The 56,836-nt window shown below is 64.1% G+C and carries 50 protein-coding genes (1 of these 50 only partly in view); 16 read left to right on the top strand and 34 right to left on the bottom strand.

Annotated elements, in window-relative coordinates; genetic code table 11:
- Window positions 1–2,055 carry the 5' portion of a heavy metal translocating P-type ATPase gene (locus ACIPK7_RS09335; RefSeq protein ID WP_401087297.1) on the bottom strand. The gene continues 282 nt to the left of window position 1, outside the view, so only the first 2,055 of its 2,337 coding nucleotides appear in the window; the start codon lies at window positions 2,053–2,055; its stop codon lies off the left edge, out of view.
- A gap of 87 nt (window positions 2,056–2,142) precedes the next feature.
- On the opposite strand from ACIPK7_RS09335, the gene cadR reads away from it, so the two are divergent.
- Window positions 2,143–2,610 (top strand): Cd(II)/Pb(II)-responsive transcriptional regulator, encoded by a 468-nt coding sequence (gene cadR, locus ACIPK7_RS09330; protein WP_088417911.1) that lies wholly within the window; start codon window positions 2,143–2,145, stop codon window positions 2,608–2,610.
- A 323-nt stretch (window positions 2,611–2,933) separates the two neighbouring features.
- Here cadR and ACIPK7_RS09325 read toward each other — a convergent pair whose 3' ends face one another.
- Window positions 2,934–3,269, bottom strand: a complete 336-nt coding sequence (locus ACIPK7_RS09325; protein ID WP_192431807.1) for a pilin assembly protein — start codon at window positions 3,267–3,269, stop codon at window positions 2,934–2,936.
- 197 nt (window positions 3,270–3,466) lie between these two features.
- Between ACIPK7_RS09325 and ppc the strand changes: the two genes are divergently transcribed.
- From ppc to ACIPK7_RS09285, 8 genes are all read left to right on the top strand, one after another.
- Window positions 3,467–6,103, top strand: a complete 2,637-nt coding sequence (gene ppc, locus ACIPK7_RS09320; protein ID WP_401087295.1) for a phosphoenolpyruvate carboxylase — start codon at window positions 3,467–3,469, stop codon at window positions 6,101–6,103.
- Window positions 6,104–6,351: 248 nt separating this feature from the next.
- Window positions 6,352–6,999, top strand: coding sequence for an adenylate kinase (gene adk, locus ACIPK7_RS09315; RefSeq protein ID WP_081517842.1), 648 nt, complete (start codon window positions 6,352–6,354; stop codon window positions 6,997–6,999).
- Window positions 7,000–7,102: 103 nt separating this feature from the next.
- On the top strand, window positions 7,103–7,777 hold the full coding sequence (gene tsaB, locus ACIPK7_RS09310) for a tRNA (adenosine(37)-N6)-threonylcarbamoyltransferase complex dimerization subunit type 1 TsaB (RefSeq protein ID WP_401087293.1): 675 nt from the start codon (window positions 7,103–7,105) through the stop codon (window positions 7,775–7,777).
- 67 nt (window positions 7,778–7,844) lie between these two features.
- A complete protein-coding gene (locus ACIPK7_RS09305; RefSeq protein ID WP_401087291.1) occupies window positions 7,845–8,192 on the top strand; it encodes a hypothetical protein in 348 nt (115 codons plus the stop codon).
- Window positions 8,189–9,049, top strand: coding sequence for a DUF72 domain-containing protein (locus ACIPK7_RS09300; RefSeq protein ID WP_192432140.1), 861 nt, complete (start codon window positions 8,189–8,191; stop codon window positions 9,047–9,049). Before ACIPK7_RS09305 ends, ACIPK7_RS09300 begins: the two co-directional genes overlap by 4 nt.
- Before the next feature lie 75 nt (window positions 9,050–9,124).
- Window positions 9,125–9,952, top strand: coding sequence for an isocitrate lyase/phosphoenolpyruvate mutase family protein (locus ACIPK7_RS09295; protein ID WP_401087289.1), 828 nt, complete (start codon window positions 9,125–9,127; stop codon window positions 9,950–9,952).
- A 3-nt stretch (window positions 9,953–9,955) separates the two neighbouring features.
- Window positions 9,956–10,648, top strand: a complete 693-nt coding sequence (locus ACIPK7_RS09290) for an extensin family protein (protein ID WP_401087287.1) — start codon at window positions 9,956–9,958, stop codon at window positions 10,646–10,648.
- 53 nt (window positions 10,649–10,701) lie between these two features.
- Entirely contained in the window at window positions 10,702–11,484 is a 783-nt protein-coding gene (locus ACIPK7_RS09285; protein WP_401087285.1) for a class I SAM-dependent methyltransferase, read from the top strand.
- A gap of 158 nt (window positions 11,485–11,642) precedes the next feature.
- Here ACIPK7_RS09285 and ACIPK7_RS09280 read toward each other — a convergent pair whose 3' ends face one another.
- On the bottom strand, window positions 11,643–12,275 hold the full coding sequence (locus ACIPK7_RS09280; RefSeq protein WP_192431814.1) for a TetR/AcrR family transcriptional regulator: 633 nt from the start codon (window positions 12,273–12,275) through the stop codon (window positions 11,643–11,645).
- A gap of 97 nt (window positions 12,276–12,372) precedes the next feature.
- Here ACIPK7_RS09280 and ACIPK7_RS09275 point away from each other — a divergent pair, with 97 nt between their 5' ends.
- The 3 genes from ACIPK7_RS09275 (at window position 12,373) to ACIPK7_RS09265 (ending at window position 17,570) form a co-directional block, all read left to right on the top strand.
- Window positions 12,373–13,476, top strand: a complete 1,104-nt coding sequence (locus ACIPK7_RS09275) for an efflux RND transporter periplasmic adaptor subunit (protein WP_081517850.1) — start codon at window positions 12,373–12,375, stop codon at window positions 13,474–13,476.
- 6 nt (window positions 13,477–13,482) lie between these two features.
- Window positions 13,483–16,551 (top strand): efflux RND transporter permease subunit, encoded by a 3,069-nt coding sequence (locus tag ACIPK7_RS09270; protein ID WP_401087282.1) that lies wholly within the window; start codon window positions 13,483–13,485, stop codon window positions 16,549–16,551.
- Window positions 16,552–17,105: 554 nt separating this feature from the next.
- Window positions 17,106–17,570, top strand: a complete 465-nt coding sequence (locus ACIPK7_RS09265; RefSeq protein WP_225614798.1) for a Bro-N domain-containing protein — start codon at window positions 17,106–17,108, stop codon at window positions 17,568–17,570.
- 197 nt (window positions 17,571–17,767) lie between these two features.
- Here the strand turns inward: ACIPK7_RS09265 and ACIPK7_RS09260 are convergent, their stop codons facing one another.
- The 18 genes from ACIPK7_RS09260 to plsB all read right to left on the bottom strand — a co-directional run bounded on the left by ACIPK7_RS09260 (window position 17,768) and on the right by plsB (window position 37,876).
- Entirely contained in the window at window positions 17,768–18,445 is a 678-nt protein-coding gene (locus tag ACIPK7_RS09260; RefSeq protein WP_192381878.1) for a DUF4197 domain-containing protein, read from the bottom strand.
- Window positions 18,446–18,553: 108 nt separating this feature from the next.
- A complete protein-coding gene (locus ACIPK7_RS09255; RefSeq protein ID WP_401087280.1) occupies window positions 18,554–18,955 on the bottom strand; it encodes a YbaY family lipoprotein in 402 nt (133 codons plus the stop codon).
- 81 nt (window positions 18,956–19,036) lie between these two features.
- Entirely contained in the window at window positions 19,037–21,124 is a 2,088-nt protein-coding gene (locus tag ACIPK7_RS09250) for a YjbH domain-containing protein (protein WP_192431817.1), read from the bottom strand.
- The gene (locus ACIPK7_RS09245; protein WP_192431818.1) at window positions 21,121–21,894 is read right to left on the bottom strand and encodes a capsule biosynthesis GfcC family protein; all 774 of its coding nucleotides are present in this window, start codon (window positions 21,892–21,894) and stop codon (window positions 21,121–21,123) included. The genes ACIPK7_RS09250 and ACIPK7_RS09245 overlap by 4 nt, the downstream gene beginning before the upstream one ends.
- A complete protein-coding gene (locus tag ACIPK7_RS09240; RefSeq protein ID WP_192431819.1) occupies window positions 21,891–22,547 on the bottom strand; it encodes a YjbF family lipoprotein in 657 nt (218 codons plus the stop codon). The genes ACIPK7_RS09245 and ACIPK7_RS09240 overlap by 4 nt, the downstream gene beginning before the upstream one ends.
- Window positions 22,548–22,556: 9 nt before the next feature.
- Entirely contained in the window at window positions 22,557–23,666 is a 1,110-nt protein-coding gene (locus ACIPK7_RS09235; protein WP_192431820.1) for a polysaccharide biosynthesis/export family protein, read from the bottom strand.
- Window positions 23,667–23,832: 166 nt separating this feature from the next.
- Window positions 23,833–25,248 (bottom strand): undecaprenyl-phosphate glucose phosphotransferase, encoded by a 1,416-nt coding sequence (locus ACIPK7_RS09230; RefSeq protein WP_192431821.1) that lies wholly within the window; start codon window positions 25,246–25,248, stop codon window positions 23,833–23,835.
- A gap of 25 nt (window positions 25,249–25,273) precedes the next feature.
- Window positions 25,274–26,350 carry a glycosyltransferase family 4 protein gene (locus tag ACIPK7_RS09225; protein WP_401087276.1) on the bottom strand — a complete coding sequence of 359 codons (1,077 nt, stop codon included), beginning with the start codon at window positions 26,348–26,350 and terminating at the stop codon, window positions 25,274–25,276.
- Window positions 26,322–27,512 (bottom strand): O-antigen ligase family protein, encoded by a 1,191-nt coding sequence (locus ACIPK7_RS09220; protein WP_401087274.1) that lies wholly within the window; start codon window positions 27,510–27,512, stop codon window positions 26,322–26,324. Before ACIPK7_RS09220 ends, ACIPK7_RS09225 begins: the two co-directional genes overlap by 29 nt.
- Before the next feature lie 9 nt (window positions 27,513–27,521).
- Window positions 27,522–28,205 carry a CDP-alcohol phosphatidyltransferase family protein gene (locus ACIPK7_RS09215; RefSeq protein WP_192431824.1) on the bottom strand — a complete coding sequence of 228 codons (684 nt, stop codon included), beginning with the start codon at window positions 28,203–28,205 and terminating at the stop codon, window positions 27,522–27,524.
- On the bottom strand, window positions 28,189–29,457 hold the full coding sequence (locus ACIPK7_RS09210) for an oligosaccharide flippase family protein (protein WP_192431825.1): 1,269 nt from the start codon (window positions 29,455–29,457) through the stop codon (window positions 28,189–28,191). Before ACIPK7_RS09210 ends, ACIPK7_RS09215 begins: the two co-directional genes overlap by 17 nt.
- Before the next feature lie 5 nt (window positions 29,458–29,462).
- Window positions 29,463–29,924, bottom strand: a complete 462-nt coding sequence (locus tag ACIPK7_RS09205; protein WP_192431826.1) for an adenylyltransferase/cytidyltransferase family protein — start codon at window positions 29,922–29,924, stop codon at window positions 29,463–29,465.
- A 155-nt stretch (window positions 29,925–30,079) separates the two neighbouring features.
- The gene (rfaH, locus tag ACIPK7_RS09200; protein WP_192431827.1) at window positions 30,080–30,586 is read right to left on the bottom strand and encodes a transcription/translation regulatory transformer protein RfaH; all 507 of its coding nucleotides are present in this window, start codon (window positions 30,584–30,586) and stop codon (window positions 30,080–30,082) included.
- A 28-nt stretch (window positions 30,587–30,614) separates the two neighbouring features.
- Window positions 30,615–32,858, bottom strand: a complete 2,244-nt coding sequence (locus tag ACIPK7_RS09195) for a polysaccharide biosynthesis tyrosine autokinase (protein ID WP_401087271.1) — start codon at window positions 32,856–32,858, stop codon at window positions 30,615–30,617.
- A gap of 19 nt (window positions 32,859–32,877) precedes the next feature.
- Complete coding sequence (locus tag ACIPK7_RS09190; RefSeq protein ID WP_192431829.1) at window positions 32,878–33,324, bottom strand: low molecular weight protein-tyrosine-phosphatase; 447 nt, start codon at window positions 33,322–33,324, stop codon at window positions 32,878–32,880.
- A 301-nt stretch (window positions 33,325–33,625) separates the two neighbouring features.
- On the bottom strand, window positions 33,626–34,678 hold the full coding sequence (locus ACIPK7_RS09185; RefSeq protein ID WP_401087270.1) for a glycosyltransferase family 4 protein: 1,053 nt from the start codon (window positions 34,676–34,678) through the stop codon (window positions 33,626–33,628).
- A 149-nt stretch (window positions 34,679–34,827) separates the two neighbouring features.
- The gene (locus ACIPK7_RS09180) at window positions 34,828–35,274 is read right to left on the bottom strand and encodes a low molecular weight protein-tyrosine-phosphatase (protein ID WP_401087269.1); all 447 of its coding nucleotides are present in this window, start codon (window positions 35,272–35,274) and stop codon (window positions 34,828–34,830) included.
- A 91-nt stretch (window positions 35,275–35,365) separates the two neighbouring features.
- On the bottom strand, window positions 35,366–37,876 hold the full coding sequence (gene plsB / locus ACIPK7_RS09175) for a glycerol-3-phosphate 1-O-acyltransferase PlsB (protein WP_401087268.1): 2,511 nt from the start codon (window positions 37,874–37,876) through the stop codon (window positions 35,366–35,368).
- Window positions 37,877–38,045: 169 nt separating this feature from the next.
- Between plsB and ACIPK7_RS09170 the strand changes: the two genes are divergently transcribed.
- Together ACIPK7_RS09170 and ACIPK7_RS09165 are read left to right on the top strand one after the other, a co-directional pair.
- Window positions 38,046–38,516 (top strand): hypothetical protein, encoded by a 471-nt coding sequence (locus ACIPK7_RS09170; RefSeq protein ID WP_401087266.1) that lies wholly within the window; start codon window positions 38,046–38,048, stop codon window positions 38,514–38,516.
- Between the two features lie 555 nt (window positions 38,517–39,071).
- The gene (locus tag ACIPK7_RS09165) at window positions 39,072–39,281 is read left to right on the top strand and encodes a cold-shock protein (protein WP_045209986.1); all 210 of its coding nucleotides are present in this window, start codon (window positions 39,072–39,074) and stop codon (window positions 39,279–39,281) included.
- 65 nt (window positions 39,282–39,346) lie between these two features.
- On the opposite strand, the gene ACIPK7_RS09160 is transcribed toward ACIPK7_RS09165, so the two are convergent.
- From ACIPK7_RS09160 to ACIPK7_RS09140, 5 genes are all read right to left on the bottom strand, one after another.
- Window positions 39,347–39,718: a hypothetical protein gene (locus ACIPK7_RS09160; protein WP_081517872.1), complete on the bottom strand. Its 372-nt coding sequence runs from the start codon at window positions 39,716–39,718 to the stop codon at window positions 39,347–39,349.
- Window positions 39,719–39,728: 10 nt separating this feature from the next.
- Window positions 39,729–40,538 carry a putative RNA methyltransferase gene (locus ACIPK7_RS09155; protein WP_401087264.1) on the bottom strand — a complete coding sequence of 270 codons (810 nt, stop codon included), beginning with the start codon at window positions 40,536–40,538 and terminating at the stop codon, window positions 39,729–39,731.
- On the bottom strand, window positions 40,538–40,723 hold the full coding sequence (locus tag ACIPK7_RS09150) for a hypothetical protein (RefSeq protein ID WP_192431835.1): 186 nt from the start codon (window positions 40,721–40,723) through the stop codon (window positions 40,538–40,540). Before ACIPK7_RS09150 ends, ACIPK7_RS09155 begins: the two co-directional genes overlap by 1 nt.
- Window positions 40,720–41,877 (bottom strand): succinyl-diaminopimelate desuccinylase, encoded by a 1,158-nt coding sequence (gene dapE, locus ACIPK7_RS09145; protein WP_401087262.1) that lies wholly within the window; start codon window positions 41,875–41,877, stop codon window positions 40,720–40,722. The genes ACIPK7_RS09150 and dapE overlap by 4 nt, the downstream gene beginning before the upstream one ends.
- Before the next feature lie 82 nt (window positions 41,878–41,959).
- Window positions 41,960–44,560, bottom strand: a complete 2,601-nt coding sequence (locus ACIPK7_RS09140) for a glycosyltransferase (protein WP_401087260.1) — start codon at window positions 44,558–44,560, stop codon at window positions 41,960–41,962.
- A 301-nt stretch (window positions 44,561–44,861) separates the two neighbouring features.
- Here ACIPK7_RS09140 and tcdA point away from each other — a divergent pair, with 301 nt between their 5' ends.
- On the top strand, window positions 44,862–45,668 hold the full coding sequence (gene tcdA / locus ACIPK7_RS09135; RefSeq protein WP_192431838.1) for a tRNA cyclic N6-threonylcarbamoyladenosine(37) synthase TcdA: 807 nt from the start codon (window positions 44,862–44,864) through the stop codon (window positions 45,666–45,668).
- A gap of 81 nt (window positions 45,669–45,749) precedes the next feature.
- Here tcdA and ACIPK7_RS09130 read toward each other — a convergent pair whose 3' ends face one another.
- From ACIPK7_RS09130 to ACIPK7_RS09110, 5 genes are all read right to left on the bottom strand, one after another.
- Complete coding sequence (locus ACIPK7_RS09130) at window positions 45,750–46,160, bottom strand: SufE family protein (RefSeq protein WP_401087258.1); 411 nt, start codon at window positions 46,158–46,160, stop codon at window positions 45,750–45,752.
- Complete coding sequence (locus tag ACIPK7_RS09125; protein WP_401087256.1) at window positions 46,157–47,362, bottom strand: aminotransferase class V-fold PLP-dependent enzyme; 1,206 nt, start codon at window positions 47,360–47,362, stop codon at window positions 46,157–46,159. Before ACIPK7_RS09125 ends, ACIPK7_RS09130 begins: the two co-directional genes overlap by 4 nt.
- A gap of 94 nt (window positions 47,363–47,456) precedes the next feature.
- Window positions 47,457–48,491, bottom strand: coding sequence for a 2,3,4,5-tetrahydropyridine-2,6-dicarboxylate N-succinyltransferase (dapD, locus tag ACIPK7_RS09120; protein WP_081517880.1), 1,035 nt, complete (start codon window positions 48,489–48,491; stop codon window positions 47,457–47,459).
- A 43-nt stretch (window positions 48,492–48,534) separates the two neighbouring features.
- The gene (locus ACIPK7_RS09115; RefSeq protein ID WP_192404103.1) at window positions 48,535–49,161 is read right to left on the bottom strand and encodes a LysE family translocator; all 627 of its coding nucleotides are present in this window, start codon (window positions 49,159–49,161) and stop codon (window positions 48,535–48,537) included.
- Between the two features lie 11 nt (window positions 49,162–49,172).
- The gene (locus ACIPK7_RS09110) at window positions 49,173–49,523 is read right to left on the bottom strand and encodes an ArsC family reductase (protein ID WP_081517882.1); all 351 of its coding nucleotides are present in this window, start codon (window positions 49,521–49,523) and stop codon (window positions 49,173–49,175) included.
- A gap of 171 nt (window positions 49,524–49,694) precedes the next feature.
- On the opposite strand from ACIPK7_RS09110, the gene ACIPK7_RS09105 reads away from it, so the two are divergent.
- On the top strand, window positions 49,695–51,359 hold the full coding sequence (locus ACIPK7_RS09105) for a Na+/H+ antiporter (RefSeq protein ID WP_401087253.1): 1,665 nt from the start codon (window positions 49,695–49,697) through the stop codon (window positions 51,357–51,359).
- A gap of 183 nt (window positions 51,360–51,542) precedes the next feature.
- Here ACIPK7_RS09105 and dapC read toward each other — a convergent pair whose 3' ends face one another.
- The 3 genes from dapC to map form a co-directional block, all read right to left on the bottom strand.
- On the bottom strand, window positions 51,543–52,739 hold the full coding sequence (gene dapC / locus ACIPK7_RS09100; RefSeq protein WP_192431843.1) for a succinyldiaminopimelate transaminase: 1,197 nt from the start codon (window positions 52,737–52,739) through the stop codon (window positions 51,543–51,545).
- A gap of 28 nt (window positions 52,740–52,767) precedes the next feature.
- Window positions 52,768–55,467, bottom strand: coding sequence for a [protein-PII] uridylyltransferase (locus ACIPK7_RS09095; RefSeq protein ID WP_401087251.1), 2,700 nt, complete (start codon window positions 55,465–55,467; stop codon window positions 52,768–52,770).
- Window positions 55,468–55,737: 270 nt separating this feature from the next.
- Complete coding sequence (gene map, locus ACIPK7_RS09090) at window positions 55,738–56,535, bottom strand: type I methionyl aminopeptidase (RefSeq protein WP_401087399.1); 798 nt, start codon at window positions 56,533–56,535, stop codon at window positions 55,738–55,740.
- Window positions 56,536–56,836 lie beyond the last annotated feature (301 nt).

Raw genomic sequence — 56,836 nt, 5'->3', positions numbered from 1 at the left:
GATGTCGGCGCGGGCCAGGGCCGGGGCGTCGTTGATGCCGTCGCCGACCATGCCGACGCGCTTGCCGCTTGCCTGGCGCTGCTTCACTTCGCGCAGCTTGTCCTCGGGCAGCAGGTTGCCCAGCGCCTGGTCGATGCCCACCTGGGCGCCGATGGCGTTGGCGGTGTGCGGGTTGTCGCCGGTCAGCATCAGTGTCTTCACGCCCAGTTGGTGCAACTGGGCGACGGCTTCGCGGCTGGTTTCCTTGACGCCATCGGCCACGGCGAACAGCGCCAGCGGGCCTTCGGTGTCGAGCAGCACGATGACCGTCTTGCCCTGTTGCTCGAGAGCGTCGAGGCGGGCTTCCAGCTCCTTCGAGCACAGCTCCAGTTCCTCCACCAGACGGTGGTTGCCCAGGTGGTAGGTGCGGCCGTCGATCTCGCCTTTCACGCCACGGCCGGGCAGGGCGGTCAGCTCGCCTACGCTATACAGCGCGATATTGTCGGCCTCGGCGGCCTGAGCCACGGCGTGGGATACCGGGTGATCCGAGCGGGCGGCAAGGCTGGCGGCCAGGGCGCGCACATCACCGGCGGCGCTTTCGCGCAGGGCGGTGAAGTCGGTCTGGCGCGGGCGGCCCTCGGTGAGGGTGCCGGTCTTGTCCAGGGCGATCCATTCCAGGGAACGGCCCATCTCCAGGAACACCCCGCCCTTGATCAGGATGCCCAGGCGCGCCGCCGCCGACAGGCCGCTGACGATGGTCACCGGGGTGGAGATCACCAGCGCGCAGGGGCAGGCGATCACCAGCAGCACCAACGCACGGTACACCCAGTCCAGCCAGGCGCCGCCGAAGAACAGCGGGGGCAGCAGCGCGGTGGCGATGGCAATGAGGAACACCACCGGGGTGTAGATGCGCGAGAACTGGTCGACGAAGCGCTGGGTCGGTGCGCGCGAGCCCTGGGCCTCTTCCACGGCGTGGATGATGCGCGCCAGGGTGCTGTCGTCGGCCACGCGGGTGACACGGTATTCCAGAGCGCTTTCGCCGTTGATGGTGCCGGCGAACAGGGTATCGCCGGCCTGCTTTTCCACTGGCAGGCTTTCACCGGTGATGGGTGCCTGGTTGACGCTGGAGCGGCCATCGAGCACCTCGCCGTCCAGTGCGATGCGCTCGCCGGGGCGCACCCGCACCCGCGCGCCGAGGGCGACGGACTTGGCGGGAACCTCCTGCCACTGCCCATCCACCTGCACCGTGGCCTGTTCCGGAGCCAGTTGCAGCAGGCCGCGAATGGCGTTGCGCGCGCGGTCCAGCGACTTGGCCTCGATCAATTCGGCGATAGCGAACAGCACCGCCACCATGGCCGCTTCCGGCCACTGGCCGATCAGCATGGCACCGGTCACGGCAATGCTCATCAGGGCGTTGATGTTGAGGTTGCGGTTCTTCAGGGCGATCCAGCCCTTGCGGTAGGTTGGCAGGCCGGCGCCGACAATCGCGGCGATGGCCAGTACTGCCACCAGCCAGTGCGGGCCGATGGCGAACCATTCGAAAAACTCCGCGCCCGCCGCTGCGACGCCGGCCAGAGCCAGTGGCCACCAGGGCTTCTGTTGGGCGGGCTGCGCCGAGACGGGGGCGTTTTCGTCTACCGGCTCGGCTTGCATACCGAGGGAGGCCACCAGCTTCTGCAGCGGCTCGGTACTGTCGAAGCGATGCTGCACGCGGAGCAGGCGCTGCATGAGGTTGAAGTCCAGGTCTTCCACGGCGGACACGCGACCCAGCGCATCGCGCAGCAGGCGTTCCTCGGTGGGGCAGTCCATGGCTTCGATGCGCAGACTCGTCCAGCGTAGCTCGCCGCTGGCCGAGCCGGCGGCGGCCGTGGCGGCACTTTCTGCGCGCGCACTGCGATCTTCGTCCTGATCATGGGAGTGATCGTGATCATGGCCGTGGTCATGCTTGTGCGGGGCAGGTTCGGCAGCCGGGGCGCGCAGCTGCGCGCCTTTGTCGCAGCCGCAGTAGTCGGCGGCGTCATGTTCACGGTCCTGTACAGGGCCGTGGATGGTCGGCCCCTGGCGATTGGCAGTCATGTCGTCCGTTCCTGTTTGACGAGTTGCTGCCGATTGCACACCCTGTAGCAACTACAGAGTCAAGCATCCGTTGGCGAGGAGTCGCACATGAAGATCGGTGAACTGGCGAAACTGACCGGCTGCCCGGTGGAAACCATCCGCTACTACGAGCGCGAAGGCCTGCTGCCCGCGCCGTCGCGCAGCGAGGGCAACTACCGGCAGTACGACGCCAGCCACGTCGAGCGGCTGTCGTTCATTCGCCATTGCCGTTCGCTGGACATGACCCAGGAGGAAATCCGCATCCTCCTCGGCCTGCGCGACCGCCCTGAATCCGACTGCGGCACCGCCAACCGGCTGATCGACGAGCACTTGCACCACGTCGAAGTGCGCATCGCCGAGTTGCAGTCGCTCAGCCAGCAACTGCGCGACCTGCGCGCGCAGTGCCAGGGAGAGGGCAGCAGCGAGGATTGCGGCATCCTGCGCGAGCTGGAGCAGCCGGCGGAGCCGTCGGTGATTCCGGAGGCCTGCGCGGAGGCGGGGCATTTGCATGTGCCCGGCGTTCACGGCCGGCATTGACCGCATCCGGTGGGACCGCGCTATGGGCCCGTTCCTACCGGATAGTTCTGTGCTCGGATCGGCCCTCACCCTAACCCTCTCCCAGAGGGAGAGGGGGACCGTTCGGTGCCGGATGAAACCACAGCGTCAGCCGGCACGATTTGCTCCCTCTCCCTGAGGGAGAGGGCTGGGGTGAGGGGGAAAGCACAAACACGGAACTACCAGTCGTAGGGCGCATAACGCGCCAGCGTTATCCGCCGATTGAGTAGCCGGCGGATAACCTGTTCCAGGTTATGCGCCCTACGAAAAACCAAACGCCCCGGCATCTGCCGGGGCGTTTGCATTCAGGAGTGCTCGGCCTCCGTCAGCTCATGCAGGTACTTGCGCGACAGTGCCAGGAAGCGCGGCGTAGGGCCGGTGTCCTCATAGATCGGGTCACCCTGTTCGTCCTGCGCCACTACCTTGGTCCCCTGCACGTAGGGGAAGCTCGCCTCCAGCTCTTCCAGCGCCGCACTGACCAGTTCACCCAGCAGCTCCTCGACGCTGCGCTTGGGGTACATGTCGTGCAGCGCGGCCAGACGCGCGGCCGTCTCGACGTCCAGCGGAATGCTGTACTGGTGGTTGGTCATGCGCCCCCTGGCGTTCTTTTCCCAATGGCGTACCAGCTCGCGGATTTTCATGTTCACCTCTAGGGTCGTTACGTGGCGGTCGGCCCTCGTGAGGTCGCCGCAGGTTTTCCCATCGATGGGGATAACTTTCAGCCTAGACGTTGTCCGAGCAGGATTGCGGGCGTTCGTCGAGCGCTTGCCTGCCGGCCCGGCCGGCGGCACTGTAAAACCCTGCGATGCCCTTTCTCTCTCTGATCCAGGAGACTGCGATGCCGGATATCGATGCGCGCCTGCGCGAGGACGTTCACCTGCTTGGCGAGCTGCTCGGGCGGACCATCCGTGCCCAGTACGGGCAGGGCTTCCTCGACAAGATCGAACTGATCCGCACCGGCGCCAAGGCTGCCCGGCGCGGCTCAGCCGAAGGCGCAAAACAGCTGACCGCGACCCTCGACGGCCTGGGCGAAGATGAACTGCTGCCGGTGGCGCGCGCCTTCAACCAGTTCCTCAACCTGGCCAACATCGCCGAGCAGTACCACCGCATACGCCGGCGCACACCCAAGGAGCCGGAGCCCTTCGAGAACCGTGTGCTGGCCGAACTGCTGGGCCGCCTGCGCAAGTCCGGCCTGGGCGCCGAGGGCCTGGCGCGCCAGGTGGCGGAGCTGGAAATCGAGCTGGTGCTCACCGCGCACCCCACCGAAGTGGCGCGCCGCACGCTGATCCAGAAGTACGACGCCATCGCTGCGCAACTGGCCGCCGGTGACCACTCCGACCTGCTGCCCGAGGAGCGCCAGGCGGTGCAGGAAAAACTCCAGCGCCTGATCGCCGAGGCCTGGCACACCGACGAGATCCGCCGCACCCGACCGACCCCGGTGGACGAGGCGAAATGGGGCTTCGCGGTGATCGAGCACTCCCTCTGGCACGCCTTGCCGGCCTTCCTCCGCCACGTTGATCGAACCCTGCAGGAAACCCTCGGCGAGCGCCTGCCCCTGAGCGCCGCGCCGATTCGCTTCGCCTCCTGGATGGGCGGCGACCGTGACGGCAACCCCAACGTCACCGCCGCCATCACTCGCGAGGTGTTGCTGCTGGCGCGCTGGATGGCGGCTGACCTCTATCTGCGTGACGTCGACAGCCTTGCCGCCGAACTCTCCATGCAGCAGGCCAGCGACGAGCTGCGCGCCGAAGTCGGCGACCTCGCCGAGCCCTACCGCGCACTGCTCAAGCAACTGCGCGAACGCCTGCGCGCTACCCGCGCCTGGGCCGAGCGTGCCATCCACACCGGTGAGGAGCCGGGCGCTGACGTGCTGCAGGACAACCGCGAACTGCTGGAGCCGCTGCTGCTCTGTTATCGCTCGCTGCAGGCCTGTGGCATGGGTGTGATCGCCGAGGGCGACCTGCTCGATACCTTGCGCCGAGCAGCCACTTTCGGGCTGTACCTGGCACGGCTGGATGTGCGCCAGGACTCCACGCGCCACGCCAAGGCGATGAGCGAAATCACCGAGTACCTGGGCCTGGGCAATTACGCCGAGTGGGACGAAAGCGTGCGCCAGGAATTTCTCCTGGAAGAACTCGCCAGCCGCCGGCCCTTGCTGCCGGCGAACTACGCTCCGACGCCCGAGACCGCCGAAGTCCTCGCCACCTGCCGCGTGGTGGCGCAGGCGCCGGCCGCCTCGCTGGGTTCTTACGTCATCTCCATGGCCGGGCAGCCGTCCGACGTGCTCGCCGTCCAGTTGCTGCTCAAGGAATGCGGGCTGGAGCGGCCGATGCGCGTGGTGCCGCTGTTCGAGACCCTGGATGACCTGGACAACGCCGGCCCCTGCATCGACCGCCTGCTCAGCCTGGACAGCTACCGCACCCGCCTGGCCGGACCGCAGGAAGTGATGATCGGCTACTCCGACTCGGCCAAGGACGCCGGGACCCTGGCTGCGGCCTGGGCACAGTACCGCGCGCAGGAGGCGCTGGTGGACATCTGTCGCAACCATGGCGTCGAGCTGCTGCTGTTCCATGGCCGCGGCGGCACCGTCGGGCGTGGCGGCGGTCCGGCCCATGCGGCGATCCTCTCGCAACCGCCGGGTTCGGTGGCCGGGCGCTTCCGCACCACCGAGCAGGGCGAGATGATCCGCTTCAAGTTCGGCCTGCCGGACATCGCCGAGCAGAACCTCAACCTCTACCTCGCCGCCGTGCTGGAGGCGACCCTGCAACCGCCACCGGTGCCCGAGCCGGCCTGGCGCGAGGAGATGGACCGCCTGGCCGCCGACGGCGTGCTCGCCTACCGCGCGGTGGTACGGGAGAACCCACAGTTCGTCGACTACTTCCGCGAGGCCACGCCGGAGCAGGAACTGGGCCGCCTGCCGCTGGGCAGCCGCCCGGCCAAGCGTCGCGAGGGCGGGGTGGAAAGCCTGCGGGCGATCCCCTGGATCTTCGCCTGGACCCAGACGCGCCTGATGCTGCCGGCCTGGCTGGGCTGGGAAGACGCCCTGTTCAAGGCCATCGAACGCGGCGAAGGCGCACTGCTGGGACGCATGCGCAAGGAGTGGCCGTTTTTCACCACGCGCATCGACATGCTGGAGATGGTACTGGCCAAGGCCGACCGGGAAATTGCCCAACTCTACGACGAGCGACTGGTGCAATCGGAACTGCGACCATTAGGTGCGCATTTACGCGACCTATTGTCGCAGTCGGTGCGAGTGGTGCTGGGGCTTACAGGGCAATCGCAGCTGCTCGCCCACGCCGCCGAGACGCGTGAATCCATCGGCGTGCGCAACACCTACCTGGACCCGCTGCACCTGCTCCAGGCCGAGCTGCTGGCGCGCTCGCGGCGCTGCACGGGCGACGCCTGCGGCGGTCTGGAGCAAGCCATGCTGGTGACGGTGGCGGGGATTGCAGCCGGGTTGCGAAATACCGGCTGAGGCACTACCACCCCCCACCAAAGGTGGATTGCCGAGCCGCCAGATGAGATTAATTTGATGGCTGATCCTGGGTGCGGAAACGGCCCGGGATCGGCGTGCGCAGTCCCCATGGCTGGCTTGTGTGGTGTGGGACCGCTGTGTATCGTGAGCAACCTTTCGGCGCACCTCTGCGCCATTCCAAGCATGATGAGATTGGCCCCACGAGGCGGATCCGTGATTTCGCTTAACAAGTATTAAGGAGCATATCGATGCGTGTGATTCTGCTCGGGGCGCCCGGTGCCGGCAAAGGTACCCAGGCTCGCTTCATCACTGAAAAGTTTGGCATTCCGCAGATTTCCACCGGCGACATGCTGCGTGCAGCGGTCAAGGCTGGCACCGAGCTCGGCCTGCAGGCCAAGAGCGTAATGGACGCCGGCGGCCTGGTATCCGATGACCTGATCATCAACCTGGTCAAGGAACGTATCGCCCAGCCCGACTGCGCCAAGGGCTTCCTGTTCGACGGCTTCCCGCGCACCATTCCCCAGGCCGAGGCCATGAAGGAAGCGGGCGTCTCCATCGATCACGTGGTCGAGATCGCCGTGGACGACGAGGAAATCGTCGGCCGCATCGCCGGTCGCCGCGTTCACCCGGCCTCGGGTCGCGTCTACCACGTCGAGCACAACCCGCCGAAAGTGGCTGGCAAGGACGATGAGACCGGCGAAGAGCTGATCCAGCGCGAAGACGACAAGGAAGCCACCGTGCGTCACCGCCTGTCGGTCTACCACTCGCAGACCAAGCCGCTGGTCGACTTCTACCAGAAGCTGGCGGATGCGCAGGGCACTCCGAAGTACACCCGCGTCGAGGGTGTCGGTTCGGTCGAGCAGATCACCTCCAAGGTGCTCGGCGCTCTGAACTGATCCATCGCCGTATCAGCCAAAGGCCCGCACACGCGGGCCTTTGGCGTTTATAATGCCCGCCCGTTTTTTATCGCCCTGTTCTCAACGTCCTATGGAAAACACCATGCCCACGCTGCTGGCCCTGGATACCTCGACCGAAGCCTGTTCCGTCGCCCTGCTGCATGACGGCCGCCGGTTCGTACGCCACGAGGTGATCCCGCGCCTGCATGCCCAGCGCCTGCTGCCCATGGTGCAGGACATCCTCGCTGAGGCCGGCATCGCGCTCTCCGCCGTCGACGCCATTGCCTTCGGTCGCGGCCCCGGCGCCTTCACCGGCGTGCGGATTGCCATCGGCGTGGTACAGGGCCTGGCGTTTGCGCTGCAGAAGCCGGTGCTGCCGATTTCCGACCTGTCGGTGCTGGCCCAGCGCGCCTACCGCGAGCACGGCGCAAGCCAGGTGGCAGCGGCCATCGATGCGCGCATGGACGAGGTGTACTGGGGGTGTTACCGCCTGGAGCAGGGCGAGATGCGTCTGGCCGGCGCCGAGGCAGTGCTGCCGCCGGAGCGCGTCGAGTTGCCGCGCGATGTCCAGGGCGAGTGGTTCGGCTCCGGCACTGGCTGGGGCTTCGAAGAACGCCTGGCAGTGAAGGTTGCCGCCTGCGACGCCAGCCTGCTGCCGCACTCCGAAGACCTGCTGACCCTGGCCGAATTCGCCTGGGCCCGCGGCGAAGCGGTTGACGCAGAGCAGGCCCAGCCGGTCTACCTGCGCGACAACGTGGCGACACCCAAGAAAGCCTGACCTGTGCCAATTGACCGCAGTTACGCGCGGTCGCTAGAGTGATGGGCATTCCCACCGAGTTTTCGCCATGCGTATCGACGGCTTTACCTCCACATCCCAGACAACGGAGCGCAGTTCCCGCACGGGCACTGCTGTCACGCCGTTTCGGGAAGTGCAGCGTGACGTCGAGAGCCGCCGCGAGCAGCCCGCGCCGACCTCGGCCAGCCAGGGGCTCGACTCGCAGTCGCAGACCCGTCGCGTGGAATCTTCCAGCGCCAGCAGCTACAACCTGCCGGCGACCCTGCGCGACAACCTCGACTACCAGCGCCCGCTGACCTCACGCGCGGCGCAGGCGCTCGCCAGCTACACCAGCACCGCCAGCATGGTCAGCCAATACGAAGGCCAGGAAGTCGTCGGTCTCGACCTCTACGCCTGATGCATTTGCCGTATTTCCTGGGCTGCCCTTCATGGAACGAGCCCGCCTGGCGCGGCAGTTTCTATCCCACCGACCTGCGTCCCGCCGAAACACTGTCCTTCTACTCCCAGGTGTTCAACGCCGTGGAAGGCAACACCACCTTCTACGCCCGTCCCAATGCCGACACCCTCGCGCGCTGGGCGCAAACCATGCCGGAGACCTTCCGCTTCTGCGCCAAGCTGCCGCGCGACATCAGTCACGAGGGCGATTTGCGCGGTCAGCTGGAAAACACCCGAGACTTTCTCGACCTGCTGGCGCCGCTGGGCCAGCGCGTGGCGCCGCTGTGGCTGCAGGTTTCCGCCAGCTTCGGCCCGGATCGCCTGGGCGAGCTGGCTACGTGGCTGGATGAGTTCTCCGAGCGGCGCATCGCCGTGGAAGTGCGCCACCCGGCGTTCTTCGCCAAGGGCGACGAGGAGCGGGCGCTGAACCGCCTGCTGCTGGACCGTGGCGTCGAACGCATCTGCCTGGACTCGCGGGCGTTGTTCGCCGTGCAGTCCGATGATCCGGCCGTGCTCCATGCCCAGTCGAAGAAGCCCAAGGTACCGGTGCGCCCGGCAGCCTTCAGCGACAGCCCGCAGGTGCGCTTCATCGGCGGGCCGGACCTGGACGCCAATCTCGTTCATCTCGCGCCCTGGATCGGCAAGGTCGCCGAGTGGATCGAACAGGGCCTGACGCCCTATGTCTTCCTTCATACCCCGGACAACCACCGCGCTGCCGAACAGGCGAAGCGCTTCCACGCCTTGCTGCGCGAGCGCCTGCCTGGGCTGCCAGCGCTGCTTGAGCCCAAGCCGGAAGTGGAACAGCTCGGCCTGCTCTGAGCCGCCAACTGTGCATGGCGTCATGCAGGCGAGGGGACTAACCTGCTCCTTCCCTCGTTTGGCAAGGAGTCCGCCATGACCAATCAACAGCAACGTGGTGACGCCTTCCGCGCGCTCCACCAGCGCGACGGCCTGTTCGTCCTGCCCAATCCCTGGGATGCCGGCTCGGCGAAGATGCTCGCCCACCTGGGCTTCGAAGCCTTGGCGACCACCAGTGCCGGTCTGGCTTTCGCCCTCGGCCGGCGCGACGCCGAAGGCGCGGTGAGCCGCGATGAAGCCTTGGCCAATGCGCGCGAGATCCTCGAGGCAACGCCCCTGCCGGTCGCTGCCGACCTGGAGAACGGCTACGGCGATGCAGCGGAAGACTGCGCTGAAACCATCCGTCTGGCTGCTGCTTGCGGGCTGGTTGGCGGTTCCATCGAAGACGCCACCGGCCGTCCGGATGCGCCGATTTATCCGCTGGAGTTGGCAGTCGAGCGCGTCGCTGCCGCCGTGCAGGCCGCCCGTGCGCTGCCGTTCACCTTCACCCTGGCGGCGCGGGCGGAGAACTTCCTGCACGGCCGCGTCGACCTGGACGACACCATTCGCCGCCTGGTGGCCTTCGCCGAAGCCGGAGCGGATGTGCTCTACGCGCCGGGCCTGAAGACCCGCGAGGAAATTGCCGCCGTGGTCAGCGCCGTAGCGCCGCGCCCAGTCAATGTGCTGGTGGGGTCGCCGGCGCTGCAGCTGAGCCTTGATGAGCTGGCTGAACTGGGGGTGAAGCGCGTCAGCGTCGGCTCCTGTCTGGCTCGGGCCGCTTACGGTGCCTTCTTCAGCGCCTCCGAGGCACTGGCCAAGGGCAATCTGAAGCCCATGCACGGCGCCATGCCATTCGACCGCATCAACGGATTGTTCCGGGGCTGACTCTTGCGCTGGTGGCTGCTCGGGTTGCTCGTTGCCTGCGCGGGCTTTGCTTTGGCGGTGCAGCAGCGATGGGTGGAGCTACCCAGTCGATGGAATCCCTGGGCACCACTGGACGTGCGCGACGAGCCGAATCTGCTAACCCGCTACAAGCTCTGGCGCCTGCGTGATGACGCCGAGCTGTGCCGGCTGGCGCTGCAAAGCTCCGACCTCAAGGCCCAGGCCATGGCCGACAGCGAACCCGTCGCTGGCTGCCCGTTGCACAACGTCTGGCGTGTACAGGCTGCCGGGGTGAAGCTGAGCAGCAGCTTCCTCGCCAGTTGCCCGCTGGCGGTGAGTTTTGCGCTGTTCGAGCGCCACTCCCTGCAACCGGCCGCACGAGAAGTCTACGGCCGGTCGGTATCGGCGGTTGAGCACCTGGGCAGCTTCGCCTGCCGCAATATCTATGGCCGCGCCGATGGCCGCCGCAGCCAGCACGCCACGGCCAATGCGCTGGACATCACCGCCTTCCGCCTGGCTGATGGCCGGCGCATCGTGGTGGCGACAGACTGGAGCGAGGATGGCGACGCCGCGCGCTTCCTGCGTACCGTGCGCGACCGCGCATGCGGCAACTTCGACGGCGTGCTCGGGCCGGACTACAACCGTGCGCACCACGATCACTTCCATCTCGACCTAGGCGGCTGGCAGGTCTGCCGTTGAGCCTGCCAGCTTCACGCTGCGGTAGAATCGCGGTTTTTCCCAGGATCCCCGTCATGATCGAAGTCCTCACACCGCCGCGCATCGTCGTCCAGGCGCTGGCTCCTGCCTGGCAGGCCGTAGCCGAGCAGTGGGCGCAGCGGCTCGGTCTGTCGATGGGCGAGGGCGATGCCGATTTCGCCCTGCAACTGGGTGATGACGGCTTGCAGCTGCTGCAGTTGGGGCCGGATTCGCCCGGCCCGGTGCGGGTGGATTTCCTCGAAGGGTCTGCTGCGCATCGCCGGCAGTTCGGCGGCGGCGCGGGGCAGATGATCGCCAAGGCCGTGGGGATCCAGCAGGGCGTGCGTCCCCACGTGCTGGACGCCACTGCCGGCCTGGGCAAGGACGCTTTTGTGCTGGCGACGCTGGGGTGCGAGATGGACCTGACCGAGCGCCAGCCGATCATCGCCGCGTTGCTGGAGGACGGCCTGGCCCGCGCGGCAGGGGATTTCGAGGTGGGCGCCATCGTCGCGCGCATGCGCCTGCTGCAGGGCAACTCCATCGAGCGCATGACCACTTGGGAAGGGGAGGCGCCGCAGGTGATCTACCTCGACCCGATGTTCCCTCACCGCGACAAGAGTGCGCTGGTGAAGAAGGAAATGCGCCTGTTCCGCCCGTTGGTGGGCGACGACCTCGACGCCCCGGCGCTGCTGCAAGCGGCGCTGAAATTGGCCAGCCACCGCGTGGTGGTCAAGCGCCCGCGCAAGGCGCCGATCATCGAGGGGCAGAAGCCCGGCTACAGCCTGGAAGGCAAGTCCAGCCGCTATGATATCTATCCGCTGAAAAGCCTGAAGGGCTGAGAGACGCGCCTGTCGGCGCGGTTCGCGGGCGTGGCCTGCTCCTACAAGGGAGCGCCAGGGTTCACTTGTGGGAGCGAGCTTGCTAGCGAACAAAGCCCCCGGCGGCTCTCACGCTGAGCGGGTTCGCGAGCAAACTCGCTCCTACGAAAAGCGCTCGATCAGGGCGCAAAGGCCTTGAGGAACAACGCCACCACTTCCTGCACATGCGCCTCGGATTCTTCCGGAGTAGGAGCGTTCTCGCAGCCGATCATCAGGCGGAAGTGCACGCAGCCCTGCACCAGCATCAGGAAATGCTCGGCGGCCCGGCGCGGGCAGTCCATCTTCATCTTGCCCTGCTGACGGGCTTGCTCCAGCAGGCGCTCCATCTGGTCCAGCACGCGCTGCGGGCCGGCCTCGAAGAACAGCTGCGAGAGGTGCGGGTTGCCCGCCCCCTGGGCCACCATCAACCGGCTCAGGGCAATCGCCTCGGGGCTGTTGATCAACTGGTTGAAGCCGCGGCCCAGGTTCAGCAGCAGACTTTCCAGCGGCGCATTGGCCGGCGGCTCGGCGAACAGCTCGGGCATCCGCTCGGCGCATTTGGACTGCACCGCCTCGACGAACAGCGTCTCCTTGTCCGTGAAGTGGCTGTAAACGGTGAGCTTGGACACCCCGGCCTCGGCGGCGATGGCCTCCATGCTACTGCCGTCATAGCCGTAGCGGACGAACAGCTCCTTGGCGGCTTCCAGAATGGCCTTGCGCTTGGCCGGATCCTTGGGGCGACCCGGTCCGTTCGATGAGTTCGTTGGTGACATGTCTTTACATTTCTAATACTGGACTGATGGGTTCTGTATTTTTACTATACCGGCGAGTATAAGAATTCCAACCGCATTTTGCGAAAGGTCACACATCATGTTCCGCCATGCTCTGTCTGTCGCGCTGCCTGCTGCCTTCATCCTTTCACTTTCCGCCTGCGGTAACGGCGAACCGCCTAAGCCCGCGGTGCGCCCTGCCATCGTTGTACAGCCTCTGCCGGCGCGGGATATCACCGAGGCCTATCCCGGTGAAGTGCATGCGCGCCATGAGCCGGAACTGGCCTTCCGTATCGGCGGAAAAGTCAGCAAGCGCCTGGTGGAAACGGGCGAACGGGTGAAGAAGGACCAGCCGCTGGCGGAACTCGATCCAGAAGACGTGCGCCTGCAGCTCGAGGCCACGCGTGCCCAGGTGGCCGCCGCTGAAGCCAACCTGCAGACGGTGCGCTCCGAATACGCCCGCTACAAGACCCTGCTGGAGCGCCAGCTGGTCAGCCAGTCGCAGTTCGACAACATCGAGAACACCTACCGCGCCGGCGAGGCGCGGGTTAAACAGATTCGCGCCGAGTACGACGTGGCCAGCAACCAGGCCGGCTACGCGGTATTGCGCTCGCCCCAGGACGGCGTGATCGCCACCCGTCGGGTGGAAGTGGGGCAGGTGGTTGCCGCCGGGCAGACCGTCTTCACCCTTGCTGCCGACGGCGACCGCGAAGTGCTGATCAGCTTCCCCGAGCATGCCTTCGAACGCTTCCGCGTCGGCGAGGCGGTGAGCGTCGAACTCTGGTCGCAGCGCGACAAGCGCTTCAGCGGCAAGATCCGCGAGCTGTCGCCGGCGGCCGATCCGCAGTCGCGCACCTTTGCCGCGCGGGTGGCTTTCGACGATGCCAAGGTTCCGGCCGAGCTGGGTCAGAGCGCCCGCGTCTACATCCATGCCGAGGGCACCGTACCGCTCGCCGTGCCGCTCGCTGCGCTGACGTCCGAAGCCGGCCAGCCGTTCGTCTGGGTAGTCGATCCGAAAACTTCCACCCTGCATCGCCGCCCGGTGCGCATCGGCCCTTACGCCGAGGATCGCGTGCCGGTGCTCGAAGGCCTGAAGGATGGCGACTGGGTGGTGGCAGCGGGCGTGCAGGTGCTGCGTGAAGGTCAGGAGGTACGGCCGGTCGACCGGGAGAACCGGTCGGTCAAGCTGGTGGCGAAGGAGTAACGCCCGATGCAATTCAACCTTTCCGCCTGGGCGCTGCAGAACCGCTCCATCGTCCTGTACCTCATGCTCCTGCTGGGCATAGTCGGGACGCTGTCCTACTCCAAACTGGGGCAGAGCGAAGACCCGCCGTTCACCTTCAAGGCCATGGTGGTTAAGACCAACTGGCCCGGCGCGACCGCCGAGGAAGTCTCGCGCCAGGTCACCGAGCGCATCGAGAAGAAGTTGATGGAGACCGGCGACTTCGACCGCATCGTCTCCTTTTCCCGCCCCGGTGAATCCCAGGTGACCTTCGTCGCCCGCGAGGACTTCCATTCCCGCGACATTCCCGAGCTCTGGTACCAGATCCGCAAGAAGGTCAACGACATCCGTTACACCTTGCCGCAGGGCATCCAGGGGCCCTTCTTCAACGACGAGTTCGGCACCACCTTCGGCAACATCTACGCGCTGTCGGGCAAGGGCTTCGACTACGCGGTGCTCAAGGACTACGCCGACCGCCTGCAACTGCAATTGCAGCGGATCAAGGACGTCGGCAAGGTCGAGCTGGTAGGCCTGCAGGACGAGAAAATCTGGATCGACCTGTCCAATACCAAGCTCGCCACCCTTGGCCTGCCGCTGGCGGCTGTGCAGAAGGCGCTGGAAGAACAGAACGCGGTGACCGCCACCGGCTTCTTCGAGACCGCGACCGACCGCGTGCAACTGCGCGTCTCCGGTCGCTTCGACTCGGTGGAGGACATCCGCTCCTTCCCGATCCGCGTCGGCGATCGCACCTTCCGCATCGGCGACGTCGCCGAGGTCCATCGCGGCTTCAACGATCCGCCCGCTCCGCGCATGCGCTTCATGGGCGAGGACGCCATCGGCATCGCCGTGGCCATGAAGGACGGCGGCGACATCCTGGTGCTGGGCCAGAAGCTCGACGCCGAGTTCGAACGCTTACAGCAGACGCTGCCGGCGGGCATGGAGCTGCGCAAGGTGTCCGACCAGCCGGCCGCCGTGCGTGAAGGCGTGGGCGAGTTCGTCCGAGTGCTGGCCGAGGCGCTGATCATCGTGCTGCTGGTGAGCTTCTTCTCCCTAGGCCTGCGCACCGGCCTGGTGGTGGCGCTGTCGATCCCGCTGGTGCTGGCGATGACCTTCGCCTGCATGTACTACTTCGGCATCGGCCTGCACAAGATTTCCCTCGGCGCGCTGGTGCTTGCGCTGGGGCTGCTGGTCGACGACGCGATCATCGCCGTAGAGATGATGGCGGTGAAGATGGAGCAGGGCTACGACCGGTTCAAGGCGGCGAGCTACGCCTGGACCAGCACGGCCTTCCCGATGCTCACCGGTACGCTGGTCACCGCCGCGGGCTTCCTGCCCATCGCCACCGCGCAGTCGGGAACCGGCGAATACACCCGCTCGCTATTCCAGGTGGTGACTATCGCGTTGCTGGTTTCGTGGATCGCCGCCGTGGTCTTCGTGCCCTACCTGGGCGAGAAGCTGCTGCCCGACCTCGCCAAGCGCCACGCGGAAAAACACGGCGGCAGTGACAAGGGCCATGACCCGTATTCGACGCCGTTCTACCAGCGCTTCCGCCGTGTGGTGGAGTGGTGCGTGCGCTATCGCAAGACGGTGATCCTTCTCACCGTGGCAGCCTTCATCGGTTCGATCATGCTGTTCCGCCTGGTGCCGCAGCAGTTCTTTCCGCCGTCGGCCCGCCTGGAACTGCTGGTGGACCTGAAGCTGGCCGAAGGTGATTCGTTGAGCGCCACCACTGAGCAGGTCAATCGCCTGGAGAAAATGCTCGCCGAGCATCCCGGTATCGACAACTACGTGGCCTATGTCGGCACCGGTTCGCCGCGCTTCTACCTGCCGCTCGACCAGCAACTGCCGGCGGCGAGCTTCGCGCAGTTCGTGGTGTTGGCGAAGAGCCTGGAATCCCGCGAGGAGATTCGTCAGTGGCTGATCAAGCACATGAACGAAGACTTCCCTACCCTGCGCACCCGTATCAGCCGCCTGGAGAACGGGCCGCCGGTGGGCTACCCGGTGCAGTTCCGTGTCTCCGGCGAGCACATTCCGGAAGTCCGAGAACTGGCGCGCAAGGTCGCCGACAAGATGCGCGAGAACCCCCACGTGGTGAACGTGCACCTGGACTGGGAAGAGCCGAGCAAGGCGATCTTCCTCGACATCGACCAGGAACGCGCCCGCGCCCTGGGCGTGAGCACTTCGGACATCTCGCAGTTCCTGCAGAGCTCGCTGACCGGATCCACCGTCAGCTACTACCGCGAGGACAACGAGCTGATCGAAATCCTCCTGCGTGGCGACGAGCGTGGCCGGCATGACCTGTCGCAACTGCCCAGCCTGTCGATGCAGACCAGCAGCGGCCGCAGCGTGGCGCTGTCGCAGGTAGCGACCCTGGAGTACGGCTTCGAGGAAGGCATCATCTGGCGACGCAACCGCCTGCCCACCGTGACCATCCGTGCCGACATCTACGACGACTCGCTGCCAGCGACCCTGGTGAAGCAGATATCGCCGACGCTGGACCCGATCCGCGCCGAGCTGCCCGACGGCTACCTGCTTGACGTCGGCGGCACCGTGGAGGATTCGGCCAAGGGGCAGAACTCGGTGAACGCCGGTGTGCCGCTGTTCATCGTGGTGGTGCTCAGTTTGCTGATGATCCAGCTGCGCAGCTTCTCGCGGATGATCATGGTGTTCCTCACCGCGCCCCTGGGCCTGATCGGCGTGACCCTGTTCCTGCTGGTGTTCCAGAAGCCCTTCGGCTTCGTCGCCATGCTCGGCACCATCGCCCTGGCGGGGATGATCATGCGCAACTCAGTGATCCTAGTGGACCAGATCGAACAGGACCGCGCCCACGGCCTGGACACCTGGCACGCGATCATCGAGGCCACGGTGCGACGCTTCCGTCCCATCGTGCTGACCGCCCTGGCCGCCGTGCTGGCGATGATCCCGCTGTCGCGCAGCGTGTTCTTCGGGCCGATGGCGGTGGCGATCATGGGCGGCCTGATCGTCGCCACGGCACTGACCCTGCTGTTCCTGCCGGCGCTTTACGCGGCGTGGTTCAGGGTGAAGAAGGAGGTCTAGCTTCAGGACCTTCCTGTAGGAGCCGGCCATGCCCGCGAATCGCGCGCATGGCGCGCTCCTACAGGTCGAATCCAATATCTAACATCGACGTAGGGCGAATAACGCGCAGCGTTATCCGCCGTCCGATGCTCTGAGACGAGTAACCCGACAGACGCGAACCCTTCGACCTGTCACCCTCACTGTCCTTTCCTGGGCACGATTCTCAAGCCCGGATCACTCCGTCAGGCTCGGGACATTCATTCGGGAACCGCCTGACTCATCAACGGCGTTGCGGTCCTACAAAGCCACTGCTTAGCGTTCTCTCCGCCACGGAACAGCCGTGGTCAGGTGTGGAAGCCTGTGAGCTTTAAGCATTCGCCATAGCAGGGAATGGCCCGGCCTTTTCAAAGGCCGGGCCGACTCTGGCTGTCCATGGCGGACCGTGCGAGGCGGGCTTCGGCCCGGCCGGTCTTTGGCTTAAAGCTCCCGGTTTTCCACCCTTGCACGGTCCGCCTCCCTTTCCGGGATGGCGGCTTTCCAGCTGTAGCCAACTGAGCTGTACAGGGAGAGACCGCATGAACCCTTCGACGATGTTCCCAGCCGACAACGGCCTGAGCTTCCACACCTTCCAGCGCTACGATCGCCCGTTGCGCGGTCTGATGATTGATCGGCAGGCCTGGTTCTCCGCCCGCGACCTCGCGCGCCTGACCAATACCCACTTCGCCGCCCGCGTACCGCGCAAGCTCGACGCCGACCAGTACCGCTGGGTACGGCTCGAAGGCGGGAAAGAGGACGAGCTACTGGTCAGCGAAAGCGGCCTCTACACCCTGCTGCTGGTGTACTTCTACCATCCGGAAAACCGCAACCTGCGCCAGTGGCTGAGCAACGAAGTCGTGCCGGCCCTGCGTGACGCGCAGTTGCCACCGGGGTTCGTCCCCCGCCACGCCGTGCGCGAGGTGCAGGGTTACCCGCTGGCGGTACTGGAGTGGCAAGGCGGCGTCTGGCTGCGCTTCGGCGATGCCGCCTGCTTGCTGGGCTGAGAGACGGACGTAGCCATCACGGCGGATAACCCGTTCCGGGTTATGCGCCCTACGGAAAGGGGAACTCTTCGTAGGATGGTGTGGAGCGAAGCGATACCCATCGCTTACGACCCGGCGCGCTGTTACAGGGGAGAGATAAGCAGGCACGAAAAAGCCCGGCAGTTGCCGGGCTTTCCCTTGTCTCGTTCGGATCGAAGTCAGAGCACCCCGAACACCTTCTTCGCCAGCCCGGTGGCCGCTGCAGTCGGGTTCTGGCGGATGGTTTTTTCCTGCTCGGCGATGAGCTTGAACAGGCCGTCCAGCGCTTCTTCGGTCACGTAGTTCTCGATGTTCGCGTTCTTCGCATCGACCACGCCGAAGGCGGCGGCCTGGCTGGCGAAGGCGTTGTACTGCTTGGCCACGCCAACCTGGTCGGTGGCCTGCTTGATGATCGGCAGGAACTTGGCGCGCAGTTGATCGCGACTGCTGCGGTTCAGGTAGTCGGTGGCGGAGTGCTCGCCGCCCTGGAGGATGCCCTTGGCGTCGGTCACGCTCATCTTCTTCACCGCATCGACCAGCAGCGCCTGTGCTTGCGGCATGGCGGCCTCGGCTGCCTTGTTCATGCTCGCCTCGAGCTGGTCGACCTGGGCCCCCATGCCGAACTGCTTCATGGTCTTGGCGGCCTTGCCCAGCTTGCCGGGCAGCTCGATGCGCACGGCGGGGTCATTGCTGAAACCGCCGGGCTGGCTGAGCTGCTTCACGGCCACCTGTGCACCCTGGGTCAGCGCATCCTTCAGGCCGCCGGTGGCGTCGCTCTGGCTGAGGTCGGAGAGGGACAGGGCGAAGGCATTGACGGACAGCAGGGCGCCGGCCAGCAGAACGGGGAATCGCAGCATCGGTACTTCCTTGGCGAAACCCGGCGGTTTGCGAACCGCCGAGGTGGAGAATGGAGGGGGGAGATTAACGGAGGATGGCCGCCGGGGAAAACCCGGCGGCGCGGTGAATCAGCGCACGGGGTCGACGCGGACGCGCAGCGGCTGCGGATCGCTGCCATCGAGTTTCACGCTGTGGCGCTCGGTGGTGATGAACAGCAGGCGGCCGCTGTCCTCGATACGCGCGCTGACGGCGCAGGTGTGGCCCGGTTTGACCTGGTTGCGGTCGTAATCCAGATGGAACGCCAGCGGCACCTGACGCCCGGACTCCAGTTGCTGCTGGGCCAGATCGACCGCCGGGGCATCGGCCAGCGATACGTCCTGCAGGCTGACGGTGACCTGGGCGGTAGGCGGCAGGGCGATGCGTTGCAGGTAGAAGACTTCGCCATCCAGCGACGCCTTGTCGCCGGAGAAGTTGGAACTACAGGCGGTGAGCAGGCCGGTCATCAGCAGCAGGGGAAGGGTTTTCTTCATGGAGCTCTCCTTTGAACCAAGGGGCGTCAGACCATTGTGGGGGACTTCGGTTTCCGCGCCATGATCCAAGTGAGCGTCGAGTTATTTCACGATACGTCCGAAGAGGTTCTGGAACATCGTCTGGTCGCGCCCGTCCGTGAGGTCATACAACGAGTAGTAGTGGTTGAGCCTTGCGCCGCCATCGCGGGTCAGCGGGTCCCAGGAGAGATTGGCGCGGCGCATGGTGGAGCTGCTCATCAGCTCATCGAAGGGGATCGATACGTACATGCCCTTGTCGAAGCTGCCTTCGCCGTATTCGTCTTTGCTGGCGGTGGTCAGTGTCACCCAGGCGCCGAAGCGGACGCCGTTGCGGAACTGCCGTGAAAGGTCCAGGGTGCCACCCCAGTCCCGTGCCAGATAGCGGCCGGCGCTTGCGGTGGCGAGGATGTCTTCGAAGCCGGTCTGCCAGTAGAGGGTGACGAAGCCGGTCGCCGTCTGGTAGTCACGCAAGCCCAAGTGCTGGTCGAAATCGCGCTGGCGCACCAGGTCAAGGTTGGCGCCCAGCGCCCAGTCCTGATTCATTGGGCGGTACAGCAATTCGCCGCCAGCGCCGGCGTACATGCTTTCCAGGTAGCCGCCGTAGACCATGCCGTAGAGGTCCTGGTCCAGCCGTGCGGTCTTGTTCAGCTGGAAGGTCGGCAGGGTGACGTTGGAGGTCGTCATGTACTGACGGATGTCCGTGCGCACTCGCGGCAGCCCGCTGGGGGCGTCGTACTTGAAGTCGTCGTAGTTGTTGATCAGGTTGACGCTGAGCAGGCCGTTCGCCCACAGGCTCGGCGTGAAGCGGTATTCGCTGTCGAGATCGGCGGTGAATTGGTAGAGGAGGAAGTTGTCCGGCCCGCCGATGCTCTGGTTGTAGCCCAGGCCGACGTTGTAGCTGAACGGGTCGGGTTGCTGTGCGTAGAGCAACTCTTCCTGCTGCGGCAGCGGTACGTTCTGTTCGGTGCTGCGGCGCAGGTCTTCCAGCGGGCGTTCCTGGTTGGCCACGTCACGGAATACTTTGCGCGGTACGCTGGTTTCGACCATGGGCTGGCCGTAGCGGGTATCGACGACGGTGAACCACTGGACATCGTCATCGGCGCTGTTGTCGAGGATGCGCGCGGTACGGCCGACGGCTTCGGGCGGGTAGAGGTAGCGGGTCTGCTCGCCATAGACCACCACTTCGCTGTTCTTGCGGGTGATGCGTTCGACCTTGTAGCCGGCATTTTCCTCAACGCGGCGGGAGACGTCTGCCCAATCCGCCGAGCTGGTACCGGGCTCGGGCGTGCGCTCCACCAGGGGTTCGGGGGCCGGGTCGCTGACCTTGGCCGGTGCCGTGCGTGTGGCGAAGTTGGTGTGCAAGGTGATGCCGAACATTGCCGTGTTGCCGCGCTCGAAGGCGGCAGTCAGGTCGATCGCGTCGTTGGCCTTGAAAACCATGCCGATGTTGAAGGGCGAACTCTGCTTCTGGTTGTTGTTCAGCGGTTCGTGCTGGTAGTCGTTGCCGTCGTATTCCAGCTTGAGCGAGAGCGGCTCCCAGGGGGTTTGCCAGTTGATGCCGCCGAAGGGGGAGGGGCGGCCGCGGAAGTAGCTGTTGGAGCTCAGCTCTCCCGTGCCCTCGGAAGTAGGCCGCGTGTTGAATCTGTCATCGATCCACCCCAGCGGATTATCCAGTTCGCCACGGTTGCCGATGTAACCCCAGGCCAGCCCAAGACTGAAATCCAGATCACCCACACGCTTGTTCCCCACGAGATACTCGCTGGAGAACAATCCAGTGCCGCCAACGTCGCGCCCGCCCAAGGCGATTTCCGGTACCCAGCGACTTTCCTGCAGGAGACGGAATTTGACGTCGAAGGCCTTGTCCTTGTAGCTCTGGTCGCCGCTCTCGTCTGCCACTCCGTATTTGCGGTTGCTGATCGACGTATAGCGGAAGGTGCCTTCCATCCAGTCGAACGGCTGCAACGAGAAGCTGTAGCGTGAGTAGGGATCGGTGCGGCTGGCGTTGATGCTGATTTCCCCGGCCGGCAACATGCGTGCAGTGGGTGTTTGCAGCAGCCCGACGCCGCCGAAATCATTCTGGGTATAGCGGGGTTCGGCGCTCGCCAGGCTGGCAACGACCAGCAGGGGGTAAAGACCGTAGCGAAGGTTCATGGTGCGTCCGCCGGCAAGGGCTGGGTGGCGAGAAATTCGGCCAGCTCGCGGTTCAGGTCCGGGGCGATGGCATTGATATCGCTGGCGTTCAGTGGAACCAGCAACACGGCACCGGGAGCCGGTGGAACCGCTTCTTCACGGTTCCACAGGGCAATGCCCAGGCGCGTCACCTGGCCGTCGGGCTGGATCAGGTAGAGGTAGTCCGGGTCTGCGTCGGCCAATGCGGGGCACTGTTGTGCGTAGCGATAGGCCTGCTGCAACGGAACGAATGGGAGTGCGCAGTCCTGCGATACCGCGCCGACGATGCGAACGTAGTCCGGGCGTGGCGGGAAGATCAGGCGGTCGCCGCCCTGCAGCTTCGGTGAGTGCGCCATGTTCAGTTCGACGGCCAGTGGGTCCAGCGGGTAGATCTTTCGACCGGTCACCGGAAGTGCGCTTACCTGCTCGTTCAACTGCCGCGCGGCGTTCGCCAGGCTGGGGTTGTCCTGCAGTCGGGCCAGACGTTGCAACTGGATCAGATCAAACAGGATGCCGGCCTTCAGCCGCTGTTGCTCCTGCTTCAGGCTTTGACGTTGCCAGGATGCACCGAGCCAGTAACCGAGAGGGTCCACCTGCAACTGCCCGAGCAACTGCCCCAGGCGCAGGCCTTCGGCGATCTGCTTTTCCCCGGGGGAGGGCAGGGAGCCCAGTACTTCGATACGGGTAGCGGCGAGGAGCGAGGTGCTGGCCAGGAAGCAGGCGGCCAGGCAGGAGAGTCGAGCGAACTTCATGGTTGCCCCCGGAGTGGGCGCAGTTGGGTGATGGTGACGTTCAAGCCCGGTGCTACCTGCTGCTGGCTCTGCAGGATGAAACCGTCCTTGGGATCGACCCAGTAGCGATTGGTCGACGACATTCCGTCGATAGGCGCACTCAACTGCTCGTCGATGCGCAGGAGAGCCAGGTCTTGATCGAGAACTCGTACGGTCTCGGTGCCGCTGTGGGAGAGGTGGCCTTTGACAAGGACGCCCAGCTGATAATCAGGTCCGAGATCGATCGTGCGTTGGCTCTGCTGGCCGTCTGTGATCTGGTGCAACCCCCGATGGAAGGGCGAATCTGCGCTGAGCCTTGTGCTCAACAGGTCATTCGGGAAGCCCAGGGTGCGCACCACGATGCCATCCTGCAGCAGCAGAAATTGGCCTGAAGAAGTGCGCCAGTACTGCAGGTCGCCCTGGATGCGTACCAGAGCCATCACCGCCGAGCCATACACGGTGGTGACCTGGATCTGGTAATAGGGCAGGGCTTCGACCTGAGCGCGGGTCAGCTCCAGCGGCGCTGGGCGGCTGAGGCTGGCGCCGAGGGTGTTCAGGGAACCTTGCATCAGGGGATTGCAGGCGCACAGCGAGGTGGCCAGAGAGGCCAGCAGCGGCAAGCGAAGGGCGTTCATGGCTGGAGGTCAGTTGTTGTTTGTGAGGTTGCGCTGCACGGTTGAACCGGTGCCCAGGATGCCGGCGGACGGCACTAACTGGCTGATCAGGCGGTTCCAGCGCGTCACGCCGGCCGGGCCAACGTAGACCACGTCCTGCGGCTGTAGCTGGAACTGCTGGGCCAGGATGAACGCGGTGGGCGAGTTGGCGTCGAGCTGGAAGACCGTGGCGCGTTCCTGTTCGAGGTTCTCGACTCCGCGGATGACATAGACCGCCTTGCCGCTGGCCGTGGTCTGGTTCAGGCCGCCGACACTGCCCAGCGCATCGGCCAGGTTCATGTCGCGGGTCTTGAAGTTCAGCGCGCGCGGGGCGTTGACCTCGCCCATCAGGTAGACCTTCTTGCGGTCGTTGTAGGGCAGATAGATGCGGTCGCCGTCCTTCAGGTAAAGGCCGTACAGGTCGGAGCCCTGCGCTGTATTCAGGGCATCCAGGTTCAAGGGGTAGACCTGGTTGTCGCGCTGTAGGGTCAGGCCGGAGAGGTCGGCATTGACGGTGTCGAGCTGGGCGGCACCGATGGCTTCCATCAGGGTCAGCGGAGTCGTGGTGATCGCTTGTGGCCCGGCCTTGATGAAGGCGCCATTGAGCAGCACGCGCTGGCTGGCGAAGCGCAGGATGGCGATATCGACCTGCGGCTCTTCCACATAGGCCGAGAGCGCCAGGCTGATGGTCTTGCGGACGTCTTCGATGGTGTGACCGGCGACCTGCAAGGTGCCAATGTAGGGGTAGAACAGCGTGCCGTCGGGCCGGACCAGTCGCCCGTTGGCGTCGGTCTGTTGTTGCTGGCCAGCCGGAGAGGTGAGCTCGGGGTGGTCCCACACGGTGATGTAAAGCAGGTCACCGGCGCCGATCTGATAGCTCTCGGGGTGGAAGCTGGTCAGCTCCGTCGGGATCGACTCCGTTCTTTGCGTCGCGGCTTCGACCGTGAGCAGTTTGGGAGTGATCTGCACCAGTTGGACGCGGCTGGATTCAGCCGAATCTTCCTGCGTCAGTCGCCCTGTATCCAGGTACTGGCCGGGGGAGAACATGCAGCCTTGCAAGGCGAGGGCGGTAAGGATAGCGACGGACAATGGACGAATCATGACGAAGCCAGGATAGGAAATGGAATGGACAGTGAGGCTTCCTCAGCGGCGTTTGGCAGCGGGAGCCTGGGAGGTGGCGCAGGTTAGCAACCGACTTGGAAGGTGGCTGTCAGAAAAGAGAGACGCTGGTGAAGGGGATATCTGGTTAAGGCGTGCTGGTGGCGGTTCAGTAGGCGTTCTGGTGAACGAAGCCCTTGAACAAGGTCAGGAAGACGATCTTCAGGTCCCACCAGAGTGACCAGTTATTGATGTAGGCGAGGTCGAACTCGACCCGCTTTTGCATCTTCTCCAGCGTGTCGGTCTCCCCGCGCCAGCCATTCACCTGCGCCCACCCGGTGATGCCCGGCTTGACCTTGTGACGCAGCATGTAACTGCTGATCTGCCCGCGGTATTCCTCGTTGTGGGCGATTGCATGGGGGCGTGGACCAACGATGGACATGTCGCCGAGCAGCACGTTGATGAACTGCGGCAACTCATCCAGCGACGTGCGGCGCAGGAAGGCGCCGACCGGGGTGATGCGGCTGTCATTACGGGTGGCCTGTGTGACCTTCGCACCGTTTTCCATCACCCGCATGCTGCGGAACTTCCAGACTTCGATGGAGCGGCCATCGATGCCATAGCGCTTCTGCTTGAAGAACACTGAGCCCGGCGAGGTGAACTTCACCGCCGCAGAGATCAGCAGCATCGGTACGGCGATCAGGCAGAGGATCAGTGTGGACAGCACGATATCTTCCAGGCGCTTCACCAGCGCGCCAGCGCCAACCATGGGGCTGTCGAAGATGCTGATGGTGGGGATGCCGTCGATGTTCTGTGCGCGGGCGTGGAGCAGGTCGAAGACGAAAACATCGGGCACGATGTGCACGGATACGGTGGTATCGCTCAATTGCCTGACCAGCCACTTGATGCGCTCTTCGCTGCGCATAGGCAGGGTGATGTAGACGCGATCCAGTTTGCCGGCGCGCGCTTGCTCGACCAGCTTCTCCATATCACCGGAAATGGGGAGCTGGACCTTTCCCTTGCCCAGGCTGACCGGCTCATAGCGAACATCATCGTAGAAGCCGGCAAGTTCCAAGCCCATCCACGGAGCGCTGGCAATGTTACTGGCCAGGCGTTGCCCCAGCGCGCCGGCCCCGGCAATGGCGATCGAGCGGGTATTGAAACCGCGACGTCGCAGCGCATGCAGGCCGGAGCGCAGCACCATGCGATAGCCACCGAGGCTGATCAGTACCAGAGAAAACCATTGAACCTGACCTTTTGCATCGAGCAGGGTGATTTCAGGAATCAGATAATCCGCGACAGCCACTCCCGCGAAGCTGACTGCCCAGATGCCGGCTACCTTGCGTAGTTCTTCGCGCGTTCGCTCACCTCGCCAGGAGGTGTACAGCTGACCGAAGTCGCTGAGCAGATAGAAGATAACCAGGGCAAACAGCGTTGCGATGACCGCTGAATAGTCCCAGTGGTCTTTGTTGGCAATGAGCACCAGTTCCATACTGAAGCAGATGACACAAAGATCGAGCAGCTTCTGCAGGACGGAGATAGTGGCTTGATGGGGGCGGAGAATTCCACGGTCCAAGGTGTTCATCGAGTGAGTCTCTAGGACAATTGGTTCAGACAGTGAGGCGCAGGGTGCGGGCGTAGAACGCGGAGAGCTCTCGGGCGAATCTGTCGGGCGCGAAGTGCTGGCGCACAAAGTCGCGCAGTTCCTCGGGGGATCGAGTCGTCCCCGTCGAGAGGGCGCTTTTGATATGCCTTATCATCGTTTCCTCGCTGGAAAGGTCCGCTACCAGTCCCACGGGGGCGACGATTTCCGGTAACGAGCCAGTCTGATTGACCAGTACCGGAGTGCCTTTGGCGAGGGACTCGATGGCGACCAGACCGAAGCCTTCCCAGCGAGACGGCATGATTGTTAGCGTTGCTCGTTCATAGAGTTCGGACAGGGAGTTCTTGTCCTGCCATCCCAGGAAGCGAACATTGTCGGTAGCGGCGTATTCACGGCCTTCCAGTACTGCCGAGCCGGCGACCAGGAGCTGGACACCCTTGAGAGATGGACTATTGAACGCGCGGTAGAGGAGGTCGAATCCCTTCTGGCGGTCCAGTCGGCCGACGAACAGGACCGTACTGTCCAGTTTGCGACCTTGCCAAGCTGGTTCGGACAGGTAATGCGGATCGACCGGGTTGTAGATGATCGCCTGATTGGCATTGGGGATGAACGACGCTCGTTTCTGCTCGGTCCTGGAAATATGAATGATGCCGTCGGAAAGCATTCCGGTAAGGAGGTCCAGAAACCTGCTAGCCAGGTTCTCCATGCGCGAGGTTTCGCGCAGGAATGACCAGCCATGAGCGCAATAGATCGCCGGGGGACTCTTCAGCAGCATCAGTCGCCGCAATACGAAGCTGTAGCCGGCCAGCGAACTGTGCAGGTGAATCAGATCAAAGCGATCCTGTTTGAGTGTCTTACTAAGTGCCTGGAAAAGATGAGTTGCCCGGCTGAGGCGCCCGCCCCCCTTGAACAGCTGGAGCTTCGAGCTGTCTATGGCGATGCACTCGCGCTGGCTGCCTGGGATCAGATACCGATTTTCGTGGGGCGATGTCTTGTCCAGTGTTTCCAGGTAGGTGGCAACACCACCCTGGATGGTCTCTGCAACGTGGAGGATTTTAAAGGTTCGGAGGGAAAGTTTGTTCATGGCGGCGTGACAGGGATAGTTTCAGGAATGCGAGAAATCCGAAGCAGGCGAAACTTGGTACGAAGAGCAGTGCCGAGTCGCTCAAGGATGCGAACAGATAGATCAGTACGCCTGCATTTAACGCGCGCAGTTCGGGGCGGAGCCGAAGACTGAATGGGCTCGGATTGCCGATCAGCAACGGCGAGATGAAGAAAAGTACAAAGCAGACCAGGCCTATCAGGCCGAAGTCGTAATAGATCGACAGATAAGGAATTTCAGTGATGGCGGATATGGGCTCCTGAGGCATGAGCCGGAACTCATTGAGCATCCAGAAGAACTGATCACGATTGCCCAGAGATCTATCCATCAGGAAACGATCGCCGCCGAGGTAGTTGGCGGAGAGGAATATGGCGGCTGTGACGCAGACAAAGAGGCTTGCGACCAGGGCTATGAGCCGGCGAAGTGTGAGCCCTTGCCCGAATGTCATTAGCAAGGCAAGGATGGTGAGCAACCACACAGTGCGCGATAGGGTGAGGATCATGCTGGCGATCAGTATCACCTTGAAGATCGATCGCTGTTCTAGACGGAAATACAGCGGAGTAAGCATGGCCATGCAAAGGCCATAGATGTTTCCGTTGTTGTAGGTGGAGACCAGCTTGAATAGTTCTCCTCGCTGGTTATTGCGCTGCCATACGGAAAGCACATCATCGCCGCCCCCAGTCGTCAGATAGGGAATATTGAGATAGTCGCCGGTCAGCACTGCGTGCAGAAAAGAGATAATTCCGAACACCGCGACCATTCGAATGCAGAGTGTCAGTGTTCGAAAGATGGTTGCTTGGGTCCGTTCGTCGTAAAGCAGAGACAGCAGGTAGAAGAAGGTCGGTATCAGGATGAACACGAACATATGTCCACCCAGATAACCGACGTTCTCGTGGCCGATTATCAACTCCGTTGCAACCCAGATTGCCCAGAAGGGCACAATTGCCAAAGTGCAGCGTGATAGCGGTCCGATTTGTCGCACGGGCGTGCTCAGCCGAAGCATCAGCAGGATCGGGGTGATCAGCAGGACGATCAGGTAAAGGCTGTAGATCGGTGTGCTTCCTACATAGAAGCCACTTTTGGGAAGTGCCACGAGGAATATGACGACGATGCAGCAGAGCATCCGGGAGAGTTGCGTGGGCATGTTCGGAGATCAGCTTGCCTGAAGCTTCTTCCAGCCTTGCAAGAATGCTCCACCGGTGAGGGCCGCTCCAGTCAGTGCCTGGAATGCGAGATACTCTGCTTCATGCTGGAACAGGATGGCGAGGAGCAGCAGGAGCATTCCGATTCCGGAGAGGTTGTAGACGGACAGCAGCCACATGGCCACCTTGCCTGAGCCGGTGTCCCCAGATCCGTCTCGGCGTCCCCCCGAGAGTACGTTGACCTTGTTCAGAATCAATCGGGAAAAGAGCGAAAAAATGCTGGCCAGTGCGCCCAGTACCAGGCTTTCCATATTTCCCGAGCCGTAGCCAATTGCCAGGTAGAGACCCGCAGTAATGGTGTAGCCGCCCATGGCGTCGAGGAATTCTCCTCGGTTGGAGCCGGTACGCGTAAATCGGGCAATGTTGCCGTCCACGCAGTCGAGTATGAGCCACATCATCACGAGTCCACCGACCAGCCAGGCCGATGACGCCATTGCCGCTGCGGCGATGGAGAGCAGGGCAAAAACGATGGAGGCGGCAGACGCCGTATTTGCGCCCAGGCCTAGGGCGATGAAGAGGGCGGTGACGGGGTAGGATAGTGGCCTGGCACAGAAATAGGCCGCCGGATTCCCCCAGCGATCATATTGGCTCTTGTCCCGTGGCATGGACTGTTTGATTTCAGTAATGGTCGGCATGGCTATCGATAGCGATTGGTTGAGGAATGGATTTCCGGCAACTCAGGAGTGCGCGGATGCGCAGCACAAGCACCAGAAGTTCGGTTGCCAAGATTGTCAGGGCGACGTTGCGGGCGTTGATCTGGTCGAAAACATAGAGGCATGCCAGCACGAAGATGTTGGCAATCGAGGCGTGCACGACCGTGCGGTTGGCGTGGTCCAGACGATCCAGAGCGGCAAAGGCGGGATATCCGAACGCGGCGGCAAGATAACTCGCCACCATGGCGGCGAGCATGATGATGAAAGTGCTCCTGGCTTCGATGAAGTCATCGCCCAGGGCTTTTTGCAGTATTTCTCCGGAAAAGGCTGCAAGCAGACCAGCCAGCATGGCGAGTGCCGAGGCGGAGCCCAGAGTCACCAGCAGGAATACCCGCCAGTTGCGATGCTTGGCCATGAATGGATAGAGCACCTGGTTCACCGGCAGGGCAGAACCAATCCGATAGACCTGCTGGCAGGCATAGAACTGTGCTGCCTGGACCTGCCCGGATAGGCCGACGACAGTCGTGGCTGCCGAGGTGTAGGTCGCCACGGCGATTCGTGAAGTGAAGAAAGGCAGCGCTGTGCGAAACTCCTGCGCGACCTCGTGTACTCGTGGCCTGAGCACACGAAAGTTGCAACGGTATATCTGGTGGATTGAAAGTCCTGCCGCAGCCAGTTGGGCGAGTCCCCAACCGAGAATCACTAGCCACGCGTCGCCGCCATCGTGGACGAACAACAGCACGATCGACAGGTAAAGAGCTTTGGTCGAAAGGTTGTAGAAGGTGATGACCTTCATGCGTTCCAGCCCGATAAACAGCCAGTTGGCTTGATAAGCCTGGCCCGCGATGGCGAGGAGGCCCAGGGCGAAGAGCGGAGTATCCTGGCGGTATGCAGGAATCAGCATCGGGACCAGCATGCTGATCAACGACGCTCCAGCAACGAGTGGCAGCTTGCCCAGGAATACCGCGCCCAGCAGTCGGCCAATCAGCTGAGGTTCTTCACGATGGCAAGCGATCTTGTAGGTGCTCGAGAGGCCGTAGCCGAAGTCGGTGATGATCAGCGACAACTGGCTGAGGGAGAGCACCATGGCGACCGAGCCGAAACTGGCGATGCCCAGTCGCTGGGTAAGGATCGGCAACAAAAGCAACGGCAGGAAATTGGCCAGCTGCGTCAGGCTGGCAGCGAGCGTGTTTGCTGCCAGCGGGTGGGTGACAAGCCGAGTGATCGATCTCATGGGAATCAGCGCAGGCGCTCGATGATCGATGAGATGGTGTCGAGCGAAGCCTTCAGGTCTGAGAGATGAGACTTGTCGAAGTAGCCCAGGCTTTGTTTGATCTGCGTGCTGGAGATGCCTTCGGTGCGAGGCAGGTAAACGACCTTGCACAGCGAACTCAGGTGATCGAACTTCCCTTCCCAGTCGTGTCCCATGCCGAGAATCGACGCGTCGTAGGTCACGATATCCTGTGCTTTCTGAGCCCAGTCAGTTTCTGGAATCGCCAGGTCGACGAACTTGATTGACTGTACGATTTCTATTCGATCGGCGAACGGAATGATGGTCTTCTTGCCCTTGCCGGCGTTGAACTCGTCGGTGGAAACGCCAACGATCAATCTATCGCCCAAGGCTTTCAGGCGGGTCAGCAGTTTCAGGTGGCCGTGGTGGAAAAGATCGAAGGTGCCATAAGTCAGAACGGTCGTTTTCATAGAGCATAGAGTTCGTGGCGCGTGCTTCAACATCAAGGCGTCGGCACGCTACCGCCCCAGGATTTTTGGTTGATTTCCTGAGAACGCGGATGCGGGTTGTTGTTATCGGCCACCAGGGCCGAGTTGCTGGCGTTGCGGGTTATCGCGTGCTGGTTCTAACTGTGGCGTGCGAGCCGCTGGATGTGGGTGACTGGCACGCTGACACGTGAATCTCTTTGCAGCAGATTGAGCAGCAGGATCACTCGCTCGGTACCGTCCCGGGCTTCGAATATCGCCTCTACTCCGACGGATTCTGAAGTGCTGATTCGAACTCGGTCCCCTGGCTGAAGCAGCCGGATCACGGCGGAGGTGTGTGATCGCACTCCTGCTATGACCGACTGCGGGACGGGCAGTGGTTCGTTGTCAAAGCGAACCATCTGGCTGACACCTCGAGTGGAGCGAATCGGCATCCAGTTGTCCTGCAGCGTGTCGAGCTCAATGAATAGGTAGCCAGGAAACAGTGGTTCCGATCGGAGCTGGAGGGTTCCCTGGCTGATCCGCTCGACCTGGCGCATTGGCAATAGGCACTCGTAGTGCTGTTGTTGCAGATTGGCCAGTGCGCGCAGGTCTTGCCTGGGTTTGCATTGCACGAGGTACCAGCGCTTTTCTGTGACTGTTTGCATAGATTCGCTCCGGAATGCCCAGCTGGTGTCAGCTGTTTCCCGACAGGTATTCATACTGGTAGTTGGCATACGCCCCGTTGCCGTAGTAGTCCGAGGCTCGTCGCTCGACGCCGTTGAAAATCGCCCCCTTGAGTTCGATACCGTTCTGCTCGAAGCGGCGAATCGTCAGTTCGATTTCCCGTGGGGCGTTCTTGCCGAAGCGGGTGACGATCAGACTGGTGCCAGCTTGCCGGCCGACGATGGCAGCATCGGTAACGGCGAGCAGAGGGGGGGTGTCGAGGATTACCAGGTCGAATTTGGTGCTGGCCCGCTCCAGCAGGTCGGTGAAGTTGGGGTGCATCAGCAGTTCCGACGGATTCGGCGGGATCTGCCCGCGAGAGATGAAGCTGAGGTTCTCCACATCAGTGGCCCGGACTGCCTGCTCGAAGGTGCAACGATGGATGAGCAGGTCGGAAAGGCCCTGCTTGTCATCGGTGCCGAAGACTTTGTGCAGGTAGCCCTTGCGCATGTCGACATCGATCAGCAGTACGCGCTGGCCCGCCTGGGCAATCACGGCGGCCAGGTTGGAGCTCACGAAGGATTTGCCTACTGCGGGGCTAGGGCCGGAGATCATCAGGCGATTGTCGCCAGACTCCAGCATGGCGAAGTGCAAGCTGGTGCGCAGGCTACGCAGGGATTCGATGGCGAGGTCGGTTGGATGGCCGGACGCCAGCAGTGGAGCCGGGGTGATGGTGGCTTTACGATTCCCGTTCTTCTTGTTGCGTTCTTGCTCTTCCGATTTCTGCAGTTCGCTGTAGGGAATGGAGGCGTAGACCGGCAGGCCAAGTTGTTCAATCGCCGTCGGGTTTTCGATTCCGCGATTCAGGCTCTTGCGCAGCAGTGCCAAAGCGATGGAAAAGAACAGGCCGAGCAGCGTGGCGATGGCAACGATCAGTGGCTGCTTCGGTTTAACCGGTTTGGTGATATCGACGTCGGCAGGGTCGATGATGCGCACGTTGCCGACGGCACCGGCGCGCATGACGTCGAGTTCCTGGGCCTTGTTCAGCATCTGCGTATAGATGGCGGTGCTGACCTGCACGTCGCGGGTCAGGCGCAGCAGGTCCTGTTGTGTTTCCGGCAGGGCCTCCACGCGCTTGGCGAGGCCGGACTGCTTGCTGGTGAGTTCGCCGATCTGCCGCATCAGGGCCTGGTAGGCCGGGTGCTGGCGGGTGAACTTGTGATCCATCTCGGCTTGCTGGAGTTTGAGCTGGGAGATATTGGTGTCCAGGGCGACAATCTGGTCCAGCAGTGCCTTGGTTTCCAGGCTGATGTCGGCTGATTTGGCGCGGGATTGGTAACCGCTGAGGGCGTTTTCTGATTGCTCCAGGTCCTTGCGCACTTCCGGCAGTTGCCCGCGCAGGAAGTCCAGGCTGGAGGCAGCTTCGGCAGAAGCGCGTTCGACATTCTGCAGGACATACTGCTGGCTGATGGCATTGAGGACGGTAAGCGCCTGATCGGGTTGTTCGTCATCCAGCGACAGGGTGAGGATGCCGGACTCCTTGCCGGTTTCGCTGGCGTTGAGTGCCAGCTGGTAATCAAGGATGGCGCTCAGCCGGCGTTCGCGAATGACGGTAAAGCGCGTGCCAGGGTTGGCGTTCAGCACTTCCACCTGGATCTTCACGCCGTTTCGCTCAGCGGGTTGGCCAACCTCGCCTTTCACCAGTACGTTGTCGTCTTTGTCGAGCAGCGTGAACTGGCCTTTTTCGCCGGCGATGAGCTTCAGCTCTTTCTCGAGCAACGCAGTGGGAACTTCGAGCTGGAAGATCTTCAGTGTCTCCCCGCCCCAGGCGAAACGGCTCATGCCCAGCAGGGGCGAGGCAATCTCTCCTGGCTGTTCCGGAGCGTAGATGCGATGAAGGAAGTTGCCGATCACCGGGAAAAGCGAGGGCTGGATTTCGATATCCAGCTTGAGTGCATCCACGGCCTTGCCGATCACCGTCCGCGAAGTCAGCAACTGGATTTCAGTAACGGCCTGTGACTGTGCTCCCAGCAGGTCGCTCATATCCGAAAGTCCGGGAATACCGGGCTTTTTCTGCTCGACCTGGAGAGTGGCGGTCGCGCGATAGACGGGAGCAGCCAGCAGGGCATAGGCCACACCCACAACCATGAAGCCGGCGGTGATGCCTGCGATCAGCCATTTGTGATCGAGCAGGGTGCCGAACAGGGCGAGCAGGTCGATTTCGTCGTCATCGCTGACGGCCGGCGGAAGAGCGGGCGTTTGAGGGTATTGCATGAGAGGCTTCTTGAAGTAATCAGCGTTGAGGTTGAAGACGTCGTGACCAGGCGACAGCGCCTTCCTCGATCAGGGCGTAGGCATGCTCGAAAGCTGCCGTTCCGCGCTTGTAGGGATCGGGGATTTCCCGCTCGCTCTGCCATTTGCCGAGCAGGAAGGTCTTGCCACGCGAGACGGGCGATAACCGGATGACGTCCTGCAGATGGCGACGCTCCATGACCAGCACGAGGTCGGAGGCCTGCAGGATCTGCGGTGTCAGTTGCCGTGCCTGATGTTCGTGGGGCTGTTGGCCGTGACGCTGCAGGGTTTCGAGAGCGTTCCGTTCGAACGGGTGACCGACCACCGCGGTGAGGCCTGCAGAGCTGACCCGGATGCCGGTACCGGCGAGATGTTGCTGGAGCAGATGCTCGCCTGTCGGGCTGCGGCAGATGTTTCCTGCGCAGATAACCAGTACGTTCTTGAACACGCTGACCACCGCTGCATTGATTGGCGCTACCTATGGGCCGCGAAAATTAATCTTCGCGCCGAGGCGATTCAATGCGTGCCTCCCCCGTTTCGGGGGTTTAGGAATTCTCTGAGGAGGGTTAAAGGGAATCCCTTCAAATAGTCGATGAGGGCGGAGAATTCTGGTGGCGCAATGCCGTCTCCGATTGCTGATCGATGATCAGCTTCTGCCGTCGGATCGAGCAGTGGCAGGAGCGAAGGAAGGGATGAAGTCGGCCTGGCTGGGGGGGCACTCGGCCCGCCCGCCAGGGCAGGCCTCGATGTCAGCCTGCGGCGAGCTGTTTGGCGGAGTGCTGCGGGGTGAAGCGGGAGTAGAGGTGTTCCAGCGAAGACTGCAGCTGTTCGCCAGAGTGCAGGCGCTGAATGTTCTGGCTATTGCGTGCCAGCTCAGCCAGGGCAGTCGGGTCGCCCTTGGAGAAGGCGATGACTTGCCGCTGTGCTTCCGACAGGTCCTGGGCGGTGGACAGGCCTTCTGCAACGAAGGGGCCGATGCGTCGGAGTGCGATGGGGAGGTCGAGCTTCGCCGCTTCGAGCACCGAGATGGGGAAGCCATCCCAGGCCGCTGTGTGAAAGTACAGGTCGAGCCCTTTCATGTGGGCGATGACCTCGCCGCGTGTGCGCCACCCGGTCACTTCGATACCGGCTTGGACCATCTCCGCCATGACTTGGGCGTCCCCGCCACCTATCCACTTGAAGTGGGCAACGTCCGCGCAGCTTTCCGCCAGTGCACGGAAGTACTCGTGGCCCTTCTGCCGGCTGATGCGCCCGACCATGCCGACTACGGGTTTGCTGGTGAGGCTGTGCACGGCCGGCACTTCCGGCAGGTCGTCGCAGACATTCACCAGTCCCAGGGTATGCGTCGGTTCGATCAGTTCCCCGGCGATGCGCTGCTCGTCCAGGCCGCAGCCGGCAATCACCGCCGTCCGCTTCGCCAGCAGCGATTCGATGGTGCGGTAGGCCTTGAGCATCATCGGATGGTCGCCACGCAGGAAGGCAAACCCGTGCGGGGTGTAGACGATCTTTTGCGCGGGAATGAAGGGCAGGGCGCGGATCAGTGCGCCGGCATAGGTGCTGTGCAGGTGGATGACATCCGGCTGCACACGATCGATGTACGGCTTTATTCGGGCGAGGCTGGAAAGACGGCGAGGCACCAGTTCCATATGCTTGAACAGGCCCTGGCTTTCCTCGCCTGTGGTGTCGCCTTTGCGCACCGAGGCCAGCAGGTAGTGCTCATGCTGCTGGGAGTTGAGGATGTAGGAGTTGATGGCCGAGGTGACGCCGCCGCCGAAGGACTCGGTGATGTGCAGGATCTTCATAAAGCGATGTAGGCCCCTGGAAAATTACTTGTCGTAACTGGGAGACCAAACAGCTGAATATGGTCTTGCTGGGCTAGAGCGTAGCCTTTTTCAGCATGGCTTTGTAAGGTTTTCTGACGCTTTTGTCGGAAGAAAAATATTCCGCCAAATTATCGGCGAATTCGCAGGCGGTCGCCCCAGGGGGTGACTGCGGATTCGATCAGCGCGTAAGCGCGCTCGAAGGCTTCCGGGCCTTTGCGATAAGGGTCCGGAATTTCCTGGTCGGTCTGCCATTTACCCAGCAGGAAGGTCTTGCCACGAGCCTCGGGGGCCAAGCGGATCACGCTCTGGATCTGCGATTGCTCCATCACCAGGACGAGGTTGGCCTCGTGGACCATTTCGGCGGTGAGTTGGCGGGCGCGATGCGGTTGGGGATGGTGGCCGTGACGGCGGAGGATGGCGAGGGCGGTGTTGTCGATTGAGTGGCCGACCAGGGCGCTGAGCCCGGCGGAGGCTACGGCGATGTCGCTGTCCTGCAGGGATTCGCGCAGCAGGTGTTCGGCGATGGGGCTGCGGCAGATGTTGCCGACGCAGACGATCAGAATCCTGTTGAACACGGGGAGCGTCCCTGACCGCGACCGATGGTTGATCGTCAGAAATCTATCGGTCGCGGTGCAGGGGCGTCAAGCCACCGGCAGGGAGGGCGGATCAGCCCTGGCTGGTCGTCGGGGGCTCGACGGAGGCGCTTTCTTCCTGAGGCGGCCGTTCCAGGGCTACCTGGCGGATGGACAGTCGAATCTCCGCTGGTAGCACGCGCTTGGCGGCGCCTTCGGCCAGTTCGCCGAGCAACTCGTGGTAGCTCAACTTGCCGTTCTCGTCCTTGCGCAGCACGCCTTCGTCCAGCAGGGTCTGGATGAAGTGGCGGAACAGGCTCTTGTCGAAGAATTCCGGGGCGTTGAGGCCGTGGAGGACCGATAGGCGCTGGGCCATTACGGTGCAGAGATTTTCCAGTTCCTCGGCGGTGAGCTGCTTTTGTCCGGCATTGAGCACCAGGGATATGGACATATAAAAGCGCTGCAGGGTCTGCGCGATGGCGCGGGCCAGCAGGGTCAGCAGCACATACTGGCGCGAGCTGGGCGGCGGGCGGATGAAGGTGTCATTCTCCTGCTTGAGCAGTTCGCTGGCGACCATGGCCTGCAGCCACTGATCGACCACTGTATCCAGCTCGTCCAGGCTCCAGCGGATGAACAGTTCGGCCTGCAGGTACGGGTACAGCGCGCGGGTGTAGCGCAGCAGCTGCTCGCGGCTGATCCGTCCGCTGTTCTGGAAGAAGCTGGCGATCAGCGCCGGCAGGGCGAAGATGTGCAGCACGTTGTTGCGGTAGTAGGTCATCAGCACCGCGTTCTGCTCGTCGAGGTAGCAGATGCGGCCGAGGGCGTCCTTCTGCTCGCTGAGCAGGTTCATGCTCTTCACGTACTCGATCAGCTGGTGGCCGTCGCCGTCGGGCAGCGTGGCGCTGGGCGAGTAGGGCACCTTGCGCAGCAGCTCGAGGTAGAGGTCGATCACCCGCGCCAGGGCGGTCTCGTCCAGCGCCAGGCGGGTGGTGGAGAGCAGCGCCAGGGCGACGAGGTTCACCGGGTTGATCGCCGCTGCGTCGTTGAGGTGGCGGGCAACGTCGCGAGCCAGGTGGTTGGTGGTTTCCGAGAGCCAGGCCGGGCGGTATTCCGGGCCCAGCTCCTGCTGACGCCAGTCGGGCTGCTGTTGGTCGAGGAAGGCGTCTAGGTGGATAGGCTCGCCGAAGTTTACCCAGACTTGGCCGAAGCGCTGCTTCAGCGCGCCGATAACCTTGAAGATGTCGAAGATCGATTCCTTTTTCTTCGCTGCGCCGCGCAGCTCGCCCAGGTAGGTGCGGCCTTCGAGCACGCGCTCGTAGCCGATGTACACGGGGACGAAGACGATGGGCCGGCGCGAGTCGCGCAGGAAGCTGCGCAGGGTGATCGCCAGCATCCCGGTGCGCGGGTGCAGCATGCGCCCGGTGCGGGAGCGGCCGCCTTCGACGAAGTACTCGGTCGAGAAACCACGGCTGAACAGGGTGTGCAGGTATTCGTTGAACACCGCGGTGTAGAGCTGGTTGCCCTTGAAGCTGCGGCGCATGAAGAAGGCGCCACCACGGCGCAGGATTGAGCCCACCACCGGCATGTTGAGGTTGATGCCGGCGGCGATGTGCGGCGGGGTCAGGCCGTTGCGGAACAGCAGGTAGGACAGCAGCAGGTAGTCGATGTGGCTGCGGTGGCAGGGCACGTAGACGATCTCGTGGCCCTGGGCGACTTCCTGCACGCGCTCGATGTGGTTGACCTTCACTCCCTCGTAGAGCTTGTTCCAGAACCAGGTCAGGGTCACTTCAAGGAAGCGGATCACCGGGTAGGAAACATCGGCGGCGATCTCGTTGGCGTAGCGCAGGGCAGCGGCCTCGGCCTTGTCCTGGGAGATCTTCTGGGTCTCGCACTCTTCCTGGATTGCCTGGCGCACCAGCGGTGCGCGCAGCAGGCCCTTGACCAGGGTGCGGCGGTGGGAGAGGTCCGGGCCGATCACGGCGGTTTTCTGGTTGCGGAAGTGCACGCGCAGGATGCGCTGGACCATGCGCAGGGTGCGCTCATGGCCCTTGCCCTGTTCCACCAGTTCGCGCAGGTGGATGGGCGCGGAGAACTGCACGCGGGTCTTGCGGCCGAGGATCAAAATACGCGCCAGTTTACGCAGGCGTCCGGTGACGGCCCAGTTGTCAGCGAACAGCAACTTCCAGGCGCTCTTCTCGCTGTCCGGGGATTGGCCCCAGAACACGCTGACCGGAACGATCTGCGCATCGTCGATGCCGTTCTGGCCAATGGCGCCGAGCATGCGTACCAACGCTGGCGGCGCGCCGCGCTTGTCCTGGCGGCCGAGCCAGTCAGGCTCGGGTGTCAGGTAGAAGAAGGCCGCCGGCTCGATGGATTCACCCACTGCCACCGGCATCACCGGACGCGGCAGGCCGGCCTTGCGGCACTCGGTATCGACCACGGCAAGGTCGGTCACCGAGGGCTGCTGCAGGACGTAGAGGACCGGTTTGCTGCGGTCGATCTTCAGGCTGAAGGCCGACTGGTTGATGGTTTCCGAGCGCACCCAGAGGTACAGCAGGCGGCGCAGGGCACCAAAACCGAAGCGGCGGAACGGGTAACGAGGCATACAGGCCCTATGGCTGGCGTAGGTAAAACGAGCGATTGCTCAGGCCGGCTAGTTTGCCGGATTAGGCCCTCGCCAGCAAAGTCGCGAGCGCTTGGTCGGCGTGGGCAGACACCCCGTGGACTGAGGCTATCCTGCCATTTAGGGGATGACATTCTATGGAGGTTCCGCGATGCGTACGTTCACCTGGGGATGCCTGCTCGCCTTGTCGGTCGTGCTGCCCGCCGCGGCCCAGACTGTCGTCCCGCTCAAGGGCCAGAGCAGCCAGCAGATGCAGCAGGACATGAGCGAGTGCAACAGCGTTGCCGCCAATGCGGCCAGCAGCGCGACCAGCAACTCGGACCCGAAAGTCGGCGGGCGGGTTCGCGGCGCAGCCAAGGGCGCGGCAGCGGGTGCGGTCGCCGCCGAAGTTCGCGGGCAGCAACATGAGGAGTTGTATGACCGGGCGAGTGACGACGCCAAGCAGCAGTACCGGCAGAACCGCGCGGGCGAGGTGACGGCGGCGGGAGCTGCGGTGGGCGCTTCGCGCCAGCGCCAGGATCGTCGGCAGGACCGTCGCGCGCAGGGCGAGGCGCAGAGCTCGGCCAGTGCTAGTGCTTACAGCGGTTGCCTTCAGGGACGGGGTTATCAGGTCAGCCCCTGAGCGTGCGAGTCCCTTGATGGTGCACGACTGACCACGCTTGAGGTGCGGTCAGGGCTGTTTCATGTCCGCTGTTCATTGAACTCAATGGATTGGCGGACTGCCAATTCAGCAGACAGATGATTGGGCATATTGCCGCGGCAGAAACTGCAGGGCGCATTCCGACTGCCTCCGAAAGACATTTCCCAATACCGCTGAAAACGGATGAACGGGAACGAAACTACCCGCCGTAAATACGCGAAAGTGCGAAAGGGTCCACGTTCGAAACACTTTCGTTACGCAGGGTAACGAGCACCAAAATGGCTCTGCAGGCCCCGAAAAATGGCACTTTGGCCTGATTGGTCATAGGGGCGGGGAGTTGATGAAAAAGTGCTTTTCAGCTGTAACTTTTGATTTATATACTCGGGAGCGCTGTCGCCCTTGGGCGTTATTCGAATTACCTTCCTACGTGCCTTTCGGCGCGGGTTGGATGATAAGGAAAGCGTTCAGCCGGCGACTGCCGAAGTCCTCATTCCCGGGGGCCATCCAAAAATAATAGGCAAGTTGGAGAGTGTGGTAATGGCTGATCGTGAGGTCGGAACCGTCAAGTGGTTCAATGACGCCAAAGGTTATGGATTCATTCAACGCGATAGCGGTCCGGACGTTTTCGTTCACTACCGTGCCATTCGTGGCGACGGTCACCGCTCCCTGGTCGAAGGCCAGAAAGTGGAGTTCTCGGTGATCCAGGGTCAGAAAGGCCTCCAGGCAGAAGACGTGTCGAAGGTCTGAGCCCCCGAAATCAAAGGCCCGTCCAATGGACGGGCCTTTGATTTTCACTCTCTGCCGGCACGGTTTCAGCCCGTGCGCCAGGTAATCTCTTCGACGCCCGCGGCGGTCACTTTCAGCCAGCGGTCGGCGTCTTCCTCGCCCTGATCCTCGCTCCAGCTACCCGGTGCGCAGCGCACCTCCACTTCCAGAGCGGCGCAGGCATCGCGGGCGCAGGCGACATCGTCGTCCCACGGGGTCTTGTCGCTGTCCAGGAACAGGCTGTTCCACTTGCCCACGGCCTTGGGCAGCCAGGTGGCGGGAATGCTGCCGGCGGTGCACTTGAAGGTCTCACCCTGGGCGCGCCATTCGGAGCAGGGGCCAAGGGCCTTCTCCAGCCAGGCGCCGACGGCGGCCTGGTCGGCATCCTTGATGTAGATCTCGATATCCGGTTGGCGCATGGCATCCTCGTCAGGGTTCTTGGCGTTCCAGCCAATCGTAGCGTACCGCGATCGTCACCTCGAAGGGCTCGGCAAGGATACGCTCGCGCCGCTCGGGGTTGACCCGCCAGCCGTGGGGCGTCATCGCCAGCAGGTGCTCGCGGGCTTCGCGGGTGTGCAGCGGCAGCTTGAAGCTCAGTTGTTCGGTGTGCGCCAGTTTCAGCTCTTCGGGCAGGTCGGCGAGGTGCTTGTCCTCGACGTACTCGCGAACTTCGTCGTACAGGCGCTGGCGCAGTTCCAGCAGGTGGTCGCGCGCCGGGCCCAGGCGCAGCACGCCGCCGCCGGGAGTGAGCAGGCGAGCCGCTTCCTTCCAGTCGATCGGGCTGAACACGCTGGCCAGCAACTGGCAGGAAGCATCGGCGAGCGGCACACGGGCCATGCTGGCGACCATCCAGGTCAGCTGCGGAGCGCGCTTGCAGGCGCGTTTGACGGCCTCGCGGGAGATATCCAGCGCATAGCCGTCGGCGTCGGGCAGGGCCTCACCGAGTTGTGCGGTGTAATAGCCCTCGCCACAGCCTATATCCAGCCAGCGCCCTGGAGCGCGCTCGACGGCCAGTTCGGCCAGGCGCTTGGCCAGCGGAGCATAGTGGCCGGCGCCGAGGAAGTGCCGTCGCGCCTCGACCATGGCGGCGTTGTCGCCCGGGTCGAGGCTCTTCTTGTGCTGCACTGGCAGCAGGTTCAGGTAACCCTGGCGGGCGCGGTCGAAGCGGTGGCCGGCGGAGCAGGCGACGCCGTTGTCGACTTCAGTCAGCGCCTCGCGGCACAGCGGACAGATCAGCATCACTTCGTCACCGGCGCAGGCACCAGCGGCTGCGGCAGGTCATTGCGCAGCACGGTGGGCAGGGAGCGACGACGTTGGGCAATCTGATAAACGCGCAGGGAATAGCGACGCTCTGCGGCTGGCGCGGGCGGCGGGGTATCGGGCTGTACGGCGCCCAGGCAGAAGCCTTTGTTCGGTCCACTCATGCCAGCAGTCGCACCAGGGTCTGGTAATAGATTTCGGTCAGCACATCGAGGTCGCTGGCCAGCACGCGTTCGTCCACCTGGTGAATGGTGGCGTTCACCGGGCCGAGTTCGACCACCTGGGTACCCATGGTGGCGATGAAGCGGCCGTCGGAGGTGCCGCCGGAGGTCGACGGTGTGGTCTCGCGGCCGGTGACCGCGCGGATCGCCGCCGCCACGCCATCGAGCAGCTCACCCGGTTGGGTGAGGAACGGCAGGCCGGACAGTGCCCAGTCGATGTGCCAGTCCAGGCCGTGCTTGTCGAGGATCGCCGCGACGCGTTGCTGCAGGCCTTCGACGGTGGATTCGGTGGAGAAGCGGAAGTTGAAGATCACCTTCAGCTCGCCGGGGATGACGTTGGTCGCGCCGGTGCCGCCATTGATATTGGAGATCTGGAAGCTGGTCGGCGGGAAATAGTCGTTGCCGTTGTCCCAGTGCTCGGCGGCCAGTTCGGCCAGGGCCGGGGCGGCGAGGTGGATCGGGTTCTTCGCCAGGTGCGGGTAGGCCACGTGGCCTTGCTTGCCGCGCACGCTGAGGGTGGCGCCGAGGGAGCCGCGACGACCGTTCTTGACGATGTCGCCGACTAGGGTGGTGCTCGACGGTTCGCCGACGATGCACCAGTCCAGGCGCTCGTTGCGCGCCTTCAGGCGTTCGACCACGGCTTTGGTGCCGTGATGGGCCGGGCCTTCCTCGTCGCTGGTGATCAGGTAGGCGATGCTACCGCGATGGTCCGGGTGGTCGGCGACGAAGCGCTCGGTGGCGATGATCATCGACGCCAGGCTGCCTTTCATGTCAGCCGCGCCACGGCCGCAGAGCATGCCGTCGGCGTCGATCAGAGCGTCGAACGGCTGGTGCTGCCAGGCCTGCTCGGGGCCGGTGGGGACTACGTCGGTGTGGCCGGCGAAGCACAGCACCGGGCCGTTGGCGCCGTCGCGCCCCTGGCGCAGGGCCCAGAAGTTATCCACATCCTCGATGCGCATGGGCTCCAGGGCAAAACCGCAGGCGTCCAGGCGCTGCATCATCATCTGCTGGCAGTCGGCATCGACCGGTGTGACGGAGGGACGGCGAATCAGCTCGCAGGCGAGGGCCAGTGTCGGCGAGAGGGACATTGAGGGCATCCTGGGGTGGAACGGAAAAAGGCGCCCATCTTAAAGCAAAAACGCCGGCGCATGGCCGGCGTTCTTGGTTACGGATGGGCGGTCAGGCCGCTGGTGTCGCCGGGCTGGCTACCGGCGCTTCCTGGGCCTTGGGCGCCGCGGACAGCATCGCCATCACCAGAGCGGCGAGGTAGGGCAGCGACTGCACCAGCAGCATGGCGACCCAGAACATCATGTCGCGGCTCGGCACGCCCTGCACCAGCACGATGCCCAGCGCTGCGCCCCACAGCAGCAGCATGATGAATACCTCCTCACGGGCTTCGGCCAGTGCGACCAGCAGGCCGTGGTTGGAGGCCATCTTCGGCGTGCGGAAGAACGGGATGGTCTTGGTGAACGTCCCGTAGAGCACCGCCTTGGCGATGGTATGGGACAGCGCAAGGCCGGCCACGGCTGCCTGGAACGAGCGCAGCAGGTTCACGCCCACCGCGCGGCGGTAGAGGAACATGATCTTGCCGAACTTGAAGAAGAACAGCGCCAGTGGCGGGATGGCGAAGATCAGCAGCGGCGGGTCGACCCGCTTGGGCACGATGATCATCGCCGAGGACCAGAGCAGCGCGCCGACGGTGAAGTAAATGTTCATGCCATCGGCGATCCACGGCAGCCAGCCGGCGATGAAGTGGTAGCGCTGGCCGAGGGTGAGCTTGCTGTCCTTGCCCTGGAACAGCGCGCGGGCGTGGCCCTTCATGATCTGGATGGCGCCGTAGGCCCAGCGGAAGCGCTGCTTCTTGTAGTCGATGAAGGTGTCAGGCATCACGCCCTTGCCGAAGCTCTGGTGCGAGTAGGCGGCCGAGTAGCCTTTCTCGAACACTCGCAGACCCAGTTCGGCGTCCTCACAGATGGTCCAGTCGGCCCATTTCAGCTCGTCCATCACGGTGCGGCGGATCATGGTCATGGTGCCGTGCTGGATGATCGCGTCGCGGTCGTTGCGGGTAACCATGCCAATGTGGAAGAAGCCCTTGTACTCGGCGTAGCAGAGCTTCTTGAAGAGGTTTTCCTCGCCGTCGTGGTAGTCCTGCGGAGACTGCACCACGGCGATCTTCGGATCGCTGAAGTGCGGCACCATCTGCTTGAGCCAGTTCGGCTCGACGCAGTAGTCGGCGTCGATCACTGCGACGACTTCGACGTCCGGTGCGGTGTGCGGCAGGATGTAGTTCAGCGCGCCACCCTTGAAGCCGGCCAGCGGCGCGACGTGGAAGAAGCGGAAGCGCGGGCCGAGCACTTCGCAGTAGTCGCGCACCGGTTCCCAGACGGCCGGGTCCTTGGTGTTGTTGTCGATGATCAGGACTTCGAAGTCCGGATAGTCGAGCCTGGACAGCGCATCCAGGGTCTTCTTCATCATCTCCGGCGGTTCGTTGTAGCAGGGTACGTGCACCGAGACCTTGGGCCGGTAGCCGGTATCGGCGAGCACCGGATCGAACGGCCGGCGGCGCTTGCGTACCCAGACGGTCTCGGCCAGTTCGTGGGCTTCGGTGAGCAGGACGATGAACACGCCCAGTGCTCCAATGCCCAGCAGGCCGCCGACGGTCATGCTGAACCAGGTGCTGTACTGCTGGCTGTAGTCGTAGGCGATCCACACCAGCACCGAGCCGCCGGCGAAGGCGACCACGGTGAGGAAGGTCCGCCCGCGCTGGCGCAGGGCGCTGCCGTCGATCATCAGCAGGGTCAAGGCGAGCAGCGCCATCACCACCGAGGCGACCGCCAGGGCGCGCCACTGCGGAATGTTCACCACCGGCCCGTCGAAGTTGAACTTCGGTTGGCGCTGGGCGTTGTAGACGCCCCAGTAGGCGCCCACCGAGCCCTCGTCGCCGACTTTCCACGGCTGGTCGAAGGCCTCGACGACGAAGTAGTTGTAGCCGCGCTTGTTCAGTGCGTTGGTCAGCGTGCGCAGATAGATGGCCTGGTCCGCCTGGGTGGCGTCGGCGCCGCCGCGCATGCGGCCGTTGCTCGGCCAGCCGACTTCGGCCAGCAGCAGCGGCTTGCGCGGGAACTTGGCGCGCAGCTCCTTGGCGCGTTCGAGGACGAACGGGATGGCATCGTTCATCGCCGTGTATTCCCAGTAGGGCAGCACGTGGGCGGCGATCAGGTCGACGTGCTTGGCCATCTCCGGGTACTTCTCGTAGATGTGCCACTGCTCGGCGGTGGTCACCGGCACTTTCACCGCCTTGCGCACGCGGTCCAGGTAGGCCGTCAGTTGCTCGACCGTGACCTCGCGGCGGAACAGCGCTTCGTTGCCGACTATCACCCGCACCACGCTGCGCGAGTTGTTGGCGATCTCGATGCCGCGCTCGATCTCGGCTTCGTTCTCCGCTTCGTCCGGGCCGATCCAGATACCGAGGCTGACGCGCATGCCCAGCTCTTCGGCCAGGCGCGGGATATCCGCCAGCGAACCCTTCACCGAGTAGGTGCGGATGTTGTCGGTGCTCTTGGAGACCAGTTCCAGGTCCGAGCGGATCTCGTCGTCGCTGGGGAACTGGTTCTTCTGCGGATTCTGGTTCAGGCGGAAGGGCGAGAAGGAGAATCCGGAAATGCTTTCCGGCCAGTCGGGAACGCTGACGGGACGGTTATAGAGGGCCCAGAAGCCGGTGAAGAGTGCCGCGAGGGCAACGAACACCACCAGGTTGAGGCCGAACTTGCGTGCAGGCATGGTGCGATCGGGTTCCAAAGGGTGGAACGGGGAGGGGCCGGGACAATCTCTGTACGGGATAGCTCGGTCGGGGCGCATCCTACCCCGCACTCCGGGGGCTGTACAGGTTGCCGGCACCTTCCGCCGCATGGGCGTTCGTGGGCATTTTCCGACAGTTTAGAATGTGTGGCAGGCGCGTGACTGAGACTGCGGCAATTGGGCTTTGTTGCAGGCAGGCCCAGGCTGATTGTTATGGGAGCCCGGTCGTTACAGTAGGCCGGTCGTTATAGAATGCCGGCCGTTTCGAGATGAGGTGTGGGCGATGCAACTGGATGAACAGCGTTTCGGCGGAATCGCGCGGCTTTACGGCCGTGAGGGCCTGGAGCGGCTGGCGACCAGCCATGTCGCGGTGGTCGGGATCGGCGGCGTTGGCTCCTGGGCGGCCGAAGCCCTGGCGCGCAGCGGCGTGGGCGAGATTTCGCTGTTCGACCTGGACGACGTCTGCGTCACCAACACCAACCGCCAGGTGCATGCCATCCAGGGCGCCGTGGGCAAGCCCAAGGTCGAGGTGATGGCCGAGCGCCTGAAGGCCATCAACCCAGGCATCGTCGTACACGCTGTAGCCGATTTCGTTACCCGCGAGACCATGGCGGACTACATCACCCCCGAACTGGACTGCGTGATCGACTGCATCGACAGCGTCGCCGCCAAGGCCGCGCTGATCGCCTGGTGCAAGCGCCGCAAGCTGCAGATCATCACCACCGGTGGCGCGGGCGGCCAGGTGGACCCGACGCAGATCCAGGTCGCCGACCTGAACAAGACCTTCAACGACCCGCTGGCTGCCAAGGTCCGCTCGACGCTGCGCCGTGACTACAACTTCTCGCGCACGCCCGGTCGGCATTACAGCGTCCAGTGCGTGTTCTCCACCGAGCAGCTGCGCTATCCCAAGCCGGACGGCACTGTGTGCCAGTCCAAGAGTTTCGTTGGCGAGGGGGTGAAGCTGGACTGCGCCGGCGGCTTCGGCGCGGTGATGATGGTCACCGCGACCTTCGGCATGGTCGCGGCCGCGCGGGCCGTGGACAAGATCGTCGCTGGTGCGCGGCGGCCTTCGGAGCGCGTTGCGGAATAGAGCTATCTGTAGGAGCGAGCTTGCTCGCGAACGGGTTTCCCGGCAGCTACGGAATCAAGCGATTCGCGAGCAAGCTCGCTCCTACAAATCTCCGATCAGTTCCTGCATCCGTTTCAGCACGGCATTCAGGCCGTTGCTGCGCGACGGCGACAGTTGCCGGCCCAGCCCCAGTTGTTCGAACCAGCCCGGCAGATCAATGGTGGACAGCTCGTCCACCGGCAAGCCCTCCACCCGCACCAGCAGCAAGGCCAGCAGCCCGCGCAGCAGGCGCGCATCGCTGTAGGCGCGGAAGTGCCAGCGCTCGTCACGACGATCCGCCACCAGCCAGACGTTGCTTTCGCAGCCCTGCACGCGCTGCTCGTTGCCCAGTTCGGCTTCGCTCAGCGGCTCCAGGCGTTCGCCCCACTGCATCAGCAGGCGGGCGCGTTGTTCCCAGCCCAGCAGGGCGGTGAAGGCCTCCAGCGCCTCGGCGGCAGCGACGGGGAGGCTCATCGCAGCAGTTCCAGGGCGCTGTCCAGCGCGCCGAAGAAACGCTCGATATCCGTACCGTCGTTATACAGGCCGAGGGAGACGCGTAGGGCGCCCGCGACATCCAGGGTCTTCATCAACGGCATGGCGCAGTGGTGCCCGGCGCGCACGGCGATGCCCTGCTCGGTGAGCAGGTGGCCGAGGTCGGAGACGTGCACACCCTCGACCACGAAGCTGGCCAGCGCCACTTCCGGGGCGCCCAGCACGCGCACCCCGTCACGGGCGCGCAGGCCGGCCAGCAGGCGGGCATGGAGGAAGTCCTCGTGGGCGCTGACTTCGGCGCTGTCCTGCGCGGCCAGCCATTCCAGCGTGGCGCCCAGGGCGATCACCGGGCCGATAGGCGGGGTGCCGGCCTCGAAGCCCATGGGTGCGCTGTGGAACTGCGAGTCGAAGTAGTCCGCCACACGCACCATTTCGCCGCCGAACTGCCAGTGCGCCAGGCGCTCCAGCGCTTCCGGGCGACCCCAGAGCAGGCCGAGGCCTTCCGGGCCGTAGAGCTTGTGGCTGGAGCAGACGTAGAAGTCGCAGCCCAGCGCCGACAGGTTGTGCCGGCCGTGGACCACGCCCTGGGCGCCATCGACCACGCTTAATGCACCGTACTGGCGGGCCATCTGCAGCAGTTCCGGCAGCGGCTGCCAGGTGCCGAGCACGTTGGACAACTGGCTGACAGCGAGCAGGCGGGTGCGCGGGCAGATCAGGCTGGCGGCGCGGTTCAGATCAATGCGGCCGTCGGTGTCCAGCGGCAGGACCACCAGCTTCAGGCCACGGCGCTGCGCCAGTTGCTGCCAGGGCAGCAGGTTGGCGTGGTGTTCCAGCGCGCTGACGACGATCTCGTCGCCCGCCTGGAACCGGCCTTCCAGCCCGTACGCCAGCAGGTTCAGCGCTTCGGTGGCGCCGCGGGTGAAGATGATCTGCGCCGGGCTGCCGCCATTGAGCCAGTTGGCGGCCAGCGTGCGGGTCGCCTCGAAGGCTCGGGTGGCGCGCTCGCCGGGCAAGTGCTGGGCGCGGTGCACATTGGCAGCGCCGCTGACGTAGTAGCCGGCGAGGGCGTCGATCATGGCGCGCGGTTTCTGCGCGGTGGCGGCGCTGTCGAGGTAGGTCTGGCCTTCGGCCTCGAAGGCGGCGAGGGCCGGGAAGTCGGTGCGCCAGGGCGAGGGAATGGACATGGGCGTGCGGCCGGTTGTGGAGAATGGAAAACGGGGGCCGCAGCCCCCGCTTCTCAAAGCTTAGTGCGTACCCCGCGCGAGCGGGGCGCCCAGCTTAGTTGTGCGCGTGCAGCGCCTCGTTCAGCTCGATGGCAGTCTTGTTGGTCTTGCACTCGACTGCGCCGGTCTGGGAGTTGCGACGGAACAGCAGGTCAGCCTGGCCGGCCAGGTCGCGGCCCTTGACCACTTTCACGAGGTTGTTCTGGTCGTCCAGCACGGCGATCTTGGTGCCGGCGGTGACGTACAGGCCCGCCTCGACGATGTTGCGGTCGCCCAGCGGAATGCCGATGCCGGCGTTGGCGCCGATCAGGCAGCCCTCGCCGACGCTGATGACGATGTTGCCGCCGCCGGACAGGGTGCCCATGGTGGAGCAGCCGCCGCCCAGGTCCGAACCCTTGCCGACGAACACGCCAGCGGAGACGCGGCCTTCGATCATGCCCGGGCCTTCGGTGCCGCCGTTGAAATTGACGAAGCCTTCGTGCATCACGGTGGTGCCTTCACCGACGTAGGCGCCCAGGCGCACGCGGGCGGTGTCGGCGATACGCACGCCGGCCGGGACCACGTAGTCGGTCATCTTCGGGAATTTGTCGACGGAGAAGACTTCCAGCAGCTTGCCCTTCAGGCGCGCTTCCAGTTGCAGCTCGGCCAGTTCGGCCAGGTCGACGGCGCCCTGGTTGGTCCAGGCGACGTTGGGCAGCAGCGGGAAGATGCCGGTCAGGTTCAGGCCGTGGGGCTTGACCAGACGGTGCGACAGCAGGTGCAGCTTCAGGTACGCCTCCGGGGTGGAGCTGGGGGCGGCGTCTTCGGCCAGCAGGGTGGCGACCAGCGGCTTCTGGCTCTCGGCCAGGCGGTTGAGCAGGGCGGCCTGGGCGGCGTCGACGGTCTCGACGGCGTCGGCCAGCTGGTAGGCCTGGTGAGCGGTGAAGGCGATCGCCTGGTTGCCGCCTTCGTAGGCCAGCAGTGGGGCGATGGCAGCGACCAGTTCGGCGCTGGGGTTCAGCAGCGGCTGCGCGTAGAAGACTTCCAGCCAGTTGCCCTGGCGGTTCTGGGTGCCGACACCGAAAGCGATGCTGAACAGGGATTTCGACATTTGGGTATTTCCTTGCAAAGAGGTTCTTGGCGAATGAAGTCGGTCAGGCCGGACGGCGGCTGAGCAGCAGGCCCAGCCCGGCGCTGCCCAGCAGCGCGGCACAACCACGGTTGAACAGGCGCCGGGCGCGTGCGCCGGCGAGCAGCTTGCCGAGGCGGACCCCGGCGAGCCCGTAAAGGGCGATGGCCAGCCATTCCAGAAGCAGGAAGGCTGCGCCGAGTTGGGCGAATTGGGCGCCCACGGCCTGACGCGGATCGACGAACTGCGGCAGGAAAGCGGTGAAGATGAGGATTGCCTTGGGATTACCGGCGGCCACCCAGAACTCCTGGCGAGCCAGGCGCCACAGGCTGGTGGCGGGAGCCGGGGTGCCGTCCACCGACAGGTTCGCCGTCGGGGCGCGCCACAGCTGTACAGCGAGCCACAACAGGTAACCGGCGCCCACCAGCTTGATCGCCAGGAACAGCCAGGCCGAAGCCTGCAGCACCAGCGCCAGGCCGGAAGCGGCTAGGGCCAGCATTCCGGCGAAGGCGACCAGCCGGCCGCCGCCCGCAACGGTGGCGCGCAGCAGGCCGAAGCGTGCGGCATTGTTCAGCGACAGCAGGTTGTTCGGTCCCGGCGCCATATTCAGGGCGAAGCAGGCGGGGAGGAACAGGGCCCAGGCGATGCTCATCGTGGCGTTGCTCAGGCCAGTGCGGCGGCGTAGGCGTCGGGCTTGAAGCCGACCAGGGTACGGTCACCCAGGTCGAGCACCGGACGCTTGATCATCGACGGCTGGGCGACCATCAGTTCGATGGCCTTGTCCTGGTCGAGGTCGGCCTTCTGCGCGTCGTCGAGCTTGCGGAAGGTGGTGCCGGCGCGGTTCAGGACGGTTTCCCAGCCATGTTCGGTGCACCACTGGCGCAGGTGTTCGCGGTCGATGCCGCTACTCTTGTAGTCGTGGAAGGCGTAGTCGACGCCATGCTCTTCCAGCCACACGCGGGCTTTCTTCATGGTGTCGCAAGCCTTAATTCCATACAGCGTCCGCTCACTCACGGGGCGCTACTCCTTTTCGATGCTTTTTTCAGGCGCGGGATTATGCCATTTCCGCAGCGCTTGCGGGACGCCGCCGGGAGGTCGGTCGTTTGCAACAGTTTTTTGCCCATTGCGGGGCTGATCCGCCGCTCATCGGGTGCTTCAATGGAGAGCTGTGCTGGGAGTTCGTCGATGCAAACCGTTTACACCGTACTCATCCTGCTGCTGGTCGTGGGGGGAACCCGGCTCGCGGCGCAGTTGATCCCGCTGCCGCTGCCGCTGATCCAGATCGCCGCCGGCGCGATGTTGGCCTGGCCAAGCCTTGGGCTGCACGTCGGCCTGGACCCGGAACTGTTCATGTTCCTGTTCATCCCGCCGCTGCTGTTTGCCGATGGCTGGCGCATGCCCAAGGGCGAGTTCTGGAAGATGCGCTGGCCGATCCTCACCCTGGCCTTCGCCCTGGTGCTGTTCACCGTGGTCGGCGGCGGCGTGTTCATCCACCTGCTGATCCCCGAGGTTCCCTGGGCCGCGGCATTCGCGCTGGCGGCGGTGCTGTCGCCCACCGATGCGCTGGCAGTCTCGGCCATCGCCCAGAATCGCCTGCCCAGGCGCCTGATGCATGTGCTGCAGGGCGAGGCGCTGATGAACGACGCTTCCGGCCTGGTGGCGTTCAAGTTCGCCATCGCCGCCGCCCTGACCGGCACCTTCTCGCTGATGGATGCCAGCCTGAGCTTCCTGCTGGTGGCAGTCGGCGGCCTCGCCAGTGGTGTTTTTCTCAGCTGGCTGCTAGGGCGCATCCGCGCCTGGATGATCCGCCGCGGCTGGGATGATCCGGCTACCCACGTGGTGCTGATGCTGCTGTTGCCCTTCGCCTGCTACATGATCGCCGAGGAGCTGGGCGTCTCCGGCATTCTCGCGGCGGTGGCGGCGGGCATGATGCAGAGCTGGGTCGACCTGCTACCCCGGCAGACCAACACCCGCCTGCTCAACCGCAGCGTCTGGTCGATGTTGGAGTTCACCTTCAACGGCGTGGTGTTCCTGCTGCTGGGGTTGCAGCTGCCGGACATCCTCAAATCCGTCGCTCATCACGCCGACGATGTGATGTGGCGCTCTTCGCTGCTGCTGTTCTACGTGCTGGCGGTGTACGCGGTGCTGTTGCTGCTGCGCTTCGGTTGGGTCTGGTGCTACTGGAAGGTCTCCGTGCGCTTCGAGCAGTGGTGGGGCATCGAGCTGGGCGGCAAACCGGGCGAGCCGGTGCTGCGGCTGTCGGCCATCTCGGCGCTGGGCGGCGTGCGTGGGGCGGTGACCTTGGCGGGCGTGCTCTCGGTGCCCCTGTTGCTGCTTGATGGCACGGCCTTCCCGCAGCGCGACCTGATCATCTTCATCGCCGCCGGGGTGATCCTGGTGTCCCTGCTTTCGGCGACCATCGGCCTGCCCATTCTCCTGCGCGGCCTGCCGGTACGCAGCAACGACCAGCGCGAGCTGGAGGTCCAGGCGGTCTGGCGCAAGACGGCAGCGGCGGCCATTCACATGCTGGAAGGGGAGGAAATGGCCGCCAGCGAAGGAGGCGGCGATGCCGATGAGACGGCGCGGCTGGCAGAGATGAAGGCCAAGCTGATGGCCGAGTACCGCCACGAGCTGGACCCGGCGCCGGACAGCAAGGAAGCCCGTGAGCGTGCTCGTGCCCTGGAGCTGGCCGACCAGGCGCTACGCATCAAAGCGCTGCGCGCGCAGCGGCTGGAGCTGTATCGGATGCGCCGCGAACACGAGATCGACGACGAGACCATGCGCGAGGTGCTGGGCGAACTGGATAACCAGGAGGCCTGGGTGACCAGCAAGGCAGGGCGCTGGGTGTGACGAGCTCTTCATAGGGGCGAGCTTGCTCGCGAAACCAGTTACCCGACGGATTCGGAGCTGGGCGGTTCGCGAGCAATAACGATGGCGTCCCCCTCGCTCCTACAAGGATTGTTCAGGTTGCAGGGCGGAGAACCTGGACCGCGGATAACGCTGCCGCGTTATCCGGCCTACCAGTGCAGAGGGTTAGAGGCTCTGCACGTACTGCTTGATGCGCTCGGCCGCTTCCACGCATTCGGCCAGCGGAGCCACCAGCGCCATGCGCACGCGGTTGGCGCCGGGGTTCTCGCCGTTCACTTCGCGAGACAGGTAGGAGCCTGGCACCACGGTGACGTGCTGCTGGTCGAACAGGCCACGGCAGAACTCGGTATCGGCCACCGGGGTTTTCGCCCACAGGTAGAAGCTCCCGTCCGGGCGCTGCACGTCGAGCACGCCGCCGAGGATGTCCAGCACGGCATCGAACTTCTCGCGGTACAGGTCGCGGTTGGCGCGTACATGGTCCTCGTCCTTCCAGGCCGCGACGCTGGCCAGCTGGGTCTGAACCGGCATGGCGCAGCCGTGGTAGGTGCGGTAGAGGAGGAATTTCTTCAGCACCTCGGCGTCACCGGCGACGAAGCCTGAACGCAGGCCCGGCAGGTTGGAGCGCTTGGACAGACTGTGGAACACCACGCAGCGCGCAAAGTCCGAGCGGCCCAGTTCGGCGCAGGCGGTCAGCAGGCCGGCCGGCGGGTTCTGTTCGTCGAAGTACAACTCGCTGTAGCACTCGTCGGCGGCGATCACGAAGTCGTGCTCGTCGGCCAGGGCGATCAGTTTCTTCAGGGTTTCCAGCGGGACCAGCGCGCCCGTGGGGTTGCCCGGCGAGCAGAGGAAAAGAATCTCGCAGCGCGCCCAGACGTCCGCCGGAACGGCGTCGAAGTCCGGGTTGAAGCCGTTATCTTCCAGGCACGGCAGGTAGTGCGGCTCGGCGCCGGCCAGCAGGGCTGCGCCCTCGTAGATCTGGTAGAACGGGTTCGGACTGATTACCAGGCCCTTGGCATTGCGGTCCACTACGGTCTGGGTGAAGGCGAACAGCGCCTCACGGGTGCCGTTCACCGGCAGCACGTGGCGCGCGGCGTCCAGCCAGCCGGCTGGCACCTTGAAGCGGCGCTCGCACCAGGCGGCGATGGCTTCGCGCAGGGCGGGGATGCCCAGCGTGGTCGGGTAGACAGCCAACTGGTCGAGGTTGTCGGCCAGGGCCTTGGCCACGAAGTCGGGCGAGCGGTGCTTGGGTTCGCCGATGGACAGCGCGATGGGCTTGAGTTCCGCCGGCGGCTGGGCGCCGGCCAGCAGTGCGCGGAGCTTCTCGAAGGGGTAGGGCTGGAGCGAGTCAAGGGCAGGGTTCATGGCAAGGCTCTTTCTTTCTGAATGCTGACTAGATACTGATGCGCACCGGCATGCTCGGCTGGCCGCCGTCGGAGAGGATGTCCACCAGGGCGGTCTGGATGCGCTTGCACAGCTCCGGGTCCGACAGCGGCTGGTTGTGCGCGTCGGTGACGAAGAACACGTCCTCCACGCGCTCGCCCAGGGTGGCGATCTTGGCGTTCTGCACCGACAGGTCGAAGTCCAGGAACAGCCCGCCGATGCGCGCCAGCAGGCCGGGGCGGTCCGGTGCGGTCACCTCCAGCACGCTGACCTGACGGGCCGCGTCGGTGGAAATGGTCACCTGCGGATTGAAGGCGAAGTGCTTCAGCTGGCGCGGGACGCGGCGCTGGATGATGGTCGGGTACTCGTCCGGGTCCTTCAGGGCATTGACCAGACCCTCGCGAATTTCCTCGACCCGGCTGGGATTGTTGCCGATCGAGCCGCCATCGGCATCGAGCACAATGTAGGTGTCGAGGGTGAACAGGCTGGTGGAAGTGATGATCCGCGCATCCTGAATGTTCAGGTTGAGCTGGTCCATCGCCGCCACGGTCACGGCGAAGAAGTCGTGCTGGTCGCCGGCATAAATGAAAATCTGCGTGCCGCCCTCGAACTCGCGCTGCGCGGTTTCCTTGATCAGCACCAGCGGGGTGCCGTCGTCCGGATGCTGGAGGATGGCTTCGGTGTGCCAGGCGACGTCCGCCGCGCTGTGGCGCAGGAAGTAATCGTCGCCCAGCTGGCTCCAGAGCTGCTCGGCGTCGTCCTGGTCGATGCCGCCGCGCACCAGGATGTCGATGGCCGCGCTCTGCGTCTGGCGGATCTGCTCCTCGCGGTCCACCGGGTTCTCCAGGCCGCGGCGCAGCGCGCGCTTGGTCTCGGTGTAGAGCTGGCGCAGCAGGCTGGCGCGCCAGGAGTTCCACAGCGTCGGGTTGGTGGCGTTGATGTCGGCCACGGTGAGCACGTAGAGGTAGTCCAGGTAGGTCTGGTTGCCCATCAACTGGGCGAAGTCGTAGATCACCTGTGGATCGGACAGGTCCTTGCGCTGGGCCGTGGTGGACATGATCAGGTGGTTCTGCACCAGCCAGGACACCAGGTTGGTGTCCCACGGCGGCAACTGGTGGCGCTGGCAGAAGTGCTCGGCGTCCACCGCGCCCAGTTCCGAGTGGTCGCCGCCGCGGCCCTTGGCGATGTCGTGGTAGAGGCCGGCGATGTAGATCAGCTCCGGCTTGGGCAGGCGCTCCATGATCTTGCTGGCCAGCTGGTACTTCTCGGCCATGTCCGGGCGGCGCAGCTTGCGCAGGTGCTTGATCAGGTTGAGGGTGTGCGCGTCGACTGTATAGATGTGGAACAGATCGTGCTGCATCTGCCCGACGATCAAGCCGAATTCCGGCAGGTAGCGGCCGAGGATGCCGTAGCGGTTCATTCGCCGCAGGTTGCGGTGGATGCCTTCCTGACACTTGAACAGCTCGATGAACAGGCTGGTGTTGCGGATGTCGTGGCGGAAGTCGTCGTCGATCAGGTGACGGCTGTCGCGCAGCAGGCGAATGGTGTCGGCGCGCACGCCCTTGATCTCCGGGTGCTGGGCCAGCAGCACGAAGATTTCCAGCAGGGCGAACGGGGTGCGCTTGAAGACGTTGGCGTGGGTGACCTCCAGATAGCCGTCGCGCAACTGGAAGCGGCTGTTGAGCGACTGGATCTGGCCGTTCTCGCCGGCCCGCAGGATCACTTCCTCGAAGTGCTGGGTGATCAGGTCGTTCAGCTCGGAAACGGCCATCACCACCCGGTAGTACTTCTGCATGAAGCGCTCGACCGCCAGCTTGGCGTCGTTGCCTTCATAGCCGAGCAGCCCGGCGATGCGCCGCTGGTGGTCGAACAGCAGGCGGTCTTCGGCGCGGCCGGCGAGCATGTGCAGGGCATAGCGGACTTTCCAGAGGAATTCTTGGCTGGAGGCCAGCACCGCGCATTCGCTCTCCACCAGGAAGCCTTCGCGGACCAGGGCATGCAGGTTGAGGCTGCCGAAGTGGCGGCGGGCGACCCAGAGCAGGGTCTGGATGTCGCGCAGGCCGCCGGGCGACCCCTTTACGTTGGGTTCGAGGTTGTATTCGGTGTCATTGTATTTGGTGTGGCGGTGAATCTGTTCCTTGCGCTTGGCGAGGTAGAACTGTCCGCTGGGCCACATCTGCTTCGTGCTGGTGGCTTCGAGCATGCGCAGGCGCAGGCTGTCCGGGCCGGAGATGGTCCGGCACTCCATCAGGTTGGTGGCTACGGTGAGGTCTGCGCGCGCTTCCTCGGCGCACTCGGCCACCGAGCGCACGCTCTGGCCGACTTCCAGGCCGATGTCCCAGAGCAGGGTGAGGAAGCCCTCGATGGGCTCGCGGAAGCTTTCCTGGTCCTCGCTGTCGAGCAGGATCAGCAGGTCGATGTCCGAATGCGGGTGCAGTTCGCCGCGCCCGTAGCCGCCCACGGCGACCAGCGCGATGTCGGCGTCGTCGCCCCAGTCGAAGCGATTCCAAGCCTGCTGCAGGATCTGGTCGACGAACCAGGCGCGGTCCTCGATCAGTCGGCGGATGTCGCGGCCGCCATTGAAGCGGGCGTCGAGCACCTCGTTGGCCTGACGAATGGCCTTCTTGAAGGCGGCGATGGGGCTGGATTTGAGGGCCAGTTCCGCCTGGAACTGCCCACGGTCGAACAACTCGGGATCCACCTGCGGCATGGCGGCCTTCCTGATCAATGGCTTAGGGGAGGGCAGGGGCAAGAGGGCAACCGGGCCTGTGCGCATGGCGCCAGGCCCGATGGCTGTGCCGGGCCGGGATGTATGTTCTACCCAGCCGTCGGCGAGATTGCAAACCGCACAAAATCTGCTGCGCGTCGGCATAGCTGCGTTAAAAACAGGCGAGGACTGCTCATTTACAGCACGTAAACTCCGCGTCCTCGCCTGTTTTTGCCTTGTTCTGCTCTAGCTCGCAAGATTTTGAACAATCATTCAGGCTGAGGTGCGCGGGAAGCTTTCGTCGTTACGCAGGGTCAGGATCTCGTAGCCGTCGGCGGTGACCAGCACGGTGTGCTCCCACTGCGCGGACAGCTTGCGGTCCTTGGTGATGGCGGTCCAGCCGTCGCCCAGCAGGCGGGTTTCCGGTCGGCCCTGGTTGATCATCGGCTCGATGGTGAAGATCATGCCTTCCTTGAGTTCCAGGCCGGTGCCGGCGCGGCCGTAGTGCAGCACCTGCGGCTCCTCGTGGAATACCTGGCCGATGCCGTGGCCGCAGTACTCGCGCACCACGGAGAAGCCGTTCTTCTCGGCGTACTTCTGGATCACTTCGCCGATGTCGCCCAGGCGCGCGCCGGGCTTGACTACGTCGATGCCCTTGTACATGCATTCCTGGGTGACCTGGCACAGGCGGTCAGCCCATTCCGGGGTCTTGCCGACGGAGAACATCTTGCTGGTGTCGCCGTGGTAGCCGTCCTTGATCACGGTGACGTCGATATTGACGATGTCACCTTCCTTGAGCGGCTTCTCGTTGGGGATGCCGTGGCACACCACGTGGTTGATCGAGGTGCAGATGGATTTGGGGAAGCCCTTGTAGTTCAGCGGCGCGGGAATGGCCTTCTGCACGTTGACGATGTAGTCGTGGCAGATACGGTCCAGTTCGTCGGTGGTGACGCCGGGCTTGACGTGTTCGCCGATCATTTCCAGCACTTCGGCGGCCAGACGGCCGGCGACGCGCATTTTCTCGATGTCTTCGGGCGTCTTGATGGTGACGGTCATGCGACTTCTCTTCAGGCGCTGCGTACGCGCGGGTAAATGAGAGGAATACGCAAGTCTATCAGATTCGGCGCCTTTCTATTAAGCGTAGGTGGCCGAGGGTGCTGCCCAGGCGAGGCGGCGGTGAAAGTGCCAGGCGTCCTCTCGGGTTTTGTTCTGGCCGAGGTTGTGGTATAAAGCGCCCCGCTCTGAAGGCTACGGCCATTTCGGAGCATTAACCCACACATGCATCGACACGATGGCCTGGGTGCCTTTCGACACAGTCGGAGGGTTGGCCGTTGGGATGCATGGAGGCCTAACCCGACTTATCGAGGAACTA

The organism is Pseudomonas sp. NPDC086581, from assembly GCF_044746165.1.
Taxonomy (GTDB): Bacteria; Pseudomonadota; Gammaproteobacteria; order Pseudomonadales; family Pseudomonadaceae; genus Pseudomonas.
Note: the sequence above shows the minus strand (reverse complement) of the source record. Positions and strands in the feature narration are given on the sequence as shown.

Coding starts and splice junctions, on each gene's coding strand:
- ACIPK7_RS09155 (WP_401087264.1), bottom strand. CDS start 40,538: ATGCTGATCTGTCCGCTGTGCCGCGAGGCGCTGACTGAAGTCGACAAC.
- ACIPK7_RS09260 (WP_192381878.1), bottom strand. CDS start 18,445: ATGCTGCGATTCCCCGTTCTGCTGGCCGGCGCCCTGCTGTCCGTCAAT.
- plsB (WP_401087268.1), bottom strand. CDS start 37,876: ATGCCTCGTTACCCGTTCCGCCGCTTCGGTTTTGGTGCCCTGCGCCGC.
- ACIPK7_RS09140 (WP_401087260.1), bottom strand. CDS start 44,560: ATGCCTGCACGCAAGTTCGGCCTCAACCTGGTGGTGTTCGTTGCCCTC.
- ACIPK7_RS09095 (WP_401087251.1), bottom strand. CDS start 55,467: ATGCCGCAGGTGGATCCCGAGTTGTTCGACCGTGGGCAGTTCCAGGCG.
- ACIPK7_RS09185 (WP_401087270.1), bottom strand. CDS start 34,678: ATGAAGATCCTGCACATCACCGAGTCCTTCGGCGGCGGCGTCACCTCG.
- ACIPK7_RS09285 (WP_401087285.1), top strand. CDS start 10,702: ATGATCGAAGTCCTCACACCGCCGCGCATCGTCGTCCAGGCGCTGGCT.
- dapC (WP_192431843.1), bottom strand. CDS start 52,739: ATGAACCCTGCCCTTGACTCGCTCCAGCCCTACCCCTTCGAGAAGCTC.
- ACIPK7_RS09130 (WP_401087258.1), bottom strand. CDS start 46,160: ATGAGCCTCCCCGTCGCTGCCGCCGAGGCGCTGGAGGCCTTCACCGCC.
- ACIPK7_RS09170 (WP_401087266.1), top strand. CDS start 38,046: ATGCGTACGTTCACCTGGGGATGCCTGCTCGCCTTGTCGGTCGTGCTG.
- ACIPK7_RS09265 (WP_225614798.1), top strand. CDS start 17,106: ATGAACCCTTCGACGATGTTCCCAGCCGACAACGGCCTGAGCTTCCAC.
- tcdA (WP_192431838.1), top strand. CDS start 44,862: ATGCAACTGGATGAACAGCGTTTCGGCGGAATCGCGCGGCTTTACGGC.
- ACIPK7_RS09245 (WP_192431818.1), bottom strand. CDS start 21,894: ATGAAGTTCGCTCGACTCTCCTGCCTGGCCGCCTGCTTCCTGGCCAGC.
- ACIPK7_RS09160 (WP_081517872.1), bottom strand. CDS start 39,718: ATGCGCCAACCGGATATCGAGATCTACATCAAGGATGCCGACCAGGCC.
- ACIPK7_RS09215 (WP_192431824.1), bottom strand. CDS start 28,205: ATGCCGACCATTACTGAAATCAAACAGTCCATGCCACGGGACAAGAGC.
- ACIPK7_RS09105 (WP_401087253.1), top strand. CDS start 49,695: ATGCAAACCGTTTACACCGTACTCATCCTGCTGCTGGTCGTGGGGGGA.
- ACIPK7_RS09240 (WP_192431819.1), bottom strand. CDS start 22,547: ATGAACGCCCTTCGCTTGCCGCTGCTGGCCTCTCTGGCCACCTCGCTG.
- ACIPK7_RS09115 (WP_192404103.1), bottom strand. CDS start 49,161: ATGAGCATCGCCTGGGCCCTGTTCCTCCCCGCCTGCTTCGCCCTGAAT.
- ACIPK7_RS09275 (WP_081517850.1), top strand. CDS start 12,373: ATGTTCCGCCATGCTCTGTCTGTCGCGCTGCCTGCTGCCTTCATCCTT.
- ACIPK7_RS09305 (WP_401087291.1), top strand. CDS start 7,845: ATGCGTATCGACGGCTTTACCTCCACATCCCAGACAACGGAGCGCAGT.
- ACIPK7_RS09220 (WP_401087274.1), bottom strand. CDS start 27,512: ATGCCCACGCAACTCTCCCGGATGCTCTGCTGCATCGTCGTCATATTC.
- adk (WP_081517842.1), top strand. CDS start 6,352: ATGCGTGTGATTCTGCTCGGGGCGCCCGGTGCCGGCAAAGGTACCCAG.
- ACIPK7_RS09250 (WP_192431817.1), bottom strand. CDS start 21,124: ATGAACCTTCGCTACGGTCTTTACCCCCTGCTGGTCGTTGCCAGCCTG.
- ACIPK7_RS09210 (WP_192431825.1), bottom strand. CDS start 29,457: ATGAGATCGATCACTCGGCTTGTCACCCACCCGCTGGCAGCAAACACG.
- dapD (WP_081517880.1), bottom strand. CDS start 48,491: ATGTCGAAATCCCTGTTCAGCATCGCTTTCGGTGTCGGCACCCAGAAC.
- tsaB (WP_401087293.1), top strand. CDS start 7,103: ATGCCCACGCTGCTGGCCCTGGATACCTCGACCGAAGCCTGTTCCGTC.
- ACIPK7_RS09230 (WP_192431821.1), bottom strand. CDS start 25,248: ATGAACACCTTGGACCGTGGAATTCTCCGCCCCCATCAAGCCACTATC.
- dapE (WP_401087262.1), bottom strand. CDS start 41,877: ATGCCCTCAATGTCCCTCTCGCCGACACTGGCCCTCGCCTGCGAGCTG.
- ACIPK7_RS09150 (WP_192431835.1), bottom strand. CDS start 40,723: ATGAGTGGACCGAACAAAGGCTTCTGCCTGGGCGCCGTACAGCCCGAT.
- ACIPK7_RS09255 (WP_401087280.1), bottom strand. CDS start 18,955: ATGAAGAAAACCCTTCCCCTGCTGCTGATGACCGGCCTGCTCACCGCC.
- ACIPK7_RS09280 (WP_192431814.1), bottom strand. CDS start 12,275: ATGTCACCAACGAACTCATCGAACGGACCGGGTCGCCCCAAGGATCCG.
- ACIPK7_RS09295 (WP_401087289.1), top strand. CDS start 9,125: ATGACCAATCAACAGCAACGTGGTGACGCCTTCCGCGCGCTCCACCAG.
- rfaH (WP_192431827.1), bottom strand. CDS start 30,586: ATGCAAACAGTCACAGAAAAGCGCTGGTACCTCGTGCAATGCAAACCC.
- ACIPK7_RS09195 (WP_401087271.1), bottom strand. CDS start 32,858: ATGCAATACCCTCAAACGCCCGCTCTTCCGCCGGCCGTCAGCGATGAC.
- ppc (WP_401087295.1), top strand. CDS start 3,467: ATGCCGGATATCGATGCGCGCCTGCGCGAGGACGTTCACCTGCTTGGC.
- ACIPK7_RS09225 (WP_401087276.1), bottom strand. CDS start 26,350: ATGAACAAACTTTCCCTCCGAACCTTTAAAATCCTCCACGTTGCAGAG.
- ACIPK7_RS09270 (WP_401087282.1), top strand. CDS start 13,483: ATGCAATTCAACCTTTCCGCCTGGGCGCTGCAGAACCGCTCCATCGTC.
- ACIPK7_RS09165 (WP_045209986.1), top strand. CDS start 39,072: ATGGCTGATCGTGAGGTCGGAACCGTCAAGTGGTTCAATGACGCCAAA.
- ACIPK7_RS09125 (WP_401087256.1), bottom strand. CDS start 47,362: ATGTCCATTCCCTCGCCCTGGCGCACCGACTTCCCGGCCCTCGCCGCC.
- ACIPK7_RS09235 (WP_192431820.1), bottom strand. CDS start 23,666: ATGATTCGTCCATTGTCCGTCGCTATCCTTACCGCCCTCGCCTTGCAA.
- ACIPK7_RS09325 (WP_192431807.1), bottom strand. CDS start 3,269: ATGAAAATCCGCGAGCTGGTACGCCATTGGGAAAAGAACGCCAGGGGG.
- ACIPK7_RS09205 (WP_192431826.1), bottom strand. CDS start 29,924: ATGAAAACGACCGTTCTGACTTATGGCACCTTCGATCTTTTCCACCAC.
- cadR (WP_088417911.1), top strand. CDS start 2,143: ATGAAGATCGGTGAACTGGCGAAACTGACCGGCTGCCCGGTGGAAACC.